This window comes from Ruegeria sp. CL7 (genome assembly GCF_056536445.1).
In genome coordinates this window covers 1-57671 of sequence record NZ_JBQFPQ010000006.1, presented here as the reverse complement: position 1 = coordinate 57671, position 57671 = coordinate 1, and the positions used below count along the sequence as shown (strand labels likewise).

General features: G+C 57.8%; 46 protein-coding genes (1 of these 46 running past the window's edge). 29 read left to right on the top strand and 17 right to left on the bottom strand.

Annotated elements, in window-relative coordinates:
• The 4 genes in view from ACR0LI_RS14920 to ACR0LI_RS14905 are tightly spaced (at most 47 nt apart) and all read right to left on the bottom strand, a layout consistent with a single transcriptional unit that may run on beyond the window.
• Nucleotides 1–79: the 5' portion of a type I secretion system permease/ATPase gene (locus ACR0LI_RS14920; protein ID WP_480718759.1), read on the bottom strand. Its footprint begins 2069 nt before the window's first position; the window shows 79 of its 2148 coding nt (coding positions 1–79); it begins with the start codon at nt 77–79; its stop codon lies beyond the left edge, outside the window.
• Nucleotides 76–1419 (bottom strand): TolC family protein, encoded by a 1344-nt coding sequence (locus ACR0LI_RS14915; RefSeq protein ID WP_480491030.1) that lies wholly within the window; start codon nt 1417–1419, stop codon nt 76–78. The genes ACR0LI_RS14920 and ACR0LI_RS14915 overlap by 4 nt, the downstream gene beginning before the upstream one ends.
• Nucleotides 1406–2239, bottom strand: a complete 834-nt coding sequence (locus ACR0LI_RS14910) for a SapC family protein (RefSeq protein ID WP_171724551.1) — start codon at nt 2237–2239, stop codon at nt 1406–1408. The genes ACR0LI_RS14915 and ACR0LI_RS14910 overlap by 14 nt, the downstream gene beginning before the upstream one ends.
• A 47-nt stretch (nt 2240–2286) precedes the next feature.
• On the bottom strand, nt 2287–6195 hold the full coding sequence (locus tag ACR0LI_RS14905; protein WP_480718758.1) for an Ig-like domain-containing protein: 3909 nt from the start codon (nt 6193–6195) through the stop codon (nt 2287–2289).
• A gap of 151 nt (nt 6196–6346) precedes the next feature.
• Here ACR0LI_RS14905 and ACR0LI_RS14900 point away from each other — a divergent pair, with 151 nt between their 5' ends.
• The 5 genes from ACR0LI_RS14900 to rfbA all read left to right on the top strand — a co-directional run bounded on the left by ACR0LI_RS14900 (nt 6347) and on the right by rfbA (nt 12133).
• A complete protein-coding gene (locus ACR0LI_RS14900) occupies nt 6347–8404 on the top strand; it encodes a dockerin type I domain-containing protein (RefSeq protein ID WP_480718757.1) in 2058 nt (685 codons plus the stop codon).
• A 377-nt stretch (nt 8405–8781) separates the two neighbouring features.
• Nucleotides 8782–9351: a dTDP-4-dehydrorhamnose 3,5-epimerase gene (gene rfbC, locus ACR0LI_RS14895; RefSeq protein ID WP_152460487.1), complete on the top strand. Its 570-nt coding sequence runs from the start codon at nt 8782–8784 to the stop codon at nt 9349–9351.
• Entirely contained in the window at nt 9348–10388 is a 1041-nt protein-coding gene (gene rfbB / locus ACR0LI_RS14890; RefSeq protein ID WP_480718756.1) for a dTDP-glucose 4,6-dehydratase, read from the top strand. The genes rfbC and rfbB overlap by 4 nt, the downstream gene beginning before the upstream one ends.
• Nucleotides 10385–11248, top strand: coding sequence for a dTDP-4-dehydrorhamnose reductase (rfbD, locus tag ACR0LI_RS14885; protein ID WP_480718755.1), 864 nt, complete (start codon nt 10385–10387; stop codon nt 11246–11248). Before rfbB ends, rfbD begins: the two co-directional genes overlap by 4 nt.
• Nucleotides 11249–11266: 18 nt before the next feature.
• Complete coding sequence (gene rfbA / locus ACR0LI_RS14880; RefSeq protein WP_480621079.1) at nt 11267–12133, top strand: glucose-1-phosphate thymidylyltransferase RfbA; 867 nt, start codon at nt 11267–11269, stop codon at nt 12131–12133.
• 73 nt (nt 12134–12206) lie between these two features.
• Here the strand turns inward: rfbA and ACR0LI_RS14875 are convergent, their stop codons facing one another.
• Nucleotides 12207–13061 carry a glycosyltransferase family 2 protein gene (locus tag ACR0LI_RS14875; protein WP_480718754.1) on the bottom strand — a complete coding sequence of 285 codons (855 nt, stop codon included), beginning with the start codon at nt 13059–13061 and terminating at the stop codon, nt 12207–12209.
• A 205-nt stretch (nt 13062–13266) separates the two neighbouring features.
• Here ACR0LI_RS14875 and ACR0LI_RS14870 point away from each other — a divergent pair, with 205 nt between their 5' ends.
• From ACR0LI_RS14870 to ACR0LI_RS14855, 4 genes are all read left to right on the top strand, one after another.
• Nucleotides 13267–13542 carry a hypothetical protein gene (locus ACR0LI_RS14870; RefSeq protein WP_480621082.1) on the top strand — a complete coding sequence of 92 codons (276 nt, stop codon included), beginning with the start codon at nt 13267–13269 and terminating at the stop codon, nt 13540–13542.
• A gap of 395 nt (nt 13543–13937) precedes the next feature.
• A complete protein-coding gene (locus tag ACR0LI_RS14865; RefSeq protein ID WP_480491040.1) occupies nt 13938–14852 on the top strand; it encodes a class I SAM-dependent methyltransferase in 915 nt (304 codons plus the stop codon).
• Nucleotides 14852–16117, top strand: coding sequence for a glycosyltransferase WbsX family protein (locus ACR0LI_RS14860; protein WP_480718753.1), 1266 nt, complete (start codon nt 14852–14854; stop codon nt 16115–16117). The genes ACR0LI_RS14865 and ACR0LI_RS14860 overlap by 1 nt, the downstream gene beginning before the upstream one ends.
• 129 nt (nt 16118–16246) lie before the next feature.
• On the top strand, nt 16247–17542 hold the full coding sequence (locus tag ACR0LI_RS14855) for a glycosyltransferase WbsX family protein (protein ID WP_216600201.1): 1296 nt from the start codon (nt 16247–16249) through the stop codon (nt 17540–17542).
• Between the two features lie 81 nt (nt 17543–17623).
• Here ACR0LI_RS14855 and ACR0LI_RS14850 read toward each other — a convergent pair whose 3' ends face one another.
• The gene (locus tag ACR0LI_RS14850) at nt 17624–18589 is read right to left on the bottom strand and encodes a LysR family transcriptional regulator (RefSeq protein ID WP_480718752.1); all 966 of its coding nucleotides are present in this window, start codon (nt 18587–18589) and stop codon (nt 17624–17626) included.
• On the opposite strand from ACR0LI_RS14850, the gene ACR0LI_RS14845 reads away from it, so the two are divergent.
• On the top strand, nt 18582–19697 hold the full coding sequence (locus ACR0LI_RS14845) for a phosphotransferase family protein (protein WP_253285037.1): 1116 nt from the start codon (nt 18582–18584) through the stop codon (nt 19695–19697). The two genes, ACR0LI_RS14850 and ACR0LI_RS14845, sit on opposite strands and share 8 nt — an antisense overlap.
• A gap of 11 nt (nt 19698–19708) precedes the next feature.
• Nucleotides 19709–20950: an acyl-CoA dehydrogenase family protein gene (locus tag ACR0LI_RS14840; protein WP_171724541.1), complete on the top strand. Its 1242-nt coding sequence runs from the start codon at nt 19709–19711 to the stop codon at nt 20948–20950.
• Between the two features lie 92 nt (nt 20951–21042).
• On the opposite strand, the gene ACR0LI_RS14835 is transcribed toward ACR0LI_RS14840, so the two are convergent.
• On the bottom strand, nt 21043–22638 hold the full coding sequence (locus ACR0LI_RS14835) for a GMC family oxidoreductase (protein ID WP_210093410.1): 1596 nt from the start codon (nt 22636–22638) through the stop codon (nt 21043–21045).
• Between the two features lie 109 nt (nt 22639–22747).
• Here ACR0LI_RS14835 and ACR0LI_RS14830 point away from each other — a divergent pair, with 109 nt between their 5' ends.
• The 4 genes from ACR0LI_RS14830 to ACR0LI_RS14815 all read left to right on the top strand — a co-directional run bounded on the left by ACR0LI_RS14830 (nt 22748) and on the right by ACR0LI_RS14815 (nt 26865).
• Nucleotides 22748–23986 carry a TRAP transporter substrate-binding protein gene (locus ACR0LI_RS14830; protein WP_171636329.1) on the top strand — a complete coding sequence of 413 codons (1239 nt, stop codon included), beginning with the start codon at nt 22748–22750 and terminating at the stop codon, nt 23984–23986.
• A 64-nt stretch (nt 23987–24050) separates the two neighbouring features.
• Entirely contained in the window at nt 24051–24716 is a 666-nt protein-coding gene (locus tag ACR0LI_RS14825) for a TRAP transporter small permease (protein WP_171636326.1), read from the top strand.
• On the top strand, nt 24716–26074 hold the full coding sequence (locus ACR0LI_RS14820) for a TRAP transporter large permease (protein ID WP_171636325.1): 1359 nt from the start codon (nt 24716–24718) through the stop codon (nt 26072–26074). The genes ACR0LI_RS14825 and ACR0LI_RS14820 overlap by 1 nt, the downstream gene beginning before the upstream one ends.
• Before the next feature lie 11 nt (nt 26075–26085).
• The gene (locus ACR0LI_RS14815; protein ID WP_480488855.1) at nt 26086–26865 is read left to right on the top strand and encodes an IclR family transcriptional regulator; all 780 of its coding nucleotides are present in this window, start codon (nt 26086–26088) and stop codon (nt 26863–26865) included.
• 263 nt (nt 26866–27128) lie between these two features.
• On the opposite strand, the gene amaB is transcribed toward ACR0LI_RS14815, so the two are convergent.
• Nucleotides 27129–28625 (bottom strand): L-piperidine-6-carboxylate dehydrogenase, encoded by a 1497-nt coding sequence (amaB, locus tag ACR0LI_RS14810; RefSeq protein ID WP_480491070.1) that lies wholly within the window; start codon nt 28623–28625, stop codon nt 27129–27131.
• Nucleotides 28626–28643: 18 nt separating this feature from the next.
• Entirely contained in the window at nt 28644–29750 is a 1107-nt protein-coding gene (locus tag ACR0LI_RS14805; RefSeq protein WP_171724537.1) for a saccharopine dehydrogenase family protein, read from the bottom strand.
• A gap of 641 nt (nt 29751–30391) precedes the next feature.
• Between ACR0LI_RS14805 and ACR0LI_RS14800 the strand changes: the two genes are divergently transcribed.
• The 3 genes from ACR0LI_RS14800 (at nt 30392) to ACR0LI_RS14790 (ending at nt 36804) form a co-directional block, all read left to right on the top strand.
• Nucleotides 30392–32866 carry a CoA transferase gene (locus ACR0LI_RS14800; RefSeq protein WP_480718751.1) on the top strand — a complete coding sequence of 825 codons (2475 nt, stop codon included), beginning with the start codon at nt 30392–30394 and terminating at the stop codon, nt 32864–32866.
• Between the two features lie 241 nt (nt 32867–33107).
• Nucleotides 33108–34358, top strand: coding sequence for an aminotransferase class V-fold PLP-dependent enzyme (locus ACR0LI_RS14795; RefSeq protein ID WP_171724535.1), 1251 nt, complete (start codon nt 33108–33110; stop codon nt 34356–34358).
• A gap of 28 nt (nt 34359–34386) precedes the next feature.
• Nucleotides 34387–36804 carry a GcvT family protein gene (locus tag ACR0LI_RS14790; protein ID WP_480718750.1) on the top strand — a complete coding sequence of 806 codons (2418 nt, stop codon included), beginning with the start codon at nt 34387–34389 and terminating at the stop codon, nt 36802–36804.
• A 61-nt stretch (nt 36805–36865) separates the two neighbouring features.
• On the opposite strand, the gene ACR0LI_RS14785 is transcribed toward ACR0LI_RS14790, so the two are convergent.
• Nucleotides 36866–37483: a UbiX family flavin prenyltransferase gene (locus ACR0LI_RS14785; RefSeq protein WP_480488863.1), complete on the bottom strand. Its 618-nt coding sequence runs from the start codon at nt 37481–37483 to the stop codon at nt 36866–36868.
• The gene (locus tag ACR0LI_RS14780) at nt 37480–38988 is read right to left on the bottom strand and encodes a UbiD family decarboxylase (RefSeq protein ID WP_480718818.1); all 1509 of its coding nucleotides are present in this window, start codon (nt 38986–38988) and stop codon (nt 37480–37482) included. The genes ACR0LI_RS14785 and ACR0LI_RS14780 overlap by 4 nt, the downstream gene beginning before the upstream one ends.
• Before the next feature lie 137 nt (nt 38989–39125).
• Here ACR0LI_RS14780 and ubiT point away from each other — a divergent pair, with 137 nt between their 5' ends.
• The 3 genes from ubiT to ubiV are packed head-to-tail and all read left to right on the top strand — an operon-like array spanning nt 39126 to nt 41567.
• On the top strand, nt 39126–39668 hold the full coding sequence (gene ubiT / locus ACR0LI_RS14775) for a ubiquinone anaerobic biosynthesis accessory factor UbiT (RefSeq protein WP_348539746.1): 543 nt from the start codon (nt 39126–39128) through the stop codon (nt 39666–39668).
• Nucleotides 39668–40645 (top strand): ubiquinone anaerobic biosynthesis protein UbiU, encoded by a 978-nt coding sequence (gene ubiU, locus ACR0LI_RS14770; protein WP_171724648.1) that lies wholly within the window; start codon nt 39668–39670, stop codon nt 40643–40645. Before ubiT ends, ubiU begins: the two co-directional genes overlap by 1 nt.
• Before the next feature lie 4 nt (nt 40646–40649).
• Nucleotides 40650–41567, top strand: a complete 918-nt coding sequence (gene ubiV, locus ACR0LI_RS14765; RefSeq protein ID WP_480718749.1) for a ubiquinone anaerobic biosynthesis protein UbiV — start codon at nt 40650–40652, stop codon at nt 41565–41567.
• 48 nt (nt 41568–41615) lie between these two features.
• Here ubiV and ACR0LI_RS14760 read toward each other — a convergent pair whose 3' ends face one another.
• The 3 genes from ACR0LI_RS14760 to ACR0LI_RS14750 form a co-directional block, all read right to left on the bottom strand.
• A complete protein-coding gene (locus ACR0LI_RS14760; protein ID WP_171636305.1) occupies nt 41616–42884 on the bottom strand; it encodes an MFS transporter in 1269 nt (422 codons plus the stop codon).
• A 178-nt stretch (nt 42885–43062) separates the two neighbouring features.
• Nucleotides 43063–44235 (bottom strand): diaminopropionate ammonia-lyase, encoded by a 1173-nt coding sequence (locus tag ACR0LI_RS14755; protein WP_480718748.1) that lies wholly within the window; start codon nt 44233–44235, stop codon nt 43063–43065.
• Nucleotides 44236–44249: 14 nt separating this feature from the next.
• Nucleotides 44250–45392, bottom strand: coding sequence for an amidohydrolase (locus ACR0LI_RS14750; protein ID WP_171636301.1), 1143 nt, complete (start codon nt 45390–45392; stop codon nt 44250–44252).
• Between the two features lie 109 nt (nt 45393–45501).
• On the opposite strand from ACR0LI_RS14750, the gene ACR0LI_RS14745 reads away from it, so the two are divergent.
• Nucleotides 45502–45963, top strand: coding sequence for an Lrp/AsnC family transcriptional regulator (locus ACR0LI_RS14745; protein ID WP_171636299.1), 462 nt, complete (start codon nt 45502–45504; stop codon nt 45961–45963).
• 131 nt (nt 45964–46094) lie between these two features.
• On the opposite strand, the gene ACR0LI_RS14740 is transcribed toward ACR0LI_RS14745, so the two are convergent.
• Both ACR0LI_RS14740 and ACR0LI_RS14735 read right to left on the bottom strand, forming a co-directional pair.
• Entirely contained in the window at nt 46095–48113 is a 2019-nt protein-coding gene (locus tag ACR0LI_RS14740; protein WP_480718747.1) for a CocE/NonD family hydrolase, read from the bottom strand.
• 86 nt (nt 48114–48199) lie between these two features.
• Nucleotides 48200–50239, bottom strand: coding sequence for an oxidoreductase (locus tag ACR0LI_RS14735; protein WP_480718746.1), 2040 nt, complete (start codon nt 50237–50239; stop codon nt 48200–48202).
• A gap of 450 nt (nt 50240–50689) precedes the next feature.
• Between ACR0LI_RS14735 and ACR0LI_RS14730 the strand changes: the two genes are divergently transcribed.
• Nucleotides 50690–51034 (top strand): RidA family protein, encoded by a 345-nt coding sequence (locus ACR0LI_RS14730; RefSeq protein ID WP_171117928.1) that lies wholly within the window; start codon nt 50690–50692, stop codon nt 51032–51034.
• Nucleotides 51035–51114: 80 nt separating this feature from the next.
• On the opposite strand, the gene ACR0LI_RS14725 is transcribed toward ACR0LI_RS14730, so the two are convergent.
• A complete protein-coding gene (locus ACR0LI_RS14725; protein WP_480488880.1) occupies nt 51115–52041 on the bottom strand; it encodes a LysR family transcriptional regulator in 927 nt (308 codons plus the stop codon).
• A 157-nt stretch (nt 52042–52198) separates the two neighbouring features.
• Between ACR0LI_RS14725 and ACR0LI_RS14720 the strand changes: the two genes are divergently transcribed.
• From ACR0LI_RS14720 to ACR0LI_RS14695, 6 genes are all read left to right on the top strand, one after another.
• On the top strand, nt 52199–53215 hold the full coding sequence (locus tag ACR0LI_RS14720; protein ID WP_480488882.1) for a TRAP transporter substrate-binding protein: 1017 nt from the start codon (nt 52199–52201) through the stop codon (nt 53213–53215).
• Between the two features lie 67 nt (nt 53216–53282).
• Entirely contained in the window at nt 53283–53819 is a 537-nt protein-coding gene (locus ACR0LI_RS14715; protein WP_171636288.1) for a TRAP transporter small permease, read from the top strand.
• 17 nt (nt 53820–53836) lie between these two features.
• Nucleotides 53837–55177 carry a TRAP transporter large permease gene (locus ACR0LI_RS14710; protein WP_171117920.1) on the top strand — a complete coding sequence of 447 codons (1341 nt, stop codon included), beginning with the start codon at nt 53837–53839 and terminating at the stop codon, nt 55175–55177.
• Nucleotides 55178–55194: 17 nt separating this feature from the next.
• Nucleotides 55195–55689: a universal stress protein gene (locus ACR0LI_RS14705; RefSeq protein ID WP_171636286.1), complete on the top strand. Its 495-nt coding sequence runs from the start codon at nt 55195–55197 to the stop codon at nt 55687–55689.
• A gap of 26 nt (nt 55690–55715) precedes the next feature.
• Nucleotides 55716–56102 (top strand): nuclear transport factor 2 family protein, encoded by a 387-nt coding sequence (locus ACR0LI_RS14700; RefSeq protein ID WP_209835032.1) that lies wholly within the window; start codon nt 55716–55718, stop codon nt 56100–56102.
• Between the two features lie 37 nt (nt 56103–56139).
• Nucleotides 56140–57543 (top strand): NAD(P)/FAD-dependent oxidoreductase, encoded by a 1404-nt coding sequence (locus ACR0LI_RS14695; protein ID WP_171636284.1) that lies wholly within the window; start codon nt 56140–56142, stop codon nt 57541–57543.
• Nucleotides 57544–57671 lie beyond the last annotated feature (128 nt).

Below are 57671 nucleotides of genomic sequence, written 5' to 3'. Positions count from 1 at the left end.
GCGTCGCAGCAATATTCAGAAGGCAGGCTTCGTAGCATGTCAAACGGGCGCGATCCGACATTGATTTCAACGTGCTCATTTTACCTCGTTCCAATTGCCAAGCGAAATTCCGAGCAGGTCCAGAATGTCTCCGGTAAGGCTCAGAGCCGCGTAGTTGGTCAGAAAATAACTCTGTTCGGCCAGAATCAGGCGTTCTTGCGCATTTACGTAATCGCGTTGAGCGTCCAGGATTTCGATCAGGCTGCGACGCCCGATCGAGAACTGTGCGCGGGATGCAGCAACACTGTCGGCATTGGCACTTGCCGCAAAACGGGCCGCGCGCAGCCGTTCCGCGCCTGCTTTTTGATCGGATCGAATAAAGCCCAGCTCCCGCATGATTTCGCGAACCAGTTGCTCTCGCGCGAACTCCGCTTCTTTCACCTTTGCTTCTGCGGCGGCGATGGCGGCGCGGCGTTGGCCGGTGCTGTCCAGCTCGTAGTTGAAAGAAAGATCCACGCCAAAATTTGCATCCCGAGTGTCATCCTGGTTGGCAAATGCGGCGACCCGAACGTTCGGTTTGCGACGTGCCTGAGCGGCCGACCATTCGGCTTTGGCTGCCAGCAAGCTGGCATCCGCCCTACGGATCTGAGGGCTGTTCATCACGACCTGGGCATCACTTCTATTCAGCGGTGGGGCTGGTACAGGAGGGGGCAATGATCCGGGAAAAGTCCCGAACACTTCTCGAAACCGCGCTTCGGCCCGATCAGTTCGTGATCGCGCGTCAGCCAGTCTTGTGCGTGCATCTGCCATTCTGGACTGAGCGGCCAGAACATCTGCATTTGAACCGGCGCCGCCCGCTGTGCGGTCCGAAATCTGACGCACCAGTTCTTCATGAACCGAGACATTGTCGGCCGCGATGCGGAGTATTTTTCTTTGATCAATGACAAGCACATAGGTCTCGATGGCGGCCAGCGCCGTGGCCGATGCCGTCTGAATCTGATCGCCCCGTGTTTCCAGAACACGTGCCCGGGCTGCCGTCAGATCCCCCGAGGCAGCCCCACCGTCATAAACCAATTGTGAAATTCTCAGATAGGGTGAAACATCTGCAATATCAGATTCGACCCGTTCGGACCGTGCATTTATTCCCAACGAGATCTGCGGAAGAAATGCGCCTTCCGCTGCATCTTGATTGGCTGATGCGATATCCATCCTGGTATTACTTTGCGCCAGTGTCGGGCTTGTCTCCACCGCCTGGCGCACGCGTTGCCCGAATGCACTACTGCTGAGCTTTGCCGATGGCTTTGCTGCCCCTGCACCGGTGGTCCCGGGTGCCAAGGACACTGCCACTGGAGTCAAATCAGGAGGGGGCGTGCAGGCGGACAACGCTATTGCAAGCAGAGCGAACGCAACCCAGGACAACACTGCTTTACAGGAACGCATGATGACCCTCCTGACTGCAATGGTCCATGGCTTCTTCTTTCTGTTGCGCCGCAACCAACGCGTCCAAGAACCCTGAAACACCGGTGGTCTGTTGTGTCAGAGAACCATCAGCTTCTCGATGTGAGCGAGCATGTGCATGTGTCAGCCAGATACTATGGGTCAGCGAAATCTGATGAGCGTGAATCAGTCGCAAACCCCCATTCGATGTAAGCAGTGACAAGTGCGCGCGGGGAATTTTCTCCAGGGCTTTCTGCGTGACGCCAAAATGCCCGCACGGGAACTCAACCCCCTGAAAAGAGGTAAGCGGACCAAACAATCCCATGTCAGTAAGAACACGACACAGATGAGTTGTGTATTTCATCGACTCTTTCAGGGCGCGAAAGAAGGCTGCGACTTTTTTCAGTTCCGGCGCAAATTGCCCAGATTTGTCGAAGAATACCTCGTCCTCCGGATTGTCAGTGATAAGCCCCGCCGTTTCGTCGACAAGCAATTCGTCACTGCCGTCACCATCCGATTCAATCAGTCGTGGCCGAAACGGAGCACAGCGCAAGACGCATGGCACATAAGTCGCCAGCCATTTGCCATGTGCTGATACAAATGGCGTAGGCTGGTCTGGTTGCATGGACAAAACAGCCACTGGGTAAAAGCCGTGTTCAGATTTCCGAAAAGTGATTGGAAATGTGGCGGCGGCCTGAAGAATTTCTGCTTCGACCACAGGGCAATCTGCCATAGTCCCTGCGAAATCGAACGAGGTGAACCGCCGCCAGAACCGATGACCATGTCGTCCAAGACTGACCGGAGTTAAGCCATTCTGTGCCATAACTGCCTCATGATGTTGAATTACGTCTGTATGTGCGCCGGTCTGGATCAGGCCGTTGCCCCGGTCGGGTCGGTGTGCAGGATGTTATCTGCGGTCAGGCCGCTCAGATCGCTCAGGTCTTGGAACGTGGCCACGGTTTCAACGCTGGCATCGTTCGCCGCCTGGAAATCTACCTTGACCAAAACACTGTTTGTTCCGTCGGTTGCCATCACGTAAAGTTCATCGCCCGCCATGGCTCCGGCAAGACTCTCGACAGCGGCTTCGATTGTGCTGAGGTTGAGGTCTGTGAGTACCGTGCTGAGGCCGACAAATCCGGTGTTTGTGCCCAACGTGTCCCCGGTGGAAAGCAATTCGAACCCGGTGCCATCACCGCGGAGCGTATTGGTGTCCAGCCCGCGGAACATCAGTGCGTCAGTTACATCCGCAGCCGGGCCAATCGTAAAGCCAGTCACAATATCTGTACCATTGCTGGCCGGGTCCGCCTCGAAGACGACGATGTCTCGCCCTGCTGCAGAAACATCAATGGTATCGTCGCCGACACCGCCGCGCGTGATAGTGTCCGTATTCGCAGCGTTGAGCGTGTCATCACCATTGGTGCCAAACTGCACTGTCGTTGGTCCGCCATCAGACGTTTTGATTGTCAGCTCAATAGGCTGGCTGGAGTTCTGGATCGTCATCGTGAAAGTGACAAGCGGCTGAGAAAGATCTGCAAAGGTTGTCGCGGCCCCGGCAAAATTCATCGCGCCCCCGGCGCCTGGGCTGGCCAAAAACAAATCGAAGGCGTTGTTTTCCGAAACCGATGCAGAGTTGAAGGTGACAACCGAAGGGTCAAATCCGAGCTCTGCCGTCAACGCCAGACCACCAGAGATATCGCGGTCGGCTTCGGCATAGATTGCGAACGTCACTGTAGATCCCGAGCGCCCAACTTCAGAAATCACATAGGCGGCGGGTTCGTGCGCAACGGCTTGCTCGGAAACCGGCAGCGGATCTGGTCTACCCGCAACTGTCGCCTGCGCGGAAAAGACAAGGCCATCACCTGCCTCTACTGCCGAAAAGTTGGACGCTGCGACAGCCAGCGACCAGGATCCGTCTGCGGCCACCGTTGCAGATCCGACCGAACTGCCGTTTAACGTGACATCCACCGACTGGCCGACTGACAATCCGGTCGATGACCCGCCGATAGTAATCCCGGAGGCCTTGGCATCGGCAAGACCAATCGAATTGTTGACCCCGACATCGTTCAATGTCAACAAGGGGCGAAAATCTGTGGAAAGTGAGCTGTTCGCCGCGGCCGAGCTGTTTCCGGCCAGATCGTCAACAGTGGCGGAAATGGAATAGCTAGTTCCGTCAGAGAGCATTCCAAGATCATTTGCTGGAACGGTAACTGCCCACGAGCCATTTGATGCGACGCCAGTATAGGTTTGCCCGCCGAATGTGACCGAAACGGTCTGGCCATCTTCAGCCGTGGTCGTGCCTGAGATTGCAAGATCCACGCCCCTTTCGGTCACGTCCAACACGGCACCCACAGGCAGACTGTTTATGGTTATTAAAGGTGCTGTGAAGTCAGTGGCAAAGCTTGTCGTGGTTTGATTGTGGTTTCCCGTCGCGTCCGAGATCGACGCATTGATATTGTAAGTCTCGTTGTCTTGCAGGGCAGACAAATCTGTCACGGTTGCCGTATAGGTCCAAGTACCCCCGGTTACTGTTGCCGTTCCGGTGACGTCCGTAGTGCCGTCAGCGCGCGTGACTTCGACGGTAACAACTGTTCCGTCGGGCGCATCGGACGTTCCTGACACCGTCAGGTCGGTTCCTTGTTCAACGACGTTCATGACGCCCCCGTCGGATACGGTTGAAATTCCGATCGTCGGTGGCGTGAAATCGGTGGTAAAGCTGTTGTTCGCTTGCAAGGCCGGATTCCCGGCAGCGTCCGAGACATCCGCGGTTACGGTGACGGTCGCCGCGTCAGAAAGACCTGCCAGATCCGAAGCAGGTACGGTTACGCTCCAATTGCCGCCAGAAACCGTTGCGCTATAGGACTGCCCGTTCAGACTGACGGTTACAATTTGTCCGTCTTCAGCTGTCGTACTGCCCGAGATGGAAAGATCCGTGGCCCTCTCGGATGCGTTCATGACAGCTCCGTCCGAGAAACTGTCGATGCTAAGCGTCGGCGCGGTCACATCCTTGGAAAATGTCACTGCGGCCTGCGGTGCCGTGACGCCACCGGCGTCGTCGACATCTGCGGTAACAGAGAAGTTGCCTCCTTCCGACAAGGACGCCAGATCCCCAGCTGGCACAGTCACGTTCCAGGCCCCGCCAGATACTGTGCCGGAATATGTTTGACCATCGAGGGTTACAGTAACTTGCTGACCATCCTCAACGTTTGACGTCAGCCCGCTGATGGTCAAGTCGGATCCGGCTTCGGCTGCGTTCAGTACGGACCCAACAGGAAGCGGTGATATAGAAATGGAAGGGCCGGTCAGGTCCACGGGAACCGATACAAGAAGCGGTACTGCCGGATTGCCCGACACGTCCTCGACGGCTACCAGAACAGATGCCGGCACTCCGGTGGAAAGACTGCTCAAATCGGAATTGGGGATCGTTACACTCCAGCTTCCGCCAGAAGCGGTGCCTGTATGCACTTGTCCGTTGAACGTGACGAAGATGGTTTGACCATCCTCTGCCGTGGTGGAACCGGTCAAGGCCAGGTCGCCGGCTACGTCGATCAGTTCTATCGAGCCGCCAGCCACGGGATCCAGAGAAACAGTTGGTGCAGTGAAATCAGTATCAAAGCTTCCGCTCGCCTGTGGTGCGGAATTTCCCGCCGCGTCGGCAACATCCGCGGTAACGTCAATCGTCGCGCCATCAGGAAGGGCCGAGAGGTCTGCCGCCGGGACAGTGACGCTCCAGTGTCCGTTGGATACCGTGCCCGAATAGTTTTGCCCGTTCATTGAGACGGTAACGGTCTGCCCGTCTTCTGCATCGGTTGTTCCGGTGACCGTCAGATCCGTTGCCTGTTCGATCGAATTCAAAACAGCGCCATCGGAAAACCCGCTGATCGACAGGGTTGGAGGAATTGTATCAATATCGAACTTGACGGATTCGGTTGACAGTTCCATGCCTGAATCGTCCAGATGCCTGACTGTCACCGTAGAGACGCCTTGCGGAAGCGCATTGGCTTCGGCCGACGTGAGAGAAACGCTCCAACTGCCGTCATCGTTGGGCGTTACGGTTTTGACAAGCGAACCTATCGTGACCTCGACTGTCGATGTTCCTTCGGGTGCGGCAGCATTGGTAAGGGCGCTGTTCAATGCCGTTGCCTGAAGTTCGGCCAGGTTCAGGCTGGTATAGCTCGGTTCCGGTTGGGGTTGGGGTTTAGGCTCTGGCGCGACAGGTTCCGGGGAATCGCCGCCGCCGCCACCTCCACCCGCAGCGGCAGCTGCACCAGCCAGCCCGAGGCCGCCCAGTGCAGCCCCGGCGCCGCTGATTCCGCCAGCTGCTGCGCCAGCTTCAGCTGCGCTGAACTGGGCGATTTCAGCAACCGCCTCTTCTGCGATCATGATTGCGCCGCTGTCCAGGACCTGCACGTTTTCCGCCGCCACGATCATCGTCCGACTGTCAGCCATTTTCAGAAGAACATCGCCGTTTTTCAGCAACTTGGCGGAGCGCACACCCGGAATTGTCTCTGCAAACTGGAAGGCGTAAAGCTCTTCGATGGTTGCTTGTGACAAGGCAGGCAAGGCCATCAATGTGGACATGAGGCCGCCAGCCGCGCCGCGACCCGCCCAACGACCAAGCTTTCCCTTGATCCATTGTTGAACTTGAGATTTGCGATCTCCGTCCGTTGAGTCAGCCGCCGGACGATTGTTGGCCTCAGGTGCTTTGGTCATCTTGCCCTCGCATGTGGAGTCCGCGATCATCGCAACAGGAAAGGATGTGCTGTTTGGCGTTTTGCTCATCTGTCTTTCCCATTTGTTGCCGTTGCGATCGGACCTGAAAAAATTGAGTTAAACTGAAACCGAACTTCTCGTTTTCACCACAATTCTGCTTCGGTTTCGGTCTGCTCATCTGGTCATCTTGCCGTAACTGCCAGGGGTGGCGCAGGAGGTGATGGCTGTGATGCTTCAGTTCGAAAGTGTAGTGGCAACGGGGAGCACGGCGCTCGATTCAGGTATCGGCGATACGGCTTTAAAAACGCTTAACGGGAATACGTATCTCTACACGGTGACCGGCCCGGGTGGCGGTGTCGCGGTCTGGCGGCTGGCCGACGGTGCCCTGCCGCAGCTGGTTGATACCGAGTATTACAGCGGTTCGATCACCTTCCAGGTGGGGCGCAGTGCCACGCCAATAACGCTGGCGGGAACCGAGCAGATCGCGCTGGATATCAATACTGCCACGGGCCTGGTCGGGTATGACGTGAACGCGGACGGAACGATCGGTAACCTGAAGGAAACGGGTGTGCTCAACGGAGGCGGAGATATCTCGGTCATCATACAGTTTTCACTGGGGTCTTCGGATGTCCTTGCGATGGCGCATGAGGGTACTGGCAATATCGGAACCTATCATGTGAACGCGAACGGGACGCTCAGTCTTGCGGGTTTGATTGCCGGCACGGCGGATGCCATGCAGACGTTGCGGTCGGGTTCGGAACATTTTCTGATCTCAAGTGACGCGGCAACAAACTCTGTCTCGACATATCGCATCGATTCCGGCACCGGCACGTTAACCGAGATCAACAATGACTCGGCTCTCGGAACCCTAGGTGTTTCAACCCCAACAGATGTCGAGACCGTAGAGGCATACGGCAAATCCTGGGTCGTGGTGGCAGGGTCCGGCAGCAACTCTCTCAGTGTTCTTCAATTGAGCAGCGATGGAAGTTTAAAGGCGACGGACCATGTGCTTGATACGCTTCATACGCGGTTTGAATCGGTTCAGGATCTGGCGGTCATAGACGTGAACGGTCGGGTGTTTGTGGTTGCAGGCGGCGGCGATGATGGCCTGTCTCTGTTCACTCTGACACCCGAAGGTCAACTTGTTCATATGGACAGTTTCGCGGATACGCTGGCCAGTGGATTGCAGAATGTCGAATCGCTGGCGGTTGCACATGTGGGCGACGAGCTGCAAATTCTCGTGACATCACAACAGGATGCCGGGGTGAACGTCCTGACGGTCCCGGTCGATGATCTGGGGGTGGTGCGCAAGGGGTTCGGTACCGTGAACGGGAGCGCGTCGGACGATATCCTCAGCGGCGGTATTCTGGACACGACCCTTTTAGGAGGCGCCGGAGACGACATTCTCATCGCGGGGAAGGGTGCGACGACGATGTCAGGTGGTGCAGGGGCCGACATCTTCGTGATGCAGTCCGGTAGCGGTCTGACCACAATAACCGATTTTCAGGCGGGCCTGGATCGTCTGGATATGTTCGACTACCTGCTGCTGCGGTCGCCTCAGCAACTGACCTTTACCAGCACAGCAAACGGGGCTCAGATCGAATATCGCGGCGAGATCGTGCAGGTCCAATCCGCGTCGGGCGGCGCTTTGACAAGCACGGATATCTTTGGCGCAGGCTTCGCCGGACCGGATCACATCCCGGTAGATTTCGGGGACCTGGGCGGGCCGACACCGGGCAGCTCTGATGGATTGGTCGGGCAGATTACGGTGGACAGCCAGGTTGCGAATCCGGGGCTGACGGATGCGGAAATCCGGTTCACGCCGGACGGCGGGGGTACGGTATCCGCCACCGCAGATAGTCAGGGGCGGTTTGATCTGGAATTGCCCGATGGCACCTTTCCCGGAGTGCTGGACATCACCAAACACTATTCCACGGCAAGCGGGAAGATTGACGCGCTGGACGCTTTGCAAGTGTTGCGTATCTCGGTTGGTCTTGACCCGACATGGGGTCCAGCGACCGCGGAAAACCTGATAGCGGCAGACGTCAACAGGGATGGCACCGTGAACGCCCTGGATGCGCTTGCAATTTTGCAAGTCGCCGTCGGGCAGCCCACGGCCCATGACCCTGAATGGGTATTTCTGGATGAGAACGCGGACCTTTCCGGAATAACCAAGGACAATGTAACCTATCAGACGGGTGTCGATGTTGTGGCGGTGGATGGGGTCATCAACGTGGACATGACCTCCATCCTGTTGGGAAATCTCGAAGCGGCCTGAGTGCCGAAAGATATCTAGGCCAAAGCAAAGTTGTATCTTTTTTAGCGGTAAGGTGCGGATTGGCTTTCGCCGCCAAATCGACACGACCCAGCCTCAGCGCTCGGATGCCGCCCCATGACGCGGTGCTTTAGCTTTCGGCCCAAGTGTTGTCGCGCCGGCGGCTTCGTTATCTGTTCCATCCCTGTGTTTTCATTTGCAGATGGTCCAATAATTTCAATGAATTCTATCAGAATCGCAAGTTGCCTGCGATAATCGCCTGACCTTTGAAACCGATAAGCCGCTCAAATTGCTGGTCGGACAACATAGGTCTTGGCGTCGGTGGAGCAAATGTGACATAGCAGGCCGAGACTTCAACACAGAGATGAAAATTAGTAACAATGGAAATATTGGCGCTTTCCATTCCGGAAGTGAAACTGATCACCCCGAAGCGTTTTGGCGATCATCGCGGGTTCTTTGAGGAAACCTACAATGCCGACAGCTTTGCGGCACAAGGGATTCATACGCAATTCGTTCAGGACAATCATTCCCTTTCGAGCACGGTGAACACGGTGCGCGGATTGCATTTTCAGGCTCCGCCAAGAGCGCAGGCCAAGCTGGTGCGCTGCGGTCGTGGACGGCTGTTTGATGTCGCGGTCGATATCCGCAAAGGTTCGCCCACCTATGGTCACTGGGTCGGCGAAGAACTGAGTTTCGAGAACGGGCGGATGCTGTTGGTTCCTGCGGGGTTCGCGCATGGATTCGTGACGTTGGAGCCGGAGACCGAGATCGTCTACAAGTGTTCTGATACCTACGCGCCGGAAACTGAAGGCGCGGTTCGTTGGGACGATCCCGATATCGGCATTGAATGGCCACAGAGCAATTCAGAACCCCAGCTGTCCGAGAAAGATCGGATCGCACCACTTCTGCGCGAAATTGAATCTCCTTTCGTATTCGAGGACACACAATGAAAATTCTGGTTACGGGCGGGGCGGGCTTTATCGGGTCTGCCGTTATCCGTCGTGCGATTGCCGATGGGCATTCGGTCGTCAATGTCGATGCCCTGACCTACGCGGCCTGTCTGGACAATGTTGCCTCTGTCGCGGATGCGCCGGGATACGTTTTTGAACATGCGGATATCCGGGATGCCGCCGCCATGTCGGCGATACTGGACAGACACCAGCCAGACGCGATCATGCATCTGGCCGCTGAAAGCCATGTTGACCGTTCGATCGATGGCCCGGCCGCGTTCATCGACACGAACCTGACCGGGACCTATGTATTGTTGGAAGCCGCACGCGCCTATTGGGTGGGTGCCGGCCGGCCCGAGCAATTCCGGTTTCACCATATATCAACCGACGAGGTCTTTGGGTCCTTGGGTAAAACCGGGTTTTTCACCGAAGACAGCCCATACCAGCCGAACTCACCCTATTCGGCCTCGAAAGCGGGATCGGATCATCTCGTGCGGGCGTGGCGTGAAACATACGGCCTGCCAGTGGTTCTTACCAATTGCTCTAACAACTACGGCCCTTACCAGTTTCCGGAAAAGCTGATCCCCGTTGTCATCCTCAGTGCGCTGGCGGGCAAACCGATCCCGATATACGGGAAAGGCGACAACATTCGCGACTGGCTGCATGTCGATGACCATGCCGAAGCCCTGTTGCTGGTGCTCGAAAAGGGTGAACTGGGCCGCAGCTACAATATCGGTGGCGAGAATGAGATGACCAATCTTGATCTTGTCAGAATGCTGTGTTCGATCCTGGATCGCCTCAAGCCGGGTGAAACGCCCTATGCGGATTTGATCACGTTCGTCGCTGACCGCCCGGGTCACGATCAGCGTTATGCCATCGATCCGACCCGGATTCGCACCGAACTGAACTGGCGTCCCTCCTACACGCCCGAAACCGGGCTGGAACAGACGGTTCAGTGGTATCTGGACAACAGTGCATGGCTGAACGCCTTGCAGGCCCGCAGTGGCGTGGGTGAGCGGCTGGGTGTTGCCAAATGAAGGCGCTGGTGTTCGGCCACGGGGGGCAGGTGGCGACCGAGTTGCGGCGTCGCGGACAGGCGCATGGTGTCTTGGTTGAAGCTCTGGATCGCGCCGCGGCGGACCTGTCTGACCCGTCGCAATGTGCAGACGCCATCCGGCATACGGATGCGGACGTGATCATCAATGCGGCCGCCTATACGGCGGTGGACCAGGCCGAAGAAGAAAGCGACCTGGCGCAACGGATCAACGGAGATTCACCCGGAGCAATGGCGCGTGCCGCCGCGGCCCGCAACCTGCCTTTTCTGCATATTTCCACGGATTACGTTTTTGACGGCTCTGGTCCGACCCCCTGGAACACCGATGACCCCACGGGGCCCTTGGGGGCCTATGGTCGAACCAAGCTGGACGGCGAACACCAGATCGCAGAGGCTGGCGGCCACTATGCCATTTTGCGCACAAGTTGGGTGTTTTCGGCACACGGAAAGAACTTTGCAAAGACCATTCTCCGATTGGCAGAAACCCGTGACAAGCTGACTATCGTCGCAGATCAGATCGGCGGGCCAACACCTGCTGCCGACATTGCCGAAACCTTGCTGAAAATGGCCAAGGCAGGCCTCGAAGCCAAAGGGGGGGTGTTTCACTATTCCGGTGCACCCGATGCCAGCTGGGCGGATTTCGCCCGTGAAATTGTTTCTCAATCCGGCTTGTCGGTCGAAATCGAGGATATTCCAACCGAGGCTTATCCAACGCCGGCGCCCAGGCCGCTGAACTCACGTATGGACTGTTCGCGGCTGGAAAATGTGTTCGGAATCCAGAGACCCGACTGGAAAGCCGGACTGGCCGAGATATTGAACGAGTTGAAGTCAGCGACCAGCTGAACCTTGAAAGGACAGATTATGCAGCGCAAAGGCATTATTCTTGCCGGTGGGTCCGGAACCCGGCTTTACCCGATCACCATGGCGATATCGAAGCAATTGCTGCCGATCTACGACAAACCGATGATCTTTTACCCGCTGAGTGTTTTGATGCTGTCGCAGATCCGCGAAATCGCGATCATCACCACCCCCCAGGATCAGGATCAGTTTCAGCGCCTGTTGGGGGATGGCAGTCAATACGGGTTGTCCCTGACATGGATTGTGCAACCGTCTCCTGACGGTCTGGCGCAGGCTTATACACTGGCCGAGGATTTTCTGGACGGTGCCCCGTCTGCTTTGATTCTGGGTGACAACATCTTCTTCGGACATGGCCTTCCGGACCTGCTGCTCGCGGCGGATCAACTGAAGCGCGGCGGTACGGTTTTTGCGTACCGGGTCGCTGACCCAGAACGCTACGGAGTTGTGGATTTCGAAGGGAACAAAGCCCGCGCGATCGTCGAAAAACCCAAGGTGCCTCCGTCGAACTACGCGGTGACAGGTCTTTATTTTCTGGATGGCGACGCTCCGGCCCGCGCGCATGAGGTCAAACCGTCAGATCGCGGCGAGCTGGAAATCACGTCACTGCTGGAAATGTATCTGGACGAAGGTTTGCTGGATGTGCAGACCATGGGACGCGGTTTTGCCTGGCTGGATACCGGCACGCACGGGTCTTTGCTGGATGCGGGAAACTTCGTGCGAACGATCACGGAACGTCAGGGTATGCAGACCGGCAGCCTGGATGAAATCGCGTGGGCGAATGGCTGGATCGACGACGAGGCTCTTGAGGCGCGTGCGCGACTGTTCGCCAAGTCCACCTATGGCACCTATCTGAAAGGTCTTTTGAGCTAGGCCGCGAACTGTATCATGGTTACGTGTTCAGGCGGAAATTTGCACGGGCGGTAAGCTGCTTCACGCTTTGTGATCAAGGTCTGAACGGGGCTGGTCGGACATTCCGGCCATGCCAAACGCCACGCAAGAAAGCCCATTGTTTGGCGCGTTTTCTCGTAGAAAACAACACAACCGGTGACAGCATTTGCAGAAGCGCCGATGCCAGGGCTCGACCAAAAGCCATCGGGACTTCATGCTTGCGGGCGACATAAACGCGTGATTGCCCCATATACCAGCCCTTCAGGCCAGCGATGGCTGGGCTTCCCGGCGAGGATTTGCCTCTGGCGTGGCGCATCTGAGCGTTGTGGACATAGTACAGTGGCCCGCAAACGGCTTTGAGCCGCAGGCTCAGATCATCGTCCTCATGATACAGAAAGATTTCGGGATCAAACCCGCCGACCTCTTCGAACGCTTCGCGGCGGACCAGGAACGCAGCGCCGACGAGGACCGGCAATTCAAAGTCGGAATCGGCTGTTTTCCTGGGCAGGGTTTCATTTCGGGGAATGATCACACTGTATCGCCTGAAACGAGGTGCCCCTTTCCGGTCCAGAATTGCAGGGTTGAAGGCTGACGCATCCGGATGATTGTCAGCCCCCTCTTGCAACGCGTCCAATGCTCCGGGCAGCAAGTGGGAATCCGGGTTCAGAAATAAAAGCAGGTCCGTTGTTGCCTTGGCGGCACCAAGGTTGCATGCGCGGCCAAACCCGATGTTGTCGCGGCTTTCGATCAGAGTTGCGCAATGTACCTCGGCCATTTGCCGAACCGCTTCAATATCATCCGAGCCATTGTCGACCAAAATTGTCGGCACGCCCTCTGGGATGGAATTCAGCATCTCCGGCAGCACGCCACTGCTGTTGTAACAAACGCTTATGATCGTAATCTGTGACAATCCTGCCTGCCGTATCTGTGGAATGGGCCTGATCGTTACTTCCTCTCAAACACAGTTAGGGTCAACCCCGGTTACAGTACGACGGAACCGGGCTGCTGCAGCGGTCCGTGATCTTGTGCGCTCCGCGACGACAATCTGAGAAATGATTGAAATGGTTCTGCCCCTATGAAGCGAAGGCGGGAAACCGATCAGCAAGCGCGGCCGGATGGCGAAGCCGCGTCAGGGGATGCAATGCCTGTTTGATCAGAGCGATAAGATTTACCTCTTTGGAAATTTTCGATTTCCGGTGGCCGTGGTGAATGAGCAGATTGTTGCCAGTCGTCGGGTTGAAACCAGTAAATCGCAAACTTCCTTGAAGGTGATATCGAAATTCCGGCGCCAACCACTTGCCGGAACGAAGGCGTTCGCGGTTCTCAGAACGTTCTGCAAATGGTTGCGGACGCAAGCCTGTGCGCTCAACACCCTGCGCGCGTTCGCATGATCTCACAGTGCCAAAGCCGTGGTTTCCAGTGATATCGGTAAGCTGTTGAAAAGCGTATCAAGCATACCTCAACTGAAGTGCGGCGGGAGCTCACGAGGTTCAACCCGACGCCCACGCGGATGCCGCTTCTTTTGCAGAAAAGGCCACGAAATAAAACCCTGTCAAAACATGGTTCTTTGAAGAAGGTTGCGTGGCGCCCTTGGTGTGAATGATCCCCGGGTGAGTGGTCATTGCCGCTGGGGGAGTTTTGTGCAACAGTGTTCTCTGAGTTGAACATAATTTGGGTACAACATCCAAAGCCTTAGGTATCGGTTTGGTATTGGGGATTGCAGAACCAGACCAAACTATATAGCAGCCGAATTGAAGCACGAAATAAGCATCACGGAAGAATTACAGTGAGCGATAGACATACTTACGAATACGACATTGACATGAACAGTGATGTAGCACCCGCACGCGTGCTGCGCATGGTAAAGCCCGGGTCCAAGGTGCTTGAGATCGGGGCCGGGCCAGGTTCGATCACGCGACATCTTTCCGGCACGTTGGAATGTGATGTTGTGGCGCTTGAGATCGACCCTTCGGCGATCGAAAAGCTAAAGCCGTTCGCACGTTCTGTGTACCCGATGGATCTCAACGATGCTTCGTGGAGTGACATAGTTCGCGAGAAAGACGGGGTATTCGACTACGTGATCGCAGCGGACGTTCTGGAACATGTTTACGACCCCTGGAGCGTACTTTCAGGCATGAAATCGCTGTTGAACGACACGGGATCGGTTATTCTTTCGCTGCCGCATGTTGGCCATGCAGCCATTGCCGGTTGTCTTGTCGATGAAGATTTCGAATACCGTGACTGGGGCCTGCTGGATCGGACCCATGTCCGGTTTTTCGGCATCAAAAACGTTCAGCACCTGCTTAATTCGCAGGGTATGAGCATTGAACAAGCCGAATTTGTGGTTCGTACGCCAGAGATGACTGAGTTTTGTCAACGCTGGAGCCGTCTGCCACAGGATGTTCAGGCCGCGTTGCAGCGCAATCGCTATTCCCATGTCTTCCAGGTCGTAAGCAGATCGGTCCCCAAGGAACGCGCAGAGAATGACATCTACCTGATGGGCCTGCCCGTCGAACAACCCGATGAAGAGACCCGGCAGCATTGGACCAACATGATGGCAGGCCTGCCCCTGTCCGAAGAGATTGATTTGCAATCGACTATCGGGCCGGTGGACACGAGCAAGGCTTCCCGAGTCGAGCCCGGCCCACTGGCCAAGAAGAAAAAAAAATCGCTGGCGCGGCTGTTGGGGTTGAAGAAGTAATGTCCTCAAACACCACGGATCGTGAACTCGGCAACATCAGGACAATTGCCTTCTACCTTCCTCAGTTTCATCCGATCCCGGAAAACGATGAATGGTGGGGCAAAGGGTTCACCGAGTGGACAAATGTCGCAAAAGCCAAGCCGCTTTTCACCGGGCATTATCAGCCTCATCTTCCTACGGATCTGGGGTATTATGACCTGCGTGTCCGCGAAACGCGGCTTGAGCAGATCGAGATGGCCAAGGCCAGCGGAATTGATGGATTCTGCTACCACTATTACTGGTTTTCCGGGAAAAGACTTCTTGAGCGGCCCGTCGACGAAATGCTTGCGGATCCCGAAAGCGATATGCCGTTCTGTCTTTGCTGGGCGAATGAGAACTGGACGCGCCGCTGGGATGCGGCCGAGCACGAGATTCTCATTGAGCAGAAGTACAAGCCCGAGGATGATCTGGAGTTCATCAAGTCGATCGAGCCGTTTTTCCGGGATCCCCGCTACATAACAATAGATGGCGCTCCGATCCTGATTGTTTATCGGCCGCAGCATTTGAAGAACTCGCGCAAAACCGTGCAGGTCTGGCGTGACTATTGCGCGTCTGTCGGAATTCCGAAAATCCATCTGGCCTGTGCGCTTACGCACCGAAACTGGGACTATGCGTCATACGGGTTTGATTCCGGTGTGGAATTCCCGCCCCACGGCATCAACGTGCCCAACCTCTCGCCAGAAGTGGACTTGTTCGACGATTTCCAAGGCCATTGTGTTGATTTTTCTGCGATCGCAGAACAGTACCTGGGTCACAGCTATGGGCCTGAAAACAACGTTCATCGATCGGTTTTTCCGTCCTGGGACAACACGGCCCGGCGGAAGGAAAATGCCATGGTCGTTTTGAACGGAACGCCGGAAAACTATGAATACTGGCTTTCGCGGGCCTTGCACCAAACCGCTCAGGATTTCCCCGACCAGGAACGTTTCGTTTTTGTGAATGCATGGAATGAATGGGCTGAAGGATGTCACCTGGAACCGGATCGCGAGTACGGGCATGCGTTTTTGCACGCCACCAAGGCCGCTCTCCAAGGTTCGAAGCTGACCGACTGGACGCATGTGGGTGTCCCGGAAATTTCGCGCCGTGGCGAAACCACGGAAGGCATCGCGCATCCTGTTCCATATGGTGCCAACAAGCCGTTGACCAAACGGGCCTTCCGTCTTTTGCGCGATACGGTCAGCGGTCGGTTGCTGAAACAATGGCTGTCCGCGGCCCGCACAAAATAGAAAACCACGCCGGATTGAGTTGCATGAAAGTCCCAAGTACTTGTCATGCAACTCAGTCTCGTGCTTTGCGTGAAAAAAAGGGTTTTCTTTGTCATAGTCGGCACGACGCGCCTTAGTACGAGAAACTGCATGTCCATCAAAGATACCCTGCTTTACTATTTGCTGACCGCTGCGTCGAAACTCAGCCCACCTTTATCGCCACGTACGGCAAGGCGGTTCAGAAATTCAGCCAAGAAAAGAGACCCCAAACGGGGTTGGGACAAACCGGGGCAATCCAACAGGCAGGGTTTTGAAGCCATCGGTCAGGCTGAAGAGTTCAAACCCTTCGACCCGCCTGCGAAAGCTGAACCCGCAGTACGGGCAATTGCGCATTACCTGCCGCAATTTCATCCCTTCAAAGAGAATGATGAATGGTGGGGCAAAGGCTTTACCGAATGGTCCAATGTCGGAAAGGCCGTCCCGAATTATCCGGGCCATTACCAACCTCATTGTCCGATTCATCTGGGTTACTACGACTTGCGGTTGCCAGAAATCATGGTCGAACAGACGCGGATCGCGAAATCTTACGGGATAGGAGGGTTCTCCTATTACTACTACTGGTTCGGTGGAAAGACCTTGATGGAGCACCCGCTCGAACAAATGTTGGGCAATCCGGAAGTCGACATGCCGTTTTGTCTGACATGGGCAAATGAAAACTGGACGCGCCGCTGGGACGGGCGGGCGCACGACGTTCTTATCGCGCAAAACCATTCGATCGAGGATTCCCTGAACCTTCTGCGTCATATACGAAAATACTTTGATGATCCGCGCTACGTTCGGATAGATGGGAAGCCGGTTTTCATCGTTTACCGAGCGAACATCATACCGAATATCGAGGAAACGACCGCAGCTTGGCGAAAAGAGGCACAAAGCTGGGGCGAGCCGGACCTGTATCTCATAGCTGCCCAGACTTTTGATATCGGCGATCCTGAGAAACTGGGTTTTGACGCTGCTATGGAGTTCCCTCCGCATCAGGTAAAGCGCACCGACATCACGGATGAGATGGGGATCTACAATCCAGAGTTCACGGGTGCCGTTCTGGATTACCAGGCCGTGGTCGAGGCAGAGCTTCAAAAGCCGGAACCCCGGTACAAGCTGTTTCGGTCCTCCACGCTCTCGTGGGACAATACCGCGCGCAATCAGGATGCCCCTCGGATTATGGGACGGTTCACAATCAATGCCTACAAGCGCTGGACGGAACATTTGTGTCGCCAGGTTCTTGCGCAGGAAAAATACAGTGCCGACGAAAAAATCGTTTTCATAAACGCGTGGAACGAGTGGGCAGAGGGGACTCATCTGGAGCCTGACCGAAGATATGGCTTTGCCTATCTTCAGGCGACGTATGACGCGTTACCCAAGAAATCTGAAAGTCAGATCAACACGTGATGTTTTCGACCTTGAGGTTTCGAGGACCTGACGGTTGGCGCCTCTGATATCCGGACGTCACACGTTGCCCGGGGTTGCGTATCAATTCTGATCGACCCTATGATGCTGTTCCGTATCGTTCGCTCTGATGGTGCGACCTGCAATTTGGTCGAACATCCATTGTACGGCTTCGTCGCCGTCGGACCGGATATGCCGATAAAGGCGAAGTTCGATCGGAGGCACATCAACCGGCAGCCTCAACATGCGCAGCCCCATTTCACGCGCGCTGCATTCGGTCAGCGTGGCAACCATATCTGTCTTGTGCAGAATATCCCGGATGTTCAGATAGCTTTGCATCTGAATCCCGAGTTTGCGTCGTGCGCCCAGTTTGCGCAGGACGATGTCGACCGGGCTCGCCCCCTGAGGCCGTGAGGAAACATGCAGATGTGTCAGCTGAAGATAACGCTCCAGCGTCAATGGGCCCGAACCCAGCGGGTGGCCGGGTCGCATGGCACAGACATAGCGGTCTTTCATGATGGTCCGGCTGATCAGATCCGAACTGTCCGGCATCGGAATGTCCGACGTGATGTCGATCGTGCCCTGCTGTAACGCCTTGCGCGTATCCCGGCGGGGAATGCGCACGAGGCTGAGTTCGACCTGGGGTGCCGTGCATTGAAACCCGGACAAAAGCCCGGGCAGGATGATGAGGCTGTGAAGGTCGACCAAACTGACCCGGAACAGCCGTTTGCTGGTAAACGGGTCGAACCGTTCACCCTGCGCCGATGCGGCTTGCAACTGGTGAAGAGCGGCTGAGACCCTGTCCGAAATGCTCTCTGCCAGCGCCGTGGGCTGCATCCCCGTGCCGGTCTTCACGAAAAGCGGGTCGTTCAGTGTCTTGCGCAACCGGGTCAGGGCGTTGCTGACGGCCGGTTGCGTGATCGACAGGCGTTCGGCAACGCGGGTCAGATTTCGTTCGGTATAGATGGCGTCAAAAATAACAAAAAGGTTCAGGTCGATCTTGTTGAGCTTGGTCGTCATGTCATTCACCAGAATTATGCTGATGATCATGCAAGTAAATTTCACAAATGTCATTGAGGGCGGTAAGCTGAATGGTATCCCGGCGGAATACGGAGTTTCATGCATGACCTCATCCGGCCTCGAACTCGATACCGAGCGGCTTTCGACATATTTGGGGCGCCATATCCAAGGTTTCGCCGGCCCATTGTCCTATCGGAAGTTTTCGGGCGGGCAGTCGAACCCAACCTATCTGCTGAAGGCCGGTGGTTCGAAATACGTGCTGCGCCGCAAACCGCCAGGTGACCTGCTGCCTTCGGCCCATGCCGTGGATCGGGAATATCGTGTTCTCAGGGCACTTCATGGCACTGCGGTTCCGGTCGCCAAACCTTACGTGCTGTGTGAGGACACGGATGTCATCGGTTCCATGTTCTATGTCATGAGCTTCCAGGAGGGCCGGATTTTCTGGAACCCGGCGCTGCCCGAGTTGGAGGTGGCCGACCATCATCCGGTGTTCGATGAAATGATCCGGGTTCTGGCCGCGCTGCATTCGGTTGACACAGGCGCCGTCGGCCTGTCGGACTTCGGCAAGCCGGGAAACTATTTCCAACGCCAGTACAGCCGCTGGACCAAACAGTATCGGGCCGCAGAAACAAGTAATCTTCCCGAGATGGAACAGCTTATGGGCTGGCTGTCCCGCAACCTGCCCGATGGTGACGGTTCGGTCAGTCTGATCCACGGTGACTTTCGCATAGACAATTTTATCTTCGCTTCGGATGCCCCGCAGATCACCGCGGTTCTGGATTGGGAACTGTCGACGCTGGGCCACCCGATGGCTGATCTGGGCTATTTCTGTGTGTGTCTCAGATTGCCGCCCACCGGTCTGATCCGGGGGCTGCAAGGGCTGGATCGCGCTGCTTTGAACATCCCTTCCGAAGCTGAGATGATCGAGCGGTATTGTTCGCTGCGTGACCTGCCAGAGATTGAAAACTGGACCTTCTATCTGGCGTTTTCCTTTTTCCGGATGGCTGCGATTGCACAGGGTGTTTACAGCCGTGCGCTGGCGGGAAACGCATCGAACGAGAACGCAATGGCGTTCAAGGGGCTGGTGGCCCCTCTGGCGCAAATGGCGCTCGACGAAATCGCTGCTGCAACGCACTGAAGAGGATCACAATGGATTTTGCTCCATCGCCACGCGCCACGGAAATGCATGACCGGCTGAAAGCCTTCATGCAGGCGCATATCTATCCGCGCATTCGCGACCACAAAGAGGAAATAGAAGCCGGCAATTTCCCCGTTTCGTTCATGGAAGACCTCAAGTCGCTGGCCCGCGCCGAAGGGCTTTGGAACATGTTCCTGCCCTCCTTGCGGGATGATGAGCCCGGAACGCGGCTCAGCAATCTTGATTACGCGCCCCTGGCCGAGCTGATGGGCCAGGTGAGCTGGTCTTCGGAAGTCTTCAACTGCAACGCGCCGGATACCGGGAACATGGAATTGCTGCACATGTTCGCCACACCCGAGCAGCGCGAAGACTGGTTGGTGCCGCTGTTGAACGGCAAGATCCGTTCGGCCTTTGCCATGACCGAACCCGACGTGGCCAGTTCGGACGCGACCAACATAACAACATCCATCCGGCGCGAGGGTGATAAATACGTCATCAATGGCCGCAAGTGGTTCATCACCAATGCGTGCCACCCCAACACCAGACTTTTCATCGTCATGGGCAAAACCGACCCGAACGCCGATCGCCATAAACAGCAAAGCATGATCATCGTTCCAAAGAATACGCCCGGTTTGGAGATCGTGCGCAATCCGACGATCCTGAACATGCACGATCCCGAAGGCCATGCTGAACTGGTGTTCAAGGACGTGCGCGTCCCGGTCGGCAATCTGCTGGGCGAAGATGGCAGCGGTTTTGCACTGGCTCAGGCGCGGCTTGGGCCCGGGCGAATTCATCATTGCATGCGCTCGATCGGGGCGGCGGAAATGGCACTGAACCTGATGGTGGAACGTGCTCAGGAACGGAAGACCTTTGGCAAGCAACTCTCGGAACAAGGCGTGATCCGTGAATGGATCGCCAAATCCCGGTTGGAGATTGAACAGGCGCGGCTGTTGACCCTGAAGGCGGCCTGGAAAATAGATCAGGTGGGGGCGAAAAAGGCCTTCCGCGAAATATCCCTGATCAAGGTCGTGGCGCCCCAGGTACATGCAAAGGTTACGGATCGTGCAATGCAGGTCTTTGGCGCAATGGGCATGACACCCGACACGCCATTGGCCGACAGTTACACTTGGGCCAGGGCGTTGCGCTATGCGGATGGACCGGATGAGGTCCATCTTCAGGCCATTGCCAAACAGGAGTTGAAGAATTCCAACTATGGGATGTCGGCGCAGTGGCTGACACCGCCTCTGCGCTAGGTCTGGGCAGGGATGGCATCACCGGAATATCCCTAAGATACGCAAGCCGAGTTGCCCAGTTTTCCTGGCATTCGGATACGCGGCCTGCCGCGCTATGTTCCGGCGGCAAGCAAATCGCTCGCCTTTTCTCCGATCATGATCGCGGGAGCGTTTGTGTTGCCGCTGACGATCTCCGGCATGATCGAACAATCCGCGACCCGCAGGTTTCCGATGCCGTGCACCTTTAGCGCGGGGTCAACGACTGCGGTTTCATTCGTACCCATCGCGCAGGTCCCCGTTGGGTGATAGATCGACACGGAATTCGATCTGACCCAGTCCAGCGTGCCCTCGTAATCGTCGGTCGAGAGTTGGGATGTCGGGCGGAACTCTTCGGAAATCTTCGATGCCAGCGGATTGTGCTGTGCGATTCTGCGGGCGATGTTCACGCCGTCAACGATGGTTCGGCAATCCGTTTCCGTCGACAGATAGTTCGGAATGATCTTTACATGCTGTGATGGATCCGGGCCGTTCAGATGCAGTTCACCCCTGCTTTCCGGCCGCAGCTGGCACACGGACATGGTAAAGGCGGAAAACGGGTGTACGCCTTCGCCGGGGCTGTCGGCGGACCACGGCTGTACATGGAATTGAATGTCGGGTGTTTCCACGTCCGGGCGCGTTTTCATGAATCCGGTCGCAAGGCTGGCCGCCATGGTCATCGGACCGGCGCGGAACAAAGCGTATTTGAGCGCGATACGGGCCTGATTGATCAGGCTGCGCACCTCGTCATTCAATGTGGGCTCATTGCATTTGAAAACGAGACGGGCCTGCAAGTGATCCTGTAGTCTTTTGCCGACATTGGGCAAGGCATGGACCGGATCGATGCCGTTTTTCTTCAGGTGGTCCGGGTCGCCGATACCCGACAGCATCAGAATTTGAGGAGAGTTGATTGCACCGCCGGACAGGATGATTTCGCGCCGAACGTTCAAGGTTTTCTCATTGCCTGCGCGATCCCGATAGACAAGTCCGGTCGCCTGTTTTCCATCCAGCGTTATGCGTGTCACCAATGCGTTGGTGATGATGTTCAGGTTTTGTCGGTTTCGAATGGGTTTCAGATACGCCACAGCCGAGCTGCACCTGCGCCCATTGCGGGTGGTCAGCTGAAAATACCCTACGCCTTCCTGATCTGCGCCGTTGTAATCCGGATTGAACGGGTATCCGGCGGCTTGCGCTGCCGCGACCCAAGCGTCGCAGATCGGTCGCTGAATGCGCATGTTCGACACCGACAGCGGCCCACCGACACCGTGATACGGGTCTTCGCCGCGTTCTTGATCTTCGCTGCGTATGAACAGCGGCAGCACGTCGTCCCAGCCCCAGCCGACATTCCCCATCTGGCGCCAGCGGTCATAATCTTCCTTTTGGCCGCGCACATAGAGCAGACCGTTCAGAGAGGATGAGCCGCCCAGCACTTTGCCGCGTGGCCAGTCGATCGAGCGCCCGTTCAGGCCCGGATCGGGCTCGGTCCTGTAACACCAGTCCACCGAAGGGTTGTGCATGGTTTTGAAATAGCCAACCGGGATGTGGATCCAGGGGTTGGTGTCGCGGCCGCCGGCCTCTAACAGCGCGACGGTCGTGTTGGGATCGGCGCTGAGCCGATTGGCGATGACACAGCCCGAAGACCCCGCGCCAACTACCGCATAATCCACTTCCATGACCGCCTCCTTCCAACGTCGTTGAAAAAAACTCTATGCAAGATGCTAGAAATATACTAGCCTTTTTTGATACAAAACGTCTCAATAATTGCGAACAGGGAGGTAAGCAATGGAGATTGGTCGGAAACTGAGTGGTATTTCGCGGCGGGATTTCTTCCGGGTAGCGGGGCGCTATGGCATGAGCTCGACGCTGCTTGCAGCAGGAGGGTTTGGCGGTGCGATGAGCCTGGCCAATCTGGCGCAGGCGGCGGAATCCACGTATGAAAAACGCTTTTCGAAAGAACCGAAGTACACGTTGAAATTTGGTGCGTCGGGCTTCAACACCCGCAACTTGCTGATCGAGCGCGCCGGCGCCATCGAATTTGCACGCGACCTCGAAGAACGCACCGATGGCGAGATTCGGATCGAGTTCATCGGCGACAACCAGATCTGCGGACAACTCAGCTGTGTTGAAAAAACCCAGCAGGGAATCGTCGATATCTACGCAGCTTCGACCCAGAATTCGGCCGGCGGTGCGCCTTATCTGAACGTCCTGGACTATGCCTACATGTTCCCCAGCCGGGCGGCGCAGTATCATTTCTTCTACAGCCCCGCCAGCCAGCGCATCTTGCGCGACCCGCTTGAAAAGCGTCACGGGCTGAAATTCCTGTTCACCCATTGTGAACTGCGCGGTCTGCAAATGGGCTCGACCTTTGCCGACAAGCCGACCGTCACCAAGCTGGAAGAGCTGTTCGGCACCAAGAACCGCGTGACCGGTACGCAGCTGGGTCGGATCGCGATGCAACTGCTGAACCTGAACCCTGTTCCGGTGGCATGGGAAGAAACGCTGGATGCGCTCAAGACCGGTCTGATCGATGGTGCGGAAACCTGGGCCTCGGCGGTGGCATATGCGAACATGGCGCCTGTGGTTTCGCAATCGGTGAACCTGAAGTTCTTCTGCGGTACCGAACACACTTCGATGTCTGCCAAAGTATTCGATGGCCTGGGCGGTGAATTGCAGGATGCCGTGATGGAATCGTCCTATTTCACCCAGGCCCTGATCCAAGGCGCGAATGAGGCGGCACTGCTGAACACGGTCGGATTCTCGGATCCGCAATTGCCGCAAACCATTTTTGCGGAAAACGGCGTGCGCCCGGCCTTCCTGCCGGAGGACCAGATCAAGCTGGCCGAAGAAATGTGTGCTCCGAACTACAACCCCGAGCCGTGGGCGCAGTGGCGCGAGCGGCTGAACAAATGGGCCGGTGGCATCGATACTTACCAGGAGATCTACGACATCGCGCGCGAGATCCCAGCGGACACGCTGCCGGAAAATGTCGAGCCGCGCCGCTGGTGGAAGGGCGAGGCCTGATTAGACTGCCAGAACCGGCCCGAACGGGCCGGTTCAATCAATACCCACTGGGAGGACGGGCTTCATGTCACTTTGGGCAGACATTGGCGCAATATTCAGCGCTTTTCTCAGCCAGGATTCTTTCGAGATTCAACTTGCTCTGGAATCCGACGCGGCTTGGATCGTTGGTGCGATCGTTGCCGCGATCGGGGGTTTGCTGGTCATGCTGATCTATCGCATGGTGCCGTTGATCGAACGTCATCTGGAACGGTCGGTCATGGTGTATTCTTATCTTGCCATCGCACTGATCATCTTCTGGGGCGTGATCGACCGGTTTGTCTTCAATGATCAGGAACCCTGGTCCACAACCATTCCTCCGCTTCTTTTCATGGTGATGGCCTGGTTTGGTGCGTCCTACAACGTACGCTTGCGCACGCATCTGAGTTTCAGTGAATTCCGCACCGCCATGCCCCGCGGCGGGCAATTGGCCTGCCTGTTTCTTGACGCGGTGCTGTGGTTCATCTTCGCGGTGATCGTCATCGTGACCACCTCGCGACTGGTGGCGCTTTCGGCCTCGAACTTTCAGATCGTACTGGGCACGGACAATATCATGCAGTGGTGGTTCCTGCTGGCTGCACCATTGTCATTCTTCTTGATGGTCGGTCGCGTGTTTCAGAACCTCGCCGATGATTTGCACAACTGGAAAACAGGCGAGCCGCTGATCAAGCAGGCCGTGATCGGGGCAGACTGATGACAGACGGAACACTTGTTACACTGATCTCGCTGGGGGTCACCTTTCTGTTCATGCTGGGCGTGCCGGTGCTGCTGGTCATCGGTTACTGGGTCATTGGATGTTCCTTTGTCCTTGGTCTGACGCTGGACAATATGGGGGCCGAACTTCTGAACGTCTTCAACAAGGGCTTCGCCCTGTTGGCGATGCCGTTGTTCATCCTGACCGGCGACCTGATCAACAAATCCGGCATCGCGCGACGGCTCAGTGATTTTGCCTATGCCTGCCTAGGCTGGATACGCGGCGGACTTGCAATGGCGTCGCTGGGGGCCTGCGGGCTGTTTGCGGCGATTTCGGGGTCGAACTCGGCCACGACGGCGACCATCGGGTCGATGCTGCACCCCGAGATGGTAAAGGGCGGCTATGACGAACGGTTCAGCGCCGCGACCGCTGCTGCGGGCGGTACTGTCGGTATCATCATCCCCCCTTCGATCATCTTCATCGTCTATGGCTTTCTGATGAACCTGCCGATTTCCGAATTGTTCGTGGCCGGTATTCTGCCCGGTGCGCTGATGGTCATCGGGATGCAGCTGGCGTGCTGGATCATCTGCCGCATGAACGGGTGGGGCTATCTGATCCCACTGCAATTGAACCGGGTGCTGAAAACCGCCTTCGGGGCCTGGCTCGGCTTTTTCGCCATCGGGCTTGTGCTTTGGGGCATATATACCGGCAAGTTCTCTCCGACAGAGGCCGCTGGCGTGACCGTGGGCTTTTGTGTCATTGCGGGGCTGGTCAGCTACCCGATCAACCGCATCATGGGGGCGCGGAACGATATACCGCCAACCGAAAAGAGCTTCGCTGAAATGTTCGTGGTCGAGGGGTTCACGATCCCTGAGATCCCCTCAATCGTTATCAGGTCTGCCCAGATTACGGGTATCCTGGCCCCGTTGATCGCAATTTCGGTTGTGATGCAGCAGATCCTGTCCCTACTTGGCGCACAGGAAACAATCGGAAACTTCGTGACCTCCATGGGGGGGTACCATGCGGTTCTGTTTACATCGATGGTGATCGTCTTCTTTTCAGGCATGGTGCTGGAAAGCCTTCCGGTCACCATCATCCTGGCCCCGATCCTTGCGCCAATCGCAGCCTCGGTTGGAATTGATCCAATTCATTTCTCAGTCATCTTCCTGGTCGGTGCATCCATCGGGTTTATCACACCACCATACGGGCTTAACCTGTATGTCGCTTCAGGCGTGACGGGCGTGCCGTACTTCCGGTTGCTGCGCTATACGGTGCCTTATTTGGTGGCCCTGCTATCGGTCTGGATATTGGTGTCGCTGGTGCCCGAACTGGCCTTGATCCTTCTGCCAAATAACTAGAATGTTGAAGGATGGCCGAGACTGATACTAAAAACAGAGAAACTCAGATTCCCACCAACCTGCGCCTGTTGCTGATCCTTGAAGAGGTGGCACGGCGCGGCGTTGCGGTCAAACCTTCGGATCTGATCGATGCATTGGGATTGGCCAAACCCACAATCCATCGTTTGCTGCAAACGGCAGAGGCAGAAGGGTTCCTGCAACGCGATCTTGACGGACGGTCCTATGGTCCGGGCAGAAGACTGCGGCTGTTGTCCGTGAATACCATGTCCGCCGAGCATCTGCGGACCGCGCGTCTCGCCATCCTGCGCGGCGTGGCCGACGAAGTGGGCGAAACATGCAATCTGGCCATCCCGGATCGCGAAGGCATGATCTATCTTGACCGGGTAGAAACCAAATGGCCGTTGCGAATTCAATTGCCGATCGGAACCCAGGTGCCGTTCCACTGCACGGCCAGTGGCAAGATGTACCTTTCCACCTTGCGCCCCAAAACTCTAAACGGGTTTCTGTCAGCCGGAAAGCTGAAGGAGCAGACCGCCCGTTCATTGACAGAGCCGAAGGCCCTGCTGAGTGAAATCAAGATCACAGCCGAGCGGGGATTTTCCACAGACGACGAAGAATTCATGGCGGGCATGGTGGCGATCGCCGTGCCAGTGCAGGACGCGCAGGGCAGGCTGGTTGCCACGCTTTCAGTTCATGCCCCGACGCAACGGCATGATGTCGGCAGTCTGAAGTCATTTCTCGACACCTTGCGCCGGGGGGCGGAAAAACTGTCGCAGCTGTTGGGCGAGTAAATGGCGCAACGGGATAACCGGCAATAATCAGGCCGACGGCCGTTCGTAGCAGTTGTATCGAGGATGCCGCAAAGCCTCGGAAGGCCTCTTGCCGAAACACAAGACAATCCATCAGCACCGGAATGGCCGTCGTCGCGCCGGCATCGGAACCCCTGGCCAAAAGACCGCCTCAACATGCAGAACAAAACACCCGGGACTGGGCGTCCCGGGTGGTGTTTTTTGCTGGCCTTTTAAGTTTTTGCCCGACGACTATCCAGCGATACTCAGATGTCGAATTTGACGCCCTGGGCCAGTGGAAGTTCGGCCGAGTAATTCACGGTGTTGGTCTGACGGCGCATATAGGATTTCCACGCGTCCGAACCGCTTTCGCGCCCGCCGCCGGTTTCCTTCTCTCCGCCAAAGGCGCCACCGATCTCTGCCCCTGAGGGCCCGATATTGACGTTGGCAATTCCGCAATCGGATCCGGCCGCAGACAGAAACTGCTCGGCCTCGCGCATGTTCAGGGTAAACACGCAGGATGAAAGGCCTTGTGGTACGTCATTCTGAAGCTCTACCGCGTCGTCGAAATCGTCATAGCCCATGACGTAGAGGATCGGCGCAAAGGTTTCGGTTTTTACGGTCGCGGTCTGACCCGGCATTTCGACGATCGCAGGTTCCATGTATACGCCTGCCGGAACACCTTCGGTAACGCGGTTGCCGCCGAACACCGAACCGCCTTCCGCTTCGGCCGCTTTCAAAGCGGCGGTCATCGCCGCGCCCGCCGCTTCATCCACAAGCGGCCCAACCAACGTGCCGTCTGTCAGAGGATTGCCAATGGGCAGACCCGAATAGGCTTTTTTCAGACGGCTCACCAGTTCTTCGCGGATCGAGTTGTGCACGATCAGGCGACGCAACGTGGTGCAGCGTTGACCGGCGGTGCCAACTGCCGAAAAGACAATCGCGCGCACGGCCATCTCCAAATCAGCCGAAGGGCCGATGATCATTGCGTTGTTGCCACCTAGTTCCAGAATGCACTTGCCAAAGCGCTGTGCGACGATGGGGGCGACAGCGCGGCCCATGCGGGTCGATCCCGTGGCCGAGATCACCGGAACATCTTCACTGGCCACCAGTGTTTTTCCCAGATCGGCGCCACCGATAAGCGTTTGCAGAAGACCGTCCGGCGCATCGCCAAATCGGGCCAGGGCGCGTTCGAAAATCTTTTGACAGGCCAGCGCCGTCAGCGGGGTTTTTTCGGACGGTTTCCAGATCACCGGATCACCGCATACGATGGCCAGAGCAGCATTCCACGACCAAACCGCAACCGGGAAATTGAACGCGGAAATCACACCAACCGGGCCAGCAGGATGCCAGGTTTCCATCATCCGGTGGCCCGGACGTTCGGACGCGATGGTCAGGCCATAAAGCTGACGCGACAGGCCGACGGCAAAGTCACAGATGTCGATCATCTCCTGCACTTCGCCCAGACCTTCCGAGGTGATCTTGCCCGCTTCCCAACTGACCAGTGCACCCAGGTCGTCCTTGGCGGCGCGCAGCTCTTCACCCAACAGGCGGATCAGTTCACCCCGGCGCGGGGCGGGGACAACGCGCCATTTCCTGAACGCAGCCTTGGCTCGGGAAAAGATGGCGTCCATGTCCGAGATCGGCGTCTCGTGCACTTCGGCCAGCAGGCTTCCGTCAATCGGCGACGTGACCCTGAGCGTGCCGCCTTTTAGTTGGGCCTCGGTCAGATCCAGGTTTGCAAGCGTGGTTTGGGCTGTCATTACGATGTCTTTCATATCTCAGGCCGCCTTGTTCTGTTCGGTAACGTCGCCAGCGCGATACAGCTGGCCAAATTCAGTGTTGAGGAAATCGTCCAGCTTGACCTGTTCCTGCCGGACAAAGCCTTTCGAAGGCAGAGCTCCGATCCGCATCAGATCGACCACCCCCAGCACGCCTGCGGCGGTCGTGACCTGAATAGCGCTCCAGACCTGTCCATTGATGGTGCGGGCAAAGGATTTGTTGATCAGGGACTTTTCGCGCAGCACGCCATCAATGACGCCTTTTGCGGTGCAATATACCAGCACCACGTCCTGATCGGTGCGGGGCAGGGCGGCCTCGAATATCTCTTTCAGCAGGTCGCGGCGGCGTTCCAGTCCCAGATCGTTCAAAAGCAGCTTCAGGATATCGCAATGACCCGGATAGCGGATCGAGCGATAGGACACATCCCGCGCCTTGCCTTCCAGCGTTTCCGGCAACGTGCCCAGACCGCCCGAGGTATTGAAGCATTCGTATTCCACGCCGTCATGGCCCAGAATCTCGTAGTTCTCCAACGGCGCGGTCTTGACCAGCTTGCCGTTCACGATGGCATCGCATGGGTTGCAATATTCGTTGATCAACCCGTCGGTGGACCAGGTCAGGTTGTATTTCAGCGCATTCGTCGGATAAAGCGGCAATGCCCCCACCCGCATGTGCAGGCTGTCAATCTGGTCAAACTCCGCCGCCAGCGAAGCTCCGGCGATGCCGACAAAACCTGGCGCCAGACCGCATTGCGGCATAAACGCAGTTGCGCTGTCCCCGGCCAGTTCACGTACCGCATTCGTGGCCGCAACATCTTCGGTCAGGTCGAAATAATGCGCCCCCGCCGCTTTGGACGCTGTGGCGATGGAAGGGGTCAAGAAGAACGGCGCTGCCGAGATGACTGCGTCGAAACCGGTCAGTTCCCGGGCCAGCCCGTCCGCGTCATTGGCATCGATCTGTCTGGTTCCAATGCCCATCTTCGAGATATCACCAAGCGCTTTCAGATCATGATCAGCGACCGTCACAGAGTAATTCGGCGACCCTTTCAACAGGGTTGCAATCATCTGTCCGATCTTTCCAGCGCCGACAACGCACACATTCCAGGACATAAAGATCTCCGCTGTTTCCCATCCTGTCCCAAGCGTGACGCGCGGCCACGACAATTCATAGGTGCCAATTTGACGAATTGATGTAGATGATTGTCATATTGTCGGAAAAAGGGATAAAGTATCGGAAGCGCAATTGCCGGCCATGTGTCGCGACAGGTCCTGCCATGTGCCAACGTGGCCCTTGGCCCGATTGCGCCGTGACCTTTTGTCTTGTGTTGCCTGACACTTGGGAAGCGTCACGTTCTTGAGCGATTCCAATAACTTGTTTTCTGACTGCCGGGCGCAACGGTCCGGTGATCTTTCAAGCCGACTGATCCGCTTCCATCCAAGCCTCGAAGCGCTTCCAAGTTCGCGTCACACGCGGATTTTTGAGCAGTGTTTCTCGTTTGCGACATGGCTTGGTCAAATCGAACAACTTCTTGGCATTGCTTGGCTGCATGGTACGCCCAGCGGTCGCCGGAGAAGGCTGTGAAGCTCGGCCGTGGCCGCCTTGTCGCGTGTTGAACAAGGGCAGGTGTTGCATTGATCGCGTTATGTCCCAAGCCCAAAAACTCAGCCTGTTCCGAGAAGGGCGTTGTGACCTCTTGCCTGCACGCCGCTTCGCAACAAACTCACCAAACACCCTGGGAGGGTCACAACGAATGACTGCAAGGCCACTCGATCATATTCGTGTCCTCGATTTTGGCCAATACCTGGCTGGTCCACTGGTTGGCATGATGCTTGCTGATTTGGGGGCAGAGGTGATCCGCATCGACCCGCCCTGTGGCCCGCGATTGAAAGAACCGGCCACAGACATGCTGTCACGTGGCAAAACCGCCGTGACGATCGACCTCAAATCCGAAGGGGGTTTGCAGGTCGCGCGCGAACTTGTGGCGCGGGCTGACGTGGTGATCGAGAACTTCCGGCCCGGCGTGATGGAGAGGCTGGGCCTGGGTCCGAAAGCTCTGCGCGACATAAATCCGCGCATCGTGTCATTGTCATTGCCGGGGTTTGCCTCAACCGATCCCGCGCTGGCCGATCTTCCGGCGTGGGAAGCCGTGATCGCGGCCCGCACTGGGCAATTCACGGATATGGGGCTGAACCGGCGCCTGATGGGCATCAACCCATCCTTTTCACCTTTGACGCTGGCATCCGCCTATGGCGCTTCGTTCGGCGCGATGGCCGTGCAGTTCGCCTTGGCTGCACGTGACCGGAACGGAGGCGACCACATCGAGGTGCCTCTGGCTTCGGCCCTGCTGGAAGGGTTGGTGTATAACTGTGAGCAGATTGAAGACTATCCCGAACGTTACAAGTCCCCTCGCGAAGTGGAACTTGACAGGCGCGCAGCCGAAGGCTTGCCAACGGATCTGAGCTTTGCGGAACTGGAAGAGTTCCTGGACCCTTTCTATCAAACTTATACCTGCGCCGACGGGCGTGGGTTCTATGTGGTGGCGGGCAGTGTGAAAACACATCCCCGGCGGGTGTTGGAGACGCTTGGCCTCAAACACCTTGCTGATCAATTGCCGGACTTCGACGCCTATCTCGATACCGCAGACTGGCCGGATGAATGGTCGCTGCGCAACTACCCTGTCGGAGCAAGGGATCGCGCGCGTGTATCCGACGCAATGAAAAAGGCCTTTCTGACAAGGCCCTCTCATGAGTGGGAAGCCCTTTTCGGGTCTGCCAAGGCGCCCGGAACGGCGCAACGGTTCAGCAAGGAATGGCTGGCCGATCCGCACGCTTTGGCCTCGGGCCTGGTGTTGGAGGTAGAGGACCCGCGTCATGGGAAGATGCAGCAGATGGGAAATGTTGCGTGGCTTGCGGATGATGGCGCTGCGCTGGTCAAAAAACCGGGCCCCGATTCCGATGACGCACCCGTTTCAACGATCCTTGCCGAACCGCCGCGCAGCGGACCACCAGCCGCAAGCGGCCAGGGCTGGCTGGAGGGGTTGAAGGTGCTGGACCTGACAAACGTGATCGCCGGTCCGACGGTCGGGTCCACGCTGGCACGATTTGGCGCTCAGGTGACTTCCGTTCAGCCGGCAGAGCCATCAGTTGATCCGTGGAACACCGTGGTTTTCGGCCTGCACGCACATCGTGGAAAACAAAGCGTTTTGCTGAACCTGAGCTCGGATGACGGGAAGCGGGCGTTACGGCGGCTCATCGACTCCTCGGATGTCATCACCATAAACGGCACGGATGAGCAGCGCGATGCCCTGGGGTTGAGCGCGGAAGAGCTGGCGGCGATCAACGCCCGTCTCATTCTGGTGCAACTCGATGCCTTTGGCGGTCCTGCGCGCGGACCCAAATCGGACCATCTGGGGTATGACGACCTGGCGCAGGCGGCGACAGGGGTCATGGTGCGTTTTGGCGGTGGCATGGCCACGCCCGAAGAGCATGCGCATTTCGGTACCATTGACGTTCTGACCGGCTATTGCGCATGTGTTGCGCTTGGTGCGGCCCTGCTGAGATTGCAGAAAACCGGCAAAGGCGGGATTGCGCGGGCTGCGTTGGCGGCGGCCGGCAACCTCATTCAGGCGCAATTGATGTATGATTTCGAAGGCCGCGCGCCCTTTGACGAACCGGCCGGGAGCGCAGCTATGGGCTGGGGACCATTCTACCATTGTTACCGCGCGGCGGACGGGTGGATGTTCTTTGCCGCACCCACCGAACAACGCAAAGCCCTGCGCCGTGTCTCGGACCTCGCCAGCGTGGCCGATATGCCGGAAAAGGAATTGCCGGATGCGCTTGCGGATCATTTTGCAAGGCAACCTGTTGAATACTGGCAAAAGGCGTTTTCCGGTTCCGCCAGCACTGTCATGCCTCTTGGATCGTTGCATGACACGCGCGACGCCGTGTTGCAGCCGGAAAGCGCCGGGAATATCGACCTGACGCGGGGAACGTTCAACGTCATTCGGCATGACATGCATCCCATGGGCCGGTGGTGCGATCTGGTTGCCCCAAATGCCGTGCGACCCGAACGCGCCCGGATCGTCATTCCCGGACCGATGCCGAAATACGGCGCGGATACACGCAGCATTCTGCGAAACGTCGGTTATGCAGATGAGGATATCGACGCGATGATCTCTGCTGGATCTGCCGCCGAAAGCTGGTCGGAAAAGTACTTGCCCGAGTAGCCGACCAGCCACAGACGGTTCGGAAATCAAGAAGATATGCCATCCGCCGCCGCAGGCACGGGCTCCCGGGCCTGGCGATGGGCAATATCTGTCGTGACAAGCTTTGGACTGGCACCCGCGCGACTTGCACAGAATATTCAACCGCTTTGCCACAGTTTTTTTTGCATGTCTTGCGGCAAGAACCGTCCTAGGGTCGGCAAAGCACAGCTTTGCACACACAACGAAACAAGAACCACTGACCATGAGCCAAATATCAGAGAGCCTGCTGAACCAAATCCGCAGCCGATTTGCCCAGATCGATCATTGCCCCGAACAGGGTGAGCGGATCTTTTTCGAGAATGCCGGAGGCGCACTGACATTGAATTCAGTTTTGGAAAGCTCGGTTCGTTACGCCGCCATCCCGGACAACCAGGGGCGCGACAATCCGGGATCCCATGCGCTGGTCGCCACGATCAACGCGGCCAAGGCGGATATGCGGGATTTCATGAACGCACCCGGCGGGCAGTTCTTTGTGGGTGAAAGCGGTACAGAACTGTTGTTCCGGCTGATCATGAACGCATGTCTGGGAACGGGTCCGGGCGTTGTGCTGGGATCCACATTGGAACACCCGGCGACGCGTTCGGCCTGTGATCGTTGGGCCCGCATTTCCGGGCAAACCCACGTTTTGGTACCCCATGATGACGCCACCGGCACCGTCTCGGCCGAAGCCTATGCCGCGGCCGTGACACCGGATACCAAAGTGGCGACGATCCTGCATACCTCTCCGGTGACGGGAATGGGCGTTGATGTCGCCGCCGTTTCTCAGGCCATCCGCACCGTGGCTCCGGATTGTTTCATCATCGTCGATGGCATCCAGCACGCAGCGCATGGCCGGATCGATCTGACCGCCTATGACGTCGATGGTTATGTGATTTCGCCCTACAAGGTGTTTTCGCGTCATGGCTACGGCGTGGCCTGGATCTCTGATCGCTTGACCGCGCTGGAGCACAACGCCTTGCTGAATGGCCCCGCGGACAATTGGGAAATGGGCACGCGCGACACCGGAGCTTATGCCACGATGTCCGACGTCGTATCCTATTTCGAATGGCTGGGCAGTCAGGTCAGCGATGCCGAAGACCGGCGCGGCAAGTTTCTGGCGGCGGGTGATGCGATCCATGCGCAGGAAAAGGCGCTGACCGACGCGATGATCCACGGCACCGGCAACCTGAGCGGCCTGGCCGAGATGGAAAAAGTCACCATTCTGGGCGGGGCCGACAACCCGGCACGAGAAGGTCTGGTATCGCTGCGTGTCGAAGGCGTGGCCTCGTCCGAGGTCGTCAAACGGCTGAACGAACACGGTATCCGCACGCATCTGCGCAAGGCGGACCACTATTCCGGCAATATCCTGACACCGCTTGGCTATGATGCCTGCGTACGGGTCTCGATGTGTCACTACAACTCGATCGGCGAAGTCGCCAAATTCCTTGCCGTCATGAAAGAAATCGCCGCTTGAGCCGCGCCATATCCAAGGACATTCCCTCATGAAAACCCATGCACAAGCTGTTGTCATCGGCGGCGGCCTTGCCGGTACGTCGATCCTGTATCACCTTGCCAAACTCGGCTGGACGGACTCGATCCTGCTGGAACGCGATGAGCTGACCAGCGGATCGACCTGGCACGCGGCGGCCAACATCCACGGTCTGCATGACAACAACAACATCACCCGCATCCAGCACTATACGATGAACCTGTACAAAGAGCTGGAGAAGGAAACCGGCCAAAGCTGTGGTGTGTTCCAGCCCGGATCGCTCTATCTGGCCCAGACCGAAGAGCGCGAGCAACAGTTGCGCCTGCAAGAGGCGAAGGCCCGGTTTTATGGGCTGAATTTTCACGAGGTCAGCCGGGAAGAGGCCAAAGAGCTGCACCCGCTGGCGCAGTTTGATGACATCCGCTGCATCATGTACGAACCTGATGGCGGCAATGTGGACCCGTCCGGCGTACCGCATGCCTATGCCGCCGGGGCCCGTGCGATGGGGGCCACCATCGAACGGTTCTGCCCGGTGATCGCCACGGAACAGCAACCCGATGGCAGTTGGATCGTTCGTACGCCCAAGGGTGACATTCATGCCCAATGGGTGGTCAACGCGGCGGGCCTCTGGGGGCGCGAGGTGGCGGCGCTGGCAGGCTTGACCCTGCCGCTGCAACCGACCGAACATCAGTATTTCGTGACCGAAAGCATCGACGAAGTGGCCAGTCTGGGCCGTCGTCTGCCGTCAATCGCCGACCGGGACGGCGAGTATTACTTCCGACAAGAGGGCAGCGGCCTGCTGATCGGGGCCTATGAGAAAGACATGAAGTTCTGGGCCGAAGACGGTACGCCGCTTGACTTCGCGCATGATCTGTTTCCCGACGATCTGGACCGGATCATGGAAAATGTGATCCGCGCCACCGAACGCGTGCCGGTTGCCGCCACAGCCGGGGTGAAACGGGTAATCAACGGCCCGATGATCTGGTCGCCCGATGCCAATATGCTGTGGGGGCCGGTGCCCGAACTGAAGAACTATTTCCTCTGCGGCGGTCTGATCCCCGGCTTCTCGCAATCCGGCGGGCTGGGGCTGCTGGCGGCGCAATGGATGATCGAGGGTGAGCCGCAATATGACATGTTCGCCTGGGATCTCGCCCGCTTTGGCGACTGGGCCGACAAAAAGTTCACCAAGGCCCGGGTCGAAGACGCATACACCCATCGGTTCAAAATTCACTTCCCGAATGAAGAACGCAGTGCAGGCCGCCCGGCCCGTGTGCGCCCCGCCTACGAGATGCAGAAACAGATGGGCTGTGTCTTTGGTCTCAACTGTGGCTGGGAACACCCGTTGTGGTTTGCCGATGAACCCGGCACCGAAGAGACCACTGGTTTCACCCGCCAGAACTGGTTTGATCCGGTCGGGCGCGAGGTTCAGATGCTGCGCGACAGCGTGGGCGTGATCGATATCTCGAACTTCGCCAATTACGTGATCAAGGGGCCTGGTGCCTACGACTGGCTGGACCGCCTGGTGGCCAATCGCGTGCCGACCGAAATTGGGCGCAGCTGCCTGACGCCGCTGATTTCGGTCCGCGGTGGCGTGGCGGGGGATTTCACCGTCACCAAGCTGGCGGAAGACGAATATGTGATGATTGGCTCCGGCATGGCTGAACGCTATCATCAGCGCTTCTTTCAGATGGTGGAAATGCCTCAGGGCACAACTCTTGACGTGGCAACGGACCGCATCGCCGGGTTCAACATCGCCGGCCCGAAATCACGCGAGGCATTGGCGCGCCTGACCAATGCAGACCTTTCCAACGAAGCGTTCCGCTTCATGCGGTCCCGAAAGATCACCGTAGCAGGTGTTGATTGCGTGGCCATCCGGGTCAGCTTTACCGGCGATCTGGGTTGGGAACTGCACTGCGCCGAAACCGATCAGGTCGCGCTTTACTCTGCGTTGCTCGAAGCCGCCAAAGACTGCGGTGGCGGCCCCGTGGGTGGACGGGCGCTTGGGTCGCTGCGCATCGAAAAGGGTTATGGATCCTGGGGGCGGGAATATTCCCAGGAATACTGGCCGCAAGAGGTCGGGCTGACGGGCCTGATCAAGCTGGACAAGGATTTCCTGCACAAAGACGCCTATCTGTCCATCAAGGATAGAGCTCCGCGCGAGGTCCTGTCCATCTTTGAACTGGACGTGACCGAGGATGCCGACGCCACCGGCAGTGAGCCGATCTTTACACCTGATGGTGCGCCTGTCGGCCGTGTCACATCGGGCGCGTACGGGTATTCAGTCGGGAAATCTCTGGCATTGGGTTTCCGCAACCCCGAGGTGGCGCAGCCAGGGGATGAAGTGGTGATCCAGGTGATTGGCAAACCGCATAAGGCTCGGGTGCTGGCAGAGGCGCCGTTCGATCCTTTGGGCGGCAGGCTGCGCGACTGAAACAACCGGCCCGCCGGATCAAGGTCATCCCATAGCCGCAGATCTCATCCGCGATCTGTGGCTATGGGATGTGCAATTTGCTTTCGAACCGTTCGACAGGGTCCGCCTCGGTTTCGGGATGCCACTGTTTCGCGGCCGGTGCGCAAACCTTCAGACAATCAACAGCGCGCGCTGCGATCTGATCCGCGATTTCGGTTATGTTGACCGGGTTTAAATAGAAGGCAGGCACAGGGGGCAGGATGATGGCTCCCATTTCTGCGGCCGCAGTCATATTGCGCAAATGCGCCAGTGTCAGCGGCGCTTCTCGTGTCAGCAGTACCAGTGGGCGTCGTTCCTTGAGCTGAACGCCCGCCGCGCGTGTCAGCAGGTTGTCGTCCAGTCCATGCGCGATCGCACCCAATGAGCGCATGGAACAGGGCGCGACGATCATCCCGGATACCGGCACCGAACCGGACGCTATACTGGCCCCGATATCGGCGGGCGCGTGATGACGGGTTGCCGACTGCCGCAGTTCCTTCAGGGCATCCGGGCCGCATTCCTGCGCAAGCGTCAGACGGGCGGCGGGGCTGACGACCAGGTCGATTTCGATATCCGCCGATGTCAGATGTCGTGCGACCGCAAGGCTCAAAACCGCACCGGAAGCGCCTGACACGCCTAAGACTACTCGGGTTTTCGTCATGTTCTCAGCTCTGGCATCAATCTGTCTATCAGGTCTTCCGCAAATGCGTGATCAACCTTGTCGGTGCGCATGACCGTCCCCCATTCCCGCTGTGTTTCACTGCCTGTTTTTGTCGTGGCGTCGATGCCCAGCTTTCCGGCCAGACCGGGTTCCGGCGAGGCGAAATCCAGATAATCCATGGGTGTCCTGTCCAGGATCATCACATCGCGGCCCGGGTCCATTCGCGTGGCAAGCGCCCAGGCGATATCGTTCCAGTTTCGGGGGTCGATATCGGCATCTACCGCAACGATCATCTTTGTATAGCTGAATTGCGGCAGCATCCCCCAAAGCGCCATCATCACACGCCGGGCCTGGCCCGGATATCGCTTGTCGATGGCGACGATGGCGATGCGATAGGAACAGGCGGCAGGCGGCAGCCAAAGGTCGTGTATTTCGGGGATCTGAGCGCGAATGGTCGGCAAGGCCAATCGATTGAACACTTCGCCAATGATCGCAGGTTCGTCAGGCGGGCGTCCGGTATAGGTTGACAGATACAGTGGTGCCTCGCGATGGGTCACGGCCGTGACATGCATCACCGGAAACGGCTCGGCGGGGTTGTAGTACCCGGTATGATCCCCGAACGGCCCTTCGGGTGCTGTCTCGCTTGGCGACACCCGGCCTTCCAGAACGATCTCGGCATCTGCCGGTACAAGCAGAGGGACGGATTTGGCCGGAACCAATCGTGGCCGGTTCTGGTTCAGGGCCCCGGCAAATGTCAGCTCAGACACCAATTCGGGCAGGGGCAGAGCCGCTGACAACAAGGTCGCGGGGTTTGCGCCCAGAACGATTGCGACCGGCGTCTTTTCGCCGTGCTGCGCCCAACTGCGATGATGGGCAGCCCCGCCGCGATGTGGCAACCAGCGCATAATCAGACGGTTCCGGTCCAGCACCTGAACGCGATAAACGCCGGCGTTGTAAGTTTGTACCGCGTCGGGTTCGCTGCCACGGGGGCGGGTGATGACCACAGGCCAGGTGATCAGGGGCCCCGCGTCCCGGGGCCAGTGTGTCTGGATCGGCAGCGCAGAAAGATCAACATCGGCTCCGCTGTGGCAAACCTGCTGAACAGCGGCGGTTTTGACCTGCTTCGGTCGTGTGGACAATGCGGCCTTCAGCATCGGCCACCGGGACAGCGCATCCCGCAACCCGCCCGGCGGCGTCGGGGCCCGAAGCGCGGCCAGAAACGCGCCCAGATCATCCAGCCCATCGGAAGAAACGCCCAGCCCGGCGGCGACGCGTTCCGAAGTTCCGAACAGGTTGACCACAACCGGCATGTCGCACTGCCCCGAGGGCACGCCCGTCGGCGTGTCGAATTGCAACACGGGCCCATTGGCCTCTAACACGGCGCGGTGGACAGCGGTCATTTGATGGCGCACGGAAACCGGTTCGGCGATGCGCCTGAACTGCCCTTTTTCTTCACACCATTTCAGAAAATGTCGAAGGCTGGGATATGGCGGCAGAGTGCGAATGGGTTTGCTCCGGCGAAGGTGCCTACCCTCTAGCAGCGAAAGAGACCGGTCGAATTGACAACCGTCAAGTCCCGGGCGCCGGGGCGGCTTTAGGAAGGCCGCACCGGTTCACTTTGTTGAGACAGCAGGAGGTCTGTTTGTCCGATCCCCTAAACCAGATACCGCAATGCCCTGCCGCTTTGGCCGCAGCCCTGCGGTTTGTTCCGCTTGCACCCTTGTCGCTGTCACTGACGGCGTTTTCCCGCAAAATAACCAAGAAACACCCCGATTTGCTCAACCGGCTCGGGGAATACAGCCGGGCAGCCTTTGTGCTTGATCCAACGGATCTGCCCGTTGTCCTTCTGCTCGAACCGAATGACGGCGCACCGAGAATCAGATTGAGCCGCGGGCGCGTGGACGGGGCTGCGCGAATTTCCGGCCCACTGGCGGCGCTGTTGGGGCTGGTGCATGGAGCGTTTGACGGTGACGCCCTGTTCTTTTCGCGCGATCTGGTGATCGAGGGCGACACAGCCGCGGCACTGGCGCTGCGCAACGCAATTGACGACGCAGAGCTGGACCTCGCGCACGAGGCCGCAACCCTTTCCGGCCCGCTTGAACGCCAGCTGAAGCAGATCATCGCCTTTGCAGAGCGTCGGACCGGCCTGTGCCTGACCCGACCCGAGGACGCGATCCTATGGTAATGGAAATCGTTTGCCCGGCGGGAACGCCCGCGGCCCTGCGTGCAGCCGTCAGGGCCGGGGCTCACACGGTCTATTGTGGCTTCAATGACGAAACCAATGCGCGGAACTTTCCGGGGCTCAACTTTGACCGCGCTGAAATGCGGGCCGGAATTTCCTTTGCCCATGATCACGGATCGAAGGTCTTGATTGCAATCAATACCTTCCCGCAGGCAGGCAACGAAGGGATTTGGAAACAAGCGGTGGCGGATGCCGAAACCTGCGGTGCAGATGCTGTCATTCTCGCCGATCTGGGCTTGCTGGACTACGCGGCGCGACATCATCCCAAGCTGCGCAGACATCTGTCCGTGCAGGCCGCGGCGGCCAATGCTGACGTGATCAATTTCTATGCCGAAACTTTCGGTGTAAAGCGGGTGGTCTTGCCGCGCGTTTTGTCCGTTCCGGAAATTGCCGCGATCAACTCTGAAACCGATGTCGAAACCGAAGTCTTCGTGTTTGGCGGTCTTTGCGTCATGGCCGAGGGGCGATGCTCGCTGTCCTCTTATGCCACCGGGTTGTCTCCAAACATGAATGGTGTCTGCTCCCCTGCCAGCCATGTGCAGTATCAAGAAGAACAGGGCGCGTTGAACGCGCGCCTTGGCGGGTACCTGATCCACCGGGTCGAACGGGATGAGCCCGCACCGTATCCGACTTTGTGCAAAGGGTGTTTTTCCGCAGGTGAAAAAACCGGGCACCTGTTCGAGGATCCCGTCAGCTTGAACGCAGAACGGCTGATCCCGCAATTGCAAAAGGCAGGTGTGACAGCCTTGAAGATCGAAGGGCGCCAGCGGTCAAAATCTTATGTCGCACAGGTCGTTCGGAATTTTCGCGCCGCGGTCGATGCGCTGGAGTCAGGCCAGCCGATGCCCGAAGGTATGCTTGCGCGACTGTCGGAAGGGCAGGCCATGACGACCGGCGCTTACAAAAAGACGTGGAGGTGATCCGATGGAACTGACAATAGGCCCGAACCAGTTCTTCTGGCCCTCCGAAACCTGGGCTGCATTTTATGATGATCTGGCCCGATCGCCCGTCGACCGCGTCGTGCTTGGGGAACTGGTCTGTTCCAAGCGCTTGCCGTTTTACCAAGATCGTATCCCTGCGGCGATTTCCCGGCTGGTGAAGGCGGGCAAAGAGGTTGCGCTGACAAGCCTGGCCCTTGTGACCCTGAAACGCGAGCGCAAACTCACGGCTGAGCTTGCAGAAATGGGCGTCATGGTCGAGATCAACGATCTGACCGCGCTGGCACATTTGCCCGGAACCTGCACGTTTGCCGTTGGCCCGCTGGTAAATGTCTACAACGAAGGTACTTTGAAATGGTTGGCTGCTCGGGGTGCGCGCCGGGTTTGTCTTCCGCCGGAATTGCCCATCGCTTCGGTCAAAACGCTGGCGCAAGCTGCCTCGGACTTGGGCGTCGCGATCGAAATATGGGGGCATGGCAGGTTGCCGCTGGCCATTTCCGGGCGCTGTTACCACGCGCGATTGCATGGGCGCAGCAAGGACAATTGCCAGTTTGCCTGCGAAGACGATCCGGACGGGTTGGACGTTCTGACCGGTGACGGCAAGCCTTTTATGGCCATGAACGGTGTGCAGACCCTGTCAGACAGCCATGCCTGTACGGATCATCAGATCGACCTGCTGAAACAGGCTGGCATCTCGGCGTTGCGTCTGTCGCCGCAATCTGGCGGATTCCGTCAACTGTGCGAACTGTATCGAAAACGTATCGACGGTGATCTTCCCCAAGGAGAAGTGGAGTGCGCCCTGCGTGGCGCTGATCCTGATATTCGGTTGAGCGACGGATTTCTGACGGGGTCCTGCGGTGCAGAATGGTCCGGTGCATCAAAGGCGGCTTCGATCTCGGTTTGACCGCCGCATCGGCACGGCGTCCGTCGCGCCGGACGCGAATAAAACAGCCTATGCTTTGAACCCTTGGGATGAGTCCGGGTTTGTCCGGGTTTCTTCCTCTTGAACCCAGGTTTCGGCCTGCAAGACCCCGGGTTGCCCGGTGCCGATAATCCCCACGACCTGCACATCGCCGGTATCGGTGGGAGCGGCCACCTGAACACGCCGGATCAATGCGAAAAGGGCGACCGCAATACCGATAGCCGCCAGAAGAAACGGAAGACCGCGCCCGCCGAACAATGAGATAGAGTTCGGCCCCAGCATGGTTCCCACCAGCAGGCCGACATTCAGCAGCAGCACCATCGTGCCACTGGCGGGAACGATCTGAGACAGCTTGAGCTGATCATTGGCATGCGCCGTCAGGATCGAATACGCGGGATACAGCCCGATTGCGATCAGAACAAAACCATAGACGATATGAGACGGCGACGTATCGATGGCCATCCAAAGACTGGACAGAGTCGTAACGACACCCAGCCCGATTACCACATAGCGTCTGTCGGTGTGATCAGACAGCCAGCCGATCGGGTATTGCACCACCGCACCGGCGATCAGCGCCGCCACCAGCGCCCCTGACGCCTGCGCCGTCGTAAAGCCGTTTTGCAACGCATAAAGCGGCAACGAGATATAAGACGCCGCGACACCGATGCTGACCAGAACGATACCGATGACTGCGATGGGCGAAACCTTGTAAAGCACGGGAACCGACATGCGTTCCGGAGCGGCATATTCCGGCGCCTTGTTGCCCGACAGAAGAAGCGGCACGATCGAAAGCGAAATCAGGATGGAAACAAGCCCGAACAGCAGGTTCCCAGTGGGGTCGGGAAAGCCTACTATGGCGGTGCCAAGCGCCGGGCCGGCAAGCTGGATAATGAAATACAGCGACAGGACCTGAGCGCGCATGTTGTTCTCGGACTTCGCGTTCAGCCAGCTTTCGGTGATGACGTAAAGCCCCGGGTAACAAAATCCGCCCAACAGACGCATCACGCTCCAGCTGATCGCGTCGCTGGTCAGCAGATGCACGATGGCCGCAATCGAAACCAGCGAGGCGAGGGCCGAAAATGCCCGAATATGCCCGACATTTTCGACCAGCCTCGGGGCAAGTGCCGTCCCTGCAAGCGCACCCAGGGGATAGCTTGCCTGCATGACGGAAATCGTGAAGTCACTAAAGCCCAGACTGGCCCCCCGGATCGTCAGCAACGTCGCCAACAGACCGTTGGCAACCATCAGCATGAACATCCCAAGGAACAGTGCCCAGTTTTCGTTTAACGCGCGTATCATAGCGAACCGCTACTGATGCGGGGAGGGCCTGTATACAACTCCTACGACATCGGGATGTCGTTTGATGGAACTTCTCCGTTGCGGGCCACTATGTCGGATTCAACCGTCCCAAGGCCCATTGAAACTGGGTTTTCGGCTAAACGGATTGGCCTCTGTGCCCGCAGGAATTGCGGCTGAGTTACACGTCGCCTTGCATGATCCGGGCATAGATATCGGGATCCGTCACGCCTTCAGAGCCGATCGTCAAAACCCGAGACTGCGGCGTTAATCCAAGCTTCTGGAAAAGCTCGGGGTTGTTGGCCGCTTCGATCAATGCGGCCAATCCGGCAACGCCGCTCTCTCCGGCTTCGATCGCCGGATCACTACCATGCGGACGCGCCAGGCGACGGACGGTGGGCGGTATCAGCTGATCGTCGATTGTCAGAAAGTCCGAGGCTTCGCTGCGCAAAACCTCCCACGCCATCGGTGACGGCACCCCGCAGGACAAACCCGCCATAATGGTCTCTTCATCGATATCTACGGTCGCGGCTTGCCCCTGCCTTGCGCTTTCGAACAAACACGCCGCCAGATGCGGTTCCACGACCACGACGCGCGGCGCGGCATCACCCCAGGCCTGACGCAATGCTGCCGCAACTGCCGCGGCAAGCCCTCCAACTCCACCTTGCAGAAAGACATGCGTCGGTGCCGTGTCCATTGCATCCACGACTTCTTTGACCATGACACCATAGCCCGACATCACGTCGCGCGGCGGGTCAGTGTAGCCTGGCCAGGATGTGTCCGAAACCACGAACCAGCCGTTCTCGTCGGCTTCCCGCCGACACTGATCCACCGAGGCGTCATAGTCTCCATTGATGCGCACGACGTCGGCCCCGAGTTCGCGCATGGCCTGCGCGCGGCCTTCACTGACTTCGGCGTGAATGTAGATCCGGCACGGCGCGCCGAACCGCTTGCACCCCCACGCGAGCGACCGACCGTGGTTGCCATCGGTTGCCGAAACAAGCGTGATACTGGCAACCATGTCGGCGCAGCGGCCAGTACGGATATCTTCCAATGACACGTCCTGACCGGTCCGGCGCGATATTTCGCGTTGCAGAACACGCAAGGCGGCAAAGGCCCCCCCCAAGGCCTTGAAACTTCCAAGACCAAACCGGGGACCTTCATCCTTGTAGTGGACTTCCGCGACTCCGATCTCGGCTGCCAACGATGGCAAAGAATGCAGAGGCGTTGGCGCATACCCCTCCCATTGGGTGATTTCCCTTGCTGCGCGATCGAAATCCTGTTGTGTCAAAACGGTTTCGGCAGCGGGGCCAAAGCTCGGCCTGCCTGCCTGATGGGCGATGATTTCTGTCATGGTCGTGTATCCTGTCAGGGGGTCAGCGGCAGGCGCTGCCGTACCAGCTCTGCCCAGAGTTCTGCACCCAGCGGGAGCAGTGCGTCGTTGAAATCGTAATCAGCCGAGTGCAGCGGACGGCCGTTTGATCCTTCGGTCCCGTTGCCGATAAGCAGGAAACACCCGGGCACAACGGCGGCAAATTCAGCAAAATCTTCCGAGAAAGACATGGCAGAGCGGTCTCCGTCCACCTCAAGACCCATGGCCGAAGCCGCTGCAACGACATGCGATGCGGCATCGGCATCATTGTTTGCCTCGATGAATGCGGTACGGAAATCCACACTCACCTCGACGCCATGGCTTTCGGCCACACCGCCTGCGATCTGGCGCATGGTGCGTTCGATCAGCTTGCGGTCTGCCGGTGACATGGCCCGCGCGTCACCTTTCAGAACAGTACGCCCCGGAAGGACATTGCGCTGCCCGTCGGTGGTGAACTCGGTCACCGACACCACGGCGCCGGATGAAGGTGCAAGCTTTCGTGAAACGATGGTTTGCAGGGCCAATACAAGTTCCGCCGCAGGCGTGATCGTTTCGCGCCCGACATGAGGCATCGAGGCATGACCGCCTTGACCGGAAAGCGTGATTTCAAACAGGCTTTCACTGCAACAGATGACACCGGCGCGGGTGGAAACCCGCCCGACAGGCTCACCCGGAAGATTGTGCGCGCCGTAAACCTCATCAATCGGGAAGGTCCGCAAAACGCCCTCATCGATCATCGCTTTTGCCCCAAGCCCATGCTCTTCATTGGGCTGGAACAGAAAGACAACCGTGCCGTCAAACGTCGGATCCTTGGCCAGCAATTCGGCGGCCCCAAGCAGCATCACCGTGTGGCCATCATGTCCACAGGCATGCATGACACCTTCGTTCTGCGACTTGTGCGCAAATGTATTGACCTCGGTAATCGGGAGCGCGTCGAAATCCGCGCGCAGCCCAATGGCGCGATTGCCATTGCCCGCCTTCAAGACGCCCACGACACCGACCCCTTCAAACACCTCGATGCCTAGGTTGCGCAGATGCCCGGCAATCCGGTTCTTGGTCCAGACTTCCTGAAACCCAAGCTCGGGGTTGCGATGAAACTCATGGCGCAACGCACGCAGGCGTTCTGTCAATGCTGTCACGGCAAAACTTCCCCTTCGACGTGTTGCTTCACATGTGAGAAACAAGTTTATTGCAAGTGACCTGAAAAAAGGGCTCTAGTTAGTGGCAAGCCATGCAAGTTTCTTTCACATGACGCAATTGGATGACTTTGACCGCGCGATCCTGCGGATTCTGCAACAAGACAACAGAACCACGCAGCACAAGATTGGCGAGGCCGTAAATCTGTCCGCACCCTCGGTGCAGCGCCGTATCCGCCGGATGGAGGCCGAGGGCGTGATTCGAGCCAATGTGGCCGTCGTTGACCCGGCGGCCGTAGGTCTTCAACTTACCATCTTCGTTGAACTTGAACTGGTCAGTGAAACCCCGGACGAGATCGATGCCGTCAAGAAAACCCTGCTGAATGCTCCGGAAGTCCAGCAATGCTTTTACGTGACCGGAGAGGTTGATTTCATGGTTGTCGTGGTCGTCGAAAGCATGGCGGTGTACGAAGATTTCACCCGCAGGATGTTCTTTGAAAACGGCAATATTAGAAAGTTCAGAACCTTCGTTTCCATGGATACCATCAAATCCGGCAGTGCTTTGGGGTTCTGACCGGCACATGGTGCAACGACAGGACCGTCCAGACATGTCCGCGCAAGTCTGGACCATTCGGTTGGGTTGACAGGACTGCGAAGGCAAGTCCAGTCACGGGTCTCAACGCAATTTTTCCAACGTGTTTTCAACTACATTCCATTGCGCGGAATGACATGCGCTTTCTCTTCCTCAAAGATCAGCTCCTCCCCTGACCATGCCTTCAGGCGCGAGATCAAATGAAACTCGGTGGCCGTTGCCCGTTGTTCGGAATAGGTCCATATCCTGGCCGACCAGTCCTCACGGTCGAAACCGGCGGTCTGCTCCATCGTGGCAACAGCAGAAAGCGGGTCACCCGGATGGATTGAATATCTTCGATCCGACACGTCGCTGAGCACCGTCCCAATATCGTCCAGGCGGAAATCACCCACCGGCCCGAAGACGCCCCCGTCCAGAAAAAACCTGTGTGTCACCTTGCCATTGGTCAGGTCCGTGTGGACCGAGCGTTCCATCGAGCCCGAGCGCACCTTGGTCTTTCTTGCGGCCTCACCGGAAGCCGATGGTTCCGGCAGCGGGCGGGGTTCGGTTGTGTCAACGCCTGGGTTGCGGATGGGCAAGTGCAAATGAGATTGACCCGGGCGGATTGTAAGTGTCACAGGTTCGGGGGCGGGCCAGAGTACCGGCCAGTAAGCCGAAGCGATCTGCAAAACGATGCGATGACCTGACGGAACCCGATATCCTGTTCCATACATCGAGACGGTAACAGCCATCTCTTCCCCGGGTGTGATCGGCGTGGGTTCTGTATCGCTGATCCGGTGGTTGAGGTTGCAGAATCCCCTGGCAATCAGCGTCTGCGCACCGTTCGGGGCTTCGTCCACCAGCAATACAACGACAAAGCCCTGAGTCTGATCTGCTGACACCTTCAGATCGACCGATGGTTGCCCCAGGATATCAAGTGCGTCTTCAAGTGGCGCCGCTTTGAACTGCAACGCGCCGGCGGCGTCGATCCGGCAATCTGCCGCCATGTCTCCGGGAATGGCGAAAGAGCACATATCACCTGCGGCCGCCCCAAAGCTTTGCGGCGAGCAAATCGCAAGCTCTGCCGCGGAAACGGGGTCTGCCTCAAGCGTCAGATGATTCAGCCACAGGGACGTGTTGGTGATATTCGGTGACGGCCAGCTCGGCTCTTCGACCCAGCGCCCCGTGCGTTCCAGATGCGTTCCGGTCGGCGCTGCGCTGTCTTGAAGGAAAAAACGCAAGGGTGGTTCGTCCATCAACCCTGTGTCTTTTCCCTTCAGCCAGTGATCCCAGAACCGGATGACCTCGCCGACGAAATCAGCCTTGGGGCCGGGCACCCCTTCATGCGGGTAAAGATGCGCCCAGGGCCCCATCAGGATCTTGACCGGTCCGCTGAGGTGTTCGGCAATGCGGAATGGGGTATCGCGGTATAGATCCATCCAGCCGCCGAAAAAGTAGACCGGTATATCCACGTCGGCATAGTTCTCGCAGATCGAACCGCGCCGCCACATCTCGTCATGGGTCTGGTGTTCCAGCCACATGGCCGGCCAGAACGCGGCGCCTTCCAACCGCTCGCGCCACATGTCAAGCCAGCGGTCCGGGCCGACAATCTCTGGGTCTGGTGGCATGGCGTTGTACAGCTGCATGATCGAGCCCCACCAGAAATTGTCGTTGGCTAGACATCCGCCGTAAAAGTGGATGTCCTCGCGCCACCGGTTGTCTGTGCCCATCACCGGTGCGATCGCCTTCAACGCCGCAGGGCGCGTCGCCGCCACTTGGAACGCGTTATATGCGCCCCAGCTTTTGCCGAACATTCCGACGTTCCCATCGCACCAGTCCTGATCGGCGATCCACTGGATGAGGTCGTGACCGTCCTGAATCTCCTGATGCGAATACTCATCTTCGGAAACACCATCACTGTCGCCATAGCCTCGGATATCAACGCGGATCGACGCGTAACCGGCGGCGGCAAACTGCGGATGCATGCTTTCATCCCGCATGCGTGTCCTGTCCCGGCGGCGATAGGGGATGTATTCCACGATACAGGGCACAGGGGCGTTGTTCGCGCTTTCCGGCAGCCACAGGCGCGCCGCAAGTTTCGTGCCGTCAGGCAGCGGTATCCAAACAGTCTCGATGACCTCAATATTGCTCATGTCCGGTCCTTTTCGTTCGGGCGCATAAGGGGTTTCATGCCGTGCGGGCAATCGGCTGTACGTGTTCAACGCATTCTCAGATGGCGTCACCACCGAAGGCCTAGGCGCAGCGCGTCATAGACTGCCGCGTGTATGTTGCGCGAAGAAACGGCGTCTCCGATCCGGTAAAGATCAAAACCGGCATTCGGGTTCACCTGCGGAAACACGTCACCCGAATTGGCGACAAGAGCGTCGTGATCCACACGGCCACGATTTCGCGAAAGCGGCTTGAGTTGGAAATAGAGTTCATCCAGAGGCAAGGTGCCCTGATTGACAATGACCTGATCATACACGCGCTTATCAACAAGTTTCGAGTAATCCGTTCCAATCGCCGCTTCCAGTTGATTGCCTGAGCGAACCAGCGATTTCAGCGTTCGGGTAACGGTGAACACCGCCCCCGTTTTTTGCAGCGCACGCATATATGGCACCAGATTCATGCCCATGATCTCGGGCGCGAAGCTGCGGTCGCGGGTCATGATCTCAACCCGCGCACCGGACCCGGCGATGACCTCGGCCGCCATCAGGGCCGGGTGGTCGCCCGCATCATCGTAGATCAGGACATTTTCGCCCGGTTGCACGTCTGCCGACAGGATGTCCCAGGCCGAAACCGCCAGATCGTTGCCGGTTTCCAATATTGTCGTCTCGGGCAAGCCTCCGGTTGCAATCACGACCATATCCGGGGCAAAGGTTGTTACGTTCTCCGCCTCTGCAAACGTGTTGAACTGAAACCTGACGTCGCGCGCAGCACATTGCGCCATGCGCCAGTCGATGATCCCGATCATCTCGGCCCGGCGTCGGGATTGCGCGGCCAGACGCACCTGACCTCCGGGTTCAGGGGCCGCTTCCAGAACGGTAACGTCATGCCCGCGCTCTGCCGCGACCCGCGCGGCTTCAAGCCCTCCGGGCCCTGCGCCGACGACGACCGCCCGGCGGCGGGATTTGGCTGCGGGGATCACATGCGGCATCGACAATTCGCGCCCGGTAGCGGGGTTGTGAATGCAAAGGGCTTCACCCGCCTGATAAATTCGGTCCAGGCAGTAGGTTGCACCGACGCAGGGGCGGATTTCATCCTCCTGACCGGCCCGGATCTTGGACACGATCATCGGGTCGGCCATATGCGCGCGGGTCATGCCGACCATATCCAACAACCCCGAGGCCACGGCATGTCGTGCGGTTGCCACATCGGGAATGCGCGATGCATGAAAGGTCGGCATCCCGATTTCGGCTCGTACGCGCCCGGCAAAATCCAGATGAGGCGCACTTTTCATGCCCTGTACCGGGATCACATCCGTCATGGCCGGATCCGTATGAATGCGCCCGCGGATGACGTTCAGGAAATCGACCTGACCGCTGTCGCGCAGCCTTCGGGCGATTTCCAGCCCGTCTTCTTCGGTGATGCCGCCTTTTTCGACTTCATCCGCGGTATAGCGGACGCCAACGATGAAATCCTGCCCGACACGGTTGCGGATTGCATCCAGAACCATGAAGCCGAACCGCAACCGATTGTCGAAACTGCCGCCATAGGGCGCGTCCATCGTATTGGTGAGTGGTGACCAGAACTGATCGATCAGGTGGCCATAGGCTTGCAATTCGATTCCGTCGAGACCCGCGGCCTTCATACGCTCGGCTGCATCGGCGTAGTCGCTTACGATCCGTTCGACATCATGGTCTTCCATCTTCTTGGCAAAGGCCCGGTGGGCCGGTTCACGATAATGCGAAGAAGAGACCGACGGCAGCCAATCGCCCTTGTTCCAACCCGTGCGCCGCCCCAGATGGGTCAACTGGATCATGACCGCGCAACCATGAGCATGGCAGGCATCCGTCAATTCAGCCATCCAGCGCACCACCTCGTCCTTGTAGGCAAGGATGTTGTTGAACACCGGTGGGCTGTCGCGACTGACGGTGGCGGAACCCGCCGTCATGGTCATCGCGACCCCAGCTTTCGCGCGCATCTCATGATAGGCGCGGTAACGCTCTTTCGGCATACCGTCTTCGGGGTAGGCGGGTTCGTGACTGGTCGTCATGATCCTGTTCTTCAGCGTCAGATGCTTCAGCTGATAGGGTTGCAGCAGCACATCGCGGGTCATGACCACCCGTCCTTTGTTGGAACCATTGACGTCAGTCGACCAACTTCGCTGTCCTGCATCGGACATGCAAAAAGCAGTGTTTCGGCAGTGCCGGGTGGCATATGGCGCTCCGATATTGGGGCGAGCGGAGAAGCTCTTGACCGATTGAAAGCAGACTGGGAAACCTCCGTCAAACGCCTTGTGAACCAAAGTCGCGATGTTTCTCCGAATGCGTTGGCCGAGGCGCGCAAGACAGGACAGAAAAGATATCCGCGAAAACGACCTGTCCGCAAGGCGCTGGCAACCGCTTATCCCGTCGCCGCGCACCGGACATAAGCGTGCTGTTAGGCTGAAAACTCCCGCGCGGCAGGCTGGCAATTTTTCGATGATTGAAGGTCTGGGCTGGCGGTTGGCGTCGTTTCGCTCTATCGCCCAACTGGAACATACCTTTCGTGACAGGAGACAGCAGTCGTGACCATCACTCGGATCGAGACCGGCAAGCGCATGAGCCGCATCGTCAAACATAACGGAACCGCCTATCTGTGCGGTCAGGTTTCCGATGCCGCAACCGTTGCCGATCAAACCCGTGACATCCTTGCCAAGATCGAGGACCTTCTGGCCAAGGCTGGCAGCGACAAGACGCGTATCCTGCAATGCGTGATCTGGCTGTCGGACATGGCCGACTTTGCCGAAATGAACGCGGTCTGGGATGCCTGGGTGCCAGAGGGCCACGCCCCGGCCCGCGCCTGCGGCGAGGCGAAACTGGCCCGTGATGTTCTGAAGGTCGAGATGATCGTTACCGCAGCCTGCGATTGATCCGCCCGGCCTTGCGCCGTGTGCTGATTTCAGGCGTGGGCGGGTTTGGGTCTGGGAAACAAGACGTCCTGCCCGCGTTCCTACTGTACCTGAGAATGTACCTTTACCAGAGTTTCCAGAAACAGCTTGGCCACGCGTGTTGGCGCAGGTTGTTTTCTGGCTACGGCCGCGAAACGGGTTCTGTATTTGATCTCTTTGGGCAGAACCTTTTTCATAAGCCCATGTTCGACAAATTCCTGCGCCAGATGATCGGGAAGAAACCCAAGGTAGCGACCTGAAAGTATCAGAATGACAAGGGCTTGTTCGTTCTGCACTTTGGCCGCACGTCGAAACCCCAGTTGTTGACCAACGATGAGGTTCGGAGAGTTCACGTGCAGGCCGGCGTAGTTGAACTTGCGAAGAACACTCAGTTTCAACTCTGGATCCGAGCGGTCAAACAGGGGGTGTTCCTGCCCACAGTACAAATACATGTTTTCCCCGTAGAGCGGCGTGTATTCCAGGCTTGCCGATGGTCTGTGCAAAGCGATGATACCGACATCCAGTTGCCCGCTGATGACCATTGTTTCAATCACGTTGGGGGGTTCCAGCGACAGTTCGATGTGAACCGCCGGTGCGGCCTCATTGAACTTGTGAATGGTGCGGGCAAGTTGGGCTTCCGGGTTGGTCGTACATTGATCGAACAGAGCCACGCGAATGCTGCCGGCCAGTTGTTGTTTGACTTCATTGACCTCGGTTCTGAACTGCGCCACGGAAATAAGCAGGTCTTCTGCCGCGGCCAGCACCTTTTCGCCGTCTTCCGTCAGTGAAAACCCTGCCGGCCCCCGGTTGCACAGCTTTAGGCCAAGCCTCAGTTCCAGGTCAGACAAGTGTTTCGAGATCGTCGATTTGCCGATGTTCAGCTCGATCTCGGCGGCCGTGATGCCACCACTTTCCGCGACGGTTTTGAACACGCGCAGCAGACGGATGTCCGTGTCGCCGATCCGGGTATCAAGTTTGTTCTGTCTCATATCGTATGTTTGAAATTTATGAAACCTTTCGCGCAAATATTAACAACGACGAAACCAAGTTGGCAAGTTAGCTTCGTGTCGCCGAGGTAGAATCGGACTGGCCACCTTCTCCCCAGGTCAGCGCGCACCTCGAAACACGACATATGGGAGGAAATCCATGTCATTTATCAAAAAGCTTGGCACTTTCAGCGCAGCCGTTTCCGTTGCCGCACTGATGGTTGCAGGCACGGCCGAGGCGAAGAACTTCAAGATCGCTGTCGGCGACAGCGCGGGCAGCGCACAAGAGGCGCTGGGGCTCGCGTTCGTAAAAGCGCTCGAAGAAAAATCAGGTGGTGAGCACACCGCGACACTGTTTCTCAACGGTCAGCTCGGTTCCGAGCAGGACACGGTGAACGAGGCGGCGATCGGCACGCTGGATATGTCGCTGCTGGCGATCAACAACATCACGCCGTTCTCGCCTTCGGTCGGTGTTTTCACACTGCCTTACGTGATCCTCAGCCTGGAAGATGCCGAAAAACTGACCCAGGGTCCAATCGGTCAGGAACTGGTCGAAAACACCATCCGTGATGCCGGTGTGCGCATCATCGGCTGGACCTATACCGGTTTCCGCCGTCTGACGAACTCGAAGAAGCCGGTCAAATCGGTTGCGGATTTGCAGGACCTGATCATTCGCGTTCCCAAAAACGAAATCATGATCGAAACCTACAAGGCATGGGGCATCAACCCGACCCCGATGGCCTGGTCGGAAACCTTCACCGGCCTGCAGACCAAAGTGGTTGACGGTCAGGACAACCCTTACCTGACGATCAATGCGATGAAGTTCTATGAGGTTCAGAACCACGTCACCAACCTGCGTTACATCTTCTCGATCGAACCGCTGATCATCTCGGAAGCCGTGTTCCAGGAACTGTCCGAAGAGGAACAGCAGATGATCCTGGAAGCAGGGCAGGAAGCCACTCAGGTCTCGGCCCAGTTCCTGCGGGACTCGGAAGCAGCCATCAAGGAAGAGCTGACGGCCAAGGGGATGGAAATCATCGACCCCGAGAACGACGAAGCCGAGTTCATTCAACTGGCGACCGAAGCTGTATGGCCGCAATTCTACGAGTCCATTGGTGGTGTCGAGAAACTGAATGCAGTTCTCGAAGCCATCGGCCGCGAGCCGGTCCAGCAATAATCGTCGCACGGCGATACCGGGAAGAGCGCTGCGGCGCTCTTCTCACGTCAGGGAGGAGTGAAACCACATGTTCTGGAAATTTCTGGACAACATAGAAAGTGTCATCTGCCGGATCCTCTTATCCGGCTTCGTCTGCCTTTTGTTCGTGCAGATCATCGCGCGCGAGGTCTTCGGCTTTTCGGTCAGCTGGATCGAGGAACTCTCGGTCTACATGTTCGTCTGGTTCGTCTATTTCGGCGCAAGTTACGCCGCTCTGAAAGGTGCGCATAACCGCGTGACATTCCAGTTCAAGTTCCTGCCCGATGGGTCGATCAAATACATCGAAGCCTTCGCCGATCTCTTCTGGCTCTTCTTCAATGTCTACTTCCTGTATCTGGCGACTGATTTTGTCTTCAACAAGATGAACAAGTTCTGGAAATCCCAGACCCTGGGTATCGAGATGAAGTACGTCTACATGGTGCTGCCCATCGCGTTTGCGCTGATGACCGTCCGCATCATTCAGGTGAATTACCGCCGCCTTATCAAGGGCGAGGATATTCACGATCCCGATCAGATCGACCTCGACGAAATCAAAGCTGCGACTGAAGCAGCAAAGAAATCCTAAGGGCAGGGGGATAAACCATGGAATCCGAAATCGTCACAATCCTGTTTGGGTCTTTCCTGTTTCTGCTGCTCATTGGCGCGCCGATCACTGTGGCGCTGGGTGTGGCATCGCTGGTCTCATTCCTTTACCTGGACGAGAACCCGATCAAATTCGTGCAGATCGCCTTTACCTCGGTGGGTGCTTTCCCCCTGATGGCGTTGCCTGCCTTCATTCTTGCCGGGGCCCTGATGGAGGCCGCCGGTATCTCGAAACGCCTGATCAATGTTGCTGAAAGTCTGGCTGGTCCATTCACCGGCGGTATTTCGGCTGCAACGGTTATGGCCTGTCTGTTCTTTGGCGCCATTTCGGGCTCGGGCCCGGCAACAACCGCGGCCGTTGGGATGCTGATGATCCCTGCGATGATCGACCGCGGCTATGAGCGCGGCTATGCCTCGGCGATCACTGCGTCCTCTGGCGGCCTCGGGATTATCATTCCTCCCTCCATCCCGATGGTGATCTTCGGCATTGCCGCGCTCGGCATGGCGCCGCCGCCGGAAGCCGTGGAAAAGTTCGGAACCTTTCAGTCGGTTTCGATCTCGAAACTGTTCATTGCCGGATTCGTCCCGGCCTTCCTGATCGCCACCAGCCTGCTGATCCTGAACTTCTTCATGTCGAAAAAGCGCGGCTACAAGGGCGTTTCCGAAGGTTGGTCGATCCGTCACGTGGGCTGCGAAATGTATCGCGGTTTCTGGTCGCTGATGGCGCCGCTGGTGATCCTGGGCGGTATCTATACCGGCTTCTTCACTCCGACCGAGGCGGCAATCGTGGCGATTTTCTACACCCTGTTCGTGGGCGTGGTTATCTACCGCGAACTGACCTGGCAGTCGCTGTTCCAGTCGCTCGAGGCCACCACCTGGCTCACGGGCCGTGTTCTGCTGATCCTGTTCACCGCGACCGTGTTTGGCCGACTGCTGGTGGAAAACCAGATCCCGGCAATCATCGCGGATTCGATGCTCAGCTTCACGGACAACCTCTATGTCATCTGGACGCTGATCATCTTTTTCCTGCTGTTCGTCGGCATGTTCATGGAGACGCTGGCCACCATCCTGATCCTGGTTCCGGTGATGCTGCCGGTGGCCTATTCGGTGGGTATCGATCCGATCCACTTTGGCGTGGTGATGGTCTGCACGCTGGGTATCGGTTTCCAGACACCGCCGCTGGGCGAAAATCTGTTCATCGCCTCGGGTATCTCGAACATCACGATCGAACAGATCTCATTGCGTGCGCTGCCTTTTGCGGCCGCCAACACGATTGCGATCTTCATCATCGCCTTCTTCCCTGAACTGTCGCTGTGGCTCCCACGGCTGTTTGGCTACTGATCTGAAAGGATGACGACATGAAACAGATGGTCACAAACATCCTCTTTGCCACTGACCTGTCCGAAAACTCGGGTCACGCCATGCGCCATGCCGCCAGCATCGCGCAGGCCACGGGGGCCGAAATTCACGTGCTGCATGTGAATGAGCCACTGTCGGACGATGCCAAGATCACGATGGAGATCTTCATCCTGAATGAAGAAACCCGCAAGACCGCGATCGAGCGTCGTCACGAGATGGTGCGCAAGGTACTGGCCGAACGACAAGCCAAATTCTGGGCGCAGTTCGACGGCGACGATGGAAAAATTCGCGATCAGATCACCTCGGTCGAGGTCACCGATGGTCACCCGGCCGAAGTGATCCTGCGCCGCTCGGTCGAACTGGGCTGTGATCTGATCGTGCTGGGTGCGCATGATCACGGCTTTTCGCATACGTTTCTGGGCACCGTCGCAAAACGCGTTTTGCGGCGCTCCAAGATACCGACACTGATCGTTCCGAACCCGGACGAAACGTAACAACCCCACTGACAAGGAAGTACAAAATGAGCAAAACTCTGACCGCGCAGGACCTGGCGGACACGTTTGACGCGTTCAACCGCCATGACATCGACGGCGTAATGACCCACTTCGCCGACGACTGCGTGTTCTACACCGTGGCTGGTGACGAGAAATACGGCAACAAGGTTGAAGGTGCCGAAGCCATAGCCGCCGCGTTTTCAGGCGTCTGGGCAGGCATGAAAGACGCCCATTGGGACCATCACAGCCATTTTGTCCACGGTGATCGTGCCGTGTCCGAGTGGACCTTCTCAGGAACCGACGCAAACGGTATGCGGATCGAAGCTGAAGGTGCGGATCTGTTCACCGTTCGTGACGGTAAAATCGTCGTAAAACAGGCGCTTCGAAAGACGCGTCCAATGTTCAAAGCCTGATCCGCCGCCCTGCGCGCAGCCTCGGAGAAAAACAAGAATGGTGGATAACAGCATCCCGCGTCACTGGCCCAAGGCCAGCTATGACCCGAAATATGACCCGATCATAGATGCGGGTCCGGGTCACAATCGCGACCACGCGCCCACATATTGGATTGGAACGGCCGGAACACCTCCGGCCGATGATGGACCTGTGTCCAGCGATATGGATGCGGATGTGGTGGTGATCGGGTCGGGGTATACCGGCCTGTCCACCGCCATTCATCTTGCCAAGGAACACGGCATTCAAGCCGTTGTTTTAGAAGCAAATACAGTCTCTTGGGGCTGCTCCACCCGCAATGGCGGGCAGGCCCAGATCTCATCCGGACGGCTGAAACGGTCGCAATGGATTCAGCGCTGGGGCACGGACGTGGCCAAGCGCATGCATGCCGAGGTCACAGAAGCGTTTCAGCTGTTCAACGATCTGATTGCGTCGGACGATATCGATTGCGACCCGCAGCCAGGCGGCCACTACTACATCGCGCATCGCGACAAGGTCATGCCCTCCCTCAAGAAAGAAAGCAAGCTGCTCAACGACGTGTTCGGCTATGGTTCGCGGATTCTCTCTCGGGAAGAACTTCACGAAAAGCACGTGCGCGATATGGAGGCCGCAGGTGCCATGTGGGAACCTGACGGGACCTGCATCCATGCGGGTAAACTGGCCTTCGGCTACGTCAACATGGCGCGCCGTCTGGGGGTGAAAATTCACACCGGCAGCCCGGTCATGGGATGGCAGACGAAGAACGGCGTGCATCACCTGCGCACACCGGGCGGCATCGTCCGCGCCAAAACGGTGGCCTTGGCAACCGCGGGCTATACTCCGCCGGGTCTGAACACGCGCACAAAGCACCGCCTGATGCCCATCCTGTCCAACTCGATGGTGACACGGCCGCTTACCCAGGCCGAACTGGATGAGTGTGGCATTCAGACCAAATCCCCCCTGACCGACACGCGTACGCTGCGCCACTATTACCGCCTGCTGCCGGACAATCGGATGCAGATCGGCAGCCGCAGCGCGGTGACAGGGCGTGATGCCGAGAACGAAAAACATCTGGAGCTACTGAAAAAGGGTCTCGCCCGAAAGTTCCCGGCGCTGACGGATATCAACCTCGACTACTCGTGGTGGGGCTGGGTCGATGTCAGCCATGATATGATGCCGCGTATCTTCCAGCCGGACCCGCAACAGCGCGTGTTCTACGCGATGGGATACGGTGGCAACGGCGTGATGTACTCGGCTCAGGCCGGGCGTCGTATGGCACAGCTGATCGCGGGTAAGAAAGACAAGGCGTTTGAACTACCGATCTTCACGTCCCCGCTGCCCAGCCACGGCATTCTGACGCCTTTCCGCCGACTGGGACAGCGCATGGCGTATGTCGGCTACTACCTCAAAGACGAAATACTGTAACTCACAGGGGCTTCGGCGCCCTGAAAGGATAAGGAAACACCCTTATGAAAATGACGACGGAAGAGGCCTTTGTTAAGGTTTTGCAGATGCACGGGATTGAGCATGCGTTCGGGATCATTGGATCTGCG

Bases quoted from the DNA above. Each gene is read 5' to 3' on its own strand.
- ubiV (WP_480718749.1), top strand. From the start codon at position 40,650: ATGGAACTGACAATAGGCCCGAACCAGTTCTTCTGGCCCTCCGAAACC.
- ACR0LI_RS14755 (WP_480718748.1), bottom strand. From the start codon at position 44,235: ATGACAGAAATCATCGCCCATCAGGCAGGCAGGCCGAGCTTTGGCCCC.
- ACR0LI_RS14725 (WP_480488880.1), bottom strand. From the start codon at position 52,041: ATGAGACAGAACAAACTTGATACCCGGATCGGCGACACGGACATCCGT.
- rfbC (WP_152460487.1), top strand. From the start codon at position 8,782: ATGGAAATATTGGCGCTTTCCATTCCGGAAGTGAAACTGATCACCCCG.
- ACR0LI_RS14840 (WP_171724541.1), top strand. From the start codon at position 19,709: ATGGATTTTGCTCCATCGCCACGCGCCACGGAAATGCATGACCGGCTG.
- ACR0LI_RS14825 (WP_171636326.1), top strand. From the start codon at position 24,051: ATGTCACTTTGGGCAGACATTGGCGCAATATTCAGCGCTTTTCTCAGC.
- rfbA (WP_480621079.1), top strand. From the start codon at position 11,267: ATGCAGCGCAAAGGCATTATTCTTGCCGGTGGGTCCGGAACCCGGCTT.
- ACR0LI_RS14735 (WP_480718746.1), bottom strand. From the start codon at position 50,239: ATGACCCGCGATGTGCTGCTGCAACCCTATCAGCTGAAGCATCTGACG.
- ACR0LI_RS14805 (WP_171724537.1), bottom strand. From the start codon at position 29,750: ATGTCCTGGAATGTGTGCGTTGTCGGCGCTGGAAAGATCGGACAGATG.
- ACR0LI_RS14710 (WP_171117920.1), top strand. From the start codon at position 53,837: ATGGAATCCGAAATCGTCACAATCCTGTTTGGGTCTTTCCTGTTTCTG.
- ACR0LI_RS14910 (WP_171724551.1), bottom strand. From the start codon at position 2,239: ATGGCACAGAATGGCTTAACTCCGGTCAGTCTTGGACGACATGGTCAT.
- ACR0LI_RS14745 (WP_171636299.1), top strand. From the start codon at position 45,502: ATGACGCAATTGGATGACTTTGACCGCGCGATCCTGCGGATTCTGCAA.
- ACR0LI_RS14715 (WP_171636288.1), top strand. From the start codon at position 53,283: ATGTTCTGGAAATTTCTGGACAACATAGAAAGTGTCATCTGCCGGATC.
- ACR0LI_RS14900 (WP_480718757.1), top strand. From the start codon at position 6,347: ATGGCTGTGATGCTTCAGTTCGAAAGTGTAGTGGCAACGGGGAGCACG.
- ACR0LI_RS14830 (WP_171636329.1), top strand. From the start codon at position 22,748: ATGGAGATTGGTCGGAAACTGAGTGGTATTTCGCGGCGGGATTTCTTC.
- ACR0LI_RS14740 (WP_480718747.1), bottom strand. From the start codon at position 48,113: ATGAGCAATATTGAGGTCATCGAGACTGTTTGGATACCGCTGCCTGAC.
- ACR0LI_RS14915 (WP_480491030.1), bottom strand. From the start codon at position 1,419: ATGCGTTCCTGTAAAGCAGTGTTGTCCTGGGTTGCGTTCGCTCTGCTT.
- ACR0LI_RS14795 (WP_171724535.1), top strand. From the start codon at position 33,108: ATGAGCCAAATATCAGAGAGCCTGCTGAACCAAATCCGCAGCCGATTT.
- ACR0LI_RS14835 (WP_210093410.1), bottom strand. From the start codon at position 22,638: ATGGAAGTGGATTATGCGGTAGTTGGCGCGGGGTCTTCGGGCTGTGTC.
- ACR0LI_RS14850 (WP_480718752.1), bottom strand. From the start codon at position 18,589: ATGATCATCAGCATAATTCTGGTGAATGACATGACGACCAAGCTCAAC.
- ACR0LI_RS14760 (WP_171636305.1), bottom strand. From the start codon at position 42,884: ATGATACGCGCGTTAAACGAAAACTGGGCACTGTTCCTTGGGATGTTC.
- ACR0LI_RS14700 (WP_209835032.1), top strand. From the start codon at position 55,716: ATGAGCAAAACTCTGACCGCGCAGGACCTGGCGGACACGTTTGACGCG.
- rfbD (WP_480718755.1), top strand. From the start codon at position 10,385: ATGAAGGCGCTGGTGTTCGGCCACGGGGGGCAGGTGGCGACCGAGTTG.
- ACR0LI_RS14845 (WP_253285037.1), top strand. From the start codon at position 18,582: ATGATCATGCAAGTAAATTTCACAAATGTCATTGAGGGCGGTAAGCTG.
- ACR0LI_RS14820 (WP_171636325.1), top strand. From the start codon at position 24,716: ATGACAGACGGAACACTTGTTACACTGATCTCGCTGGGGGTCACCTTT.
- rfbB (WP_480718756.1), top strand. From the start codon at position 9,348: ATGAAAATTCTGGTTACGGGCGGGGCGGGCTTTATCGGGTCTGCCGTT.
- ACR0LI_RS14695 (WP_171636284.1), top strand. From the start codon at position 56,140: ATGGTGGATAACAGCATCCCGCGTCACTGGCCCAAGGCCAGCTATGAC.
- ACR0LI_RS14870 (WP_480621082.1), top strand. From the start codon at position 13,267: ATGGCGAAGCCGCGTCAGGGGATGCAATGCCTGTTTGATCAGAGCGAT.
- ACR0LI_RS14855 (WP_216600201.1), top strand. From the start codon at position 16,247: ATGTCCATCAAAGATACCCTGCTTTACTATTTGCTGACCGCTGCGTCG.
- ACR0LI_RS14905 (WP_480718758.1), bottom strand. From the start codon at position 6,195: ATGAGCAAAACGCCAAACAGCACATCCTTTCCTGTTGCGATGATCGCG.
- ACR0LI_RS14790 (WP_480718750.1), top strand. From the start codon at position 34,387: ATGAAAACCCATGCACAAGCTGTTGTCATCGGCGGCGGCCTTGCCGGT.
- ACR0LI_RS14815 (WP_480488855.1), top strand. From the start codon at position 26,086: ATGGCCGAGACTGATACTAAAAACAGAGAAACTCAGATTCCCACCAAC.
- ACR0LI_RS14705 (WP_171636286.1), top strand. From the start codon at position 55,195: ATGAAACAGATGGTCACAAACATCCTCTTTGCCACTGACCTGTCCGAA.
- amaB (WP_480491070.1), bottom strand. From the start codon at position 28,625: ATGACAGCCCAAACCACGCTTGCAAACCTGGATCTGACCGAGGCCCAA.
- ACR0LI_RS14720 (WP_480488882.1), top strand. From the start codon at position 52,199: ATGTCATTTATCAAAAAGCTTGGCACTTTCAGCGCAGCCGTTTCCGTT.
- ACR0LI_RS14785 (WP_480488863.1), bottom strand. From the start codon at position 37,483: ATGACGAAAACCCGAGTAGTCTTAGGCGTGTCAGGCGCTTCCGGTGCG.
- ubiU (WP_171724648.1), top strand. From the start codon at position 39,668: ATGGAAATCGTTTGCCCGGCGGGAACGCCCGCGGCCCTGCGTGCAGCC.
- ACR0LI_RS14860 (WP_480718753.1), top strand. From the start codon at position 14,852: ATGTCCTCAAACACCACGGATCGTGAACTCGGCAACATCAGGACAATT.
- ACR0LI_RS14800 (WP_480718751.1), top strand. From the start codon at position 30,392: ATGACTGCAAGGCCACTCGATCATATTCGTGTCCTCGATTTTGGCCAA.